43 protein-coding genes and 4 pseudogenes (1 of these 47 cut by a window edge) are annotated in these 57,671 nt (G+C 62.1%); 17 read left to right on the top strand and 30 right to left on the bottom strand.

Annotated elements, in window-relative coordinates:
- Window positions 1-85 precede the first annotated feature (85 nt).
- Window positions 86-175, bottom strand: a pseudogene (locus ACX3P1_RS12985) (IS6 family transposase); the annotation flags it as partial.
- A 222-nt stretch (window positions 176-397) separates the two neighbouring features.
- On the opposite strand from ACX3P1_RS12985, the pseudogene ACX3P1_RS12980 reads away from it, so the two are divergent.
- Window positions 398-541 (top strand): annotated as a pseudogene (locus ACX3P1_RS12980) (SMC-Scp complex subunit ScpB); the annotation flags it as partial.
- Window positions 542-575: 34 nt separating this feature from the next.
- On the opposite strand, the gene ACX3P1_RS12975 reads toward ACX3P1_RS12980, so the two are convergent.
- Together ACX3P1_RS12975 and ACX3P1_RS12970 are read right to left on the bottom strand one after the other, a co-directional pair.
- On the bottom strand, window positions 576-1,889 hold the full coding sequence (locus ACX3P1_RS12975) for a glutamine synthetase family protein (RefSeq protein ID WP_459079986.1): 1,314 nt from the start codon (window positions 1,887-1,889) through the stop codon (window positions 576-578).
- On the bottom strand, window positions 1,879-2,760 hold the full coding sequence (locus ACX3P1_RS12970; protein ID WP_459079985.1) for a MurR/RpiR family transcriptional regulator: 882 nt from the start codon (window positions 2,758-2,760) through the stop codon (window positions 1,879-1,881). The genes ACX3P1_RS12975 and ACX3P1_RS12970 overlap by 11 nt, the downstream gene beginning before the upstream one ends.
- Before the next feature lie 196 nt (window positions 2,761-2,956).
- On the opposite strand from ACX3P1_RS12970, the gene ACX3P1_RS12965 reads away from it, so the two are divergent.
- The 9 genes from ACX3P1_RS12965 to ACX3P1_RS12925 all read left to right on the top strand — a co-directional run bounded on the left by ACX3P1_RS12965 (window position 2,957) and on the right by ACX3P1_RS12925 (window position 11,101).
- On the top strand, window positions 2,957-3,730 hold the full coding sequence (locus ACX3P1_RS12965; protein ID WP_459079984.1) for an N-formylglutamate amidohydrolase: 774 nt from the start codon (window positions 2,957-2,959) through the stop codon (window positions 3,728-3,730).
- A complete protein-coding gene (locus ACX3P1_RS12960; protein WP_459079983.1) occupies window positions 3,720-4,367 on the top strand; it encodes a cysteine hydrolase family protein in 648 nt (215 codons plus the stop codon). Before ACX3P1_RS12965 ends, ACX3P1_RS12960 begins: the two co-directional genes overlap by 11 nt.
- Before the next feature lie 139 nt (window positions 4,368-4,506).
- Window positions 4,507-5,679, top strand: a complete 1,173-nt coding sequence (locus ACX3P1_RS12955; RefSeq protein WP_459079982.1) for an ABC transporter substrate-binding protein — start codon at window positions 4,507-4,509, stop codon at window positions 5,677-5,679.
- Between the two features lie 50 nt (window positions 5,680-5,729).
- Window positions 5,730-6,464, top strand: a complete 735-nt coding sequence (locus tag ACX3P1_RS12950) for an ABC transporter ATP-binding protein (protein ID WP_459079981.1) — start codon at window positions 5,730-5,732, stop codon at window positions 6,462-6,464.
- The gene (locus tag ACX3P1_RS12945; protein WP_459079980.1) at window positions 6,457-7,164 is read left to right on the top strand and encodes an ABC transporter ATP-binding protein; all 708 of its coding nucleotides are present in this window, start codon (window positions 6,457-6,459) and stop codon (window positions 7,162-7,164) included. Before ACX3P1_RS12950 ends, ACX3P1_RS12945 begins: the two co-directional genes overlap by 8 nt.
- Before the next feature lie 4 nt (window positions 7,165-7,168).
- A complete protein-coding gene (locus tag ACX3P1_RS12940) occupies window positions 7,169-8,059 on the top strand; it encodes a branched-chain amino acid ABC transporter permease (protein ID WP_459079979.1) in 891 nt (296 codons plus the stop codon).
- Window positions 8,060-8,066: 7 nt separating this feature from the next.
- The gene (locus ACX3P1_RS12935) at window positions 8,067-9,095 is read left to right on the top strand and encodes a branched-chain amino acid ABC transporter permease (protein ID WP_459079978.1); all 1,029 of its coding nucleotides are present in this window, start codon (window positions 8,067-8,069) and stop codon (window positions 9,093-9,095) included.
- Complete coding sequence (locus ACX3P1_RS12930; RefSeq protein WP_459079977.1) at window positions 9,092-9,760, top strand: cysteine hydrolase family protein; 669 nt, start codon at window positions 9,092-9,094, stop codon at window positions 9,758-9,760. The genes ACX3P1_RS12935 and ACX3P1_RS12930 overlap by 4 nt, the downstream gene beginning before the upstream one ends.
- Before the next feature lie 18 nt (window positions 9,761-9,778).
- Window positions 9,779-11,101, top strand: coding sequence for an aspartate aminotransferase family protein (locus ACX3P1_RS12925; protein ID WP_459079976.1), 1,323 nt, complete (start codon window positions 9,779-9,781; stop codon window positions 11,099-11,101).
- Between the two features lie 102 nt (window positions 11,102-11,203).
- Here ACX3P1_RS12925 and ACX3P1_RS12920 read toward each other — a convergent pair.
- Window positions 11,204-11,431: pseudogene (locus ACX3P1_RS12920) on the bottom strand (DDE-type integrase/transposase/recombinase); the annotation flags it as partial.
- A gap of 18 nt (window positions 11,432-11,449) precedes the next feature.
- On the opposite strand from ACX3P1_RS12920, the pseudogene ACX3P1_RS12915 reads away from it, so the two are divergent.
- A pseudogene (locus ACX3P1_RS12915) lies at window positions 11,450-11,572 on the top strand (acetyl-CoA C-acyltransferase); the annotation flags it as partial.
- A 7-nt stretch (window positions 11,573-11,579) separates the two neighbouring features.
- On the opposite strand, the gene ACX3P1_RS12910 reads toward ACX3P1_RS12915, so the two are convergent.
- Window positions 11,580-13,235 (bottom strand): phosphoethanolamine transferase, encoded by a 1,656-nt coding sequence (locus ACX3P1_RS12910; RefSeq protein ID WP_459079975.1) that lies wholly within the window; start codon window positions 13,233-13,235, stop codon window positions 11,580-11,582.
- A 389-nt stretch (window positions 13,236-13,624) separates the two neighbouring features.
- On the opposite strand from ACX3P1_RS12910, the gene ACX3P1_RS12905 reads away from it, so the two are divergent.
- Window positions 13,625-14,152 carry an OmpA family protein gene (locus tag ACX3P1_RS12905; RefSeq protein WP_459079974.1) on the top strand — a complete coding sequence of 176 codons (528 nt, stop codon included), beginning with the start codon at window positions 13,625-13,627 and terminating at the stop codon, window positions 14,150-14,152.
- A gap of 128 nt (window positions 14,153-14,280) precedes the next feature.
- Here the strand turns inward: ACX3P1_RS12905 and ACX3P1_RS12900 are convergent, their stop codons facing one another.
- From ACX3P1_RS12900 to ACX3P1_RS12870, 7 genes are all read right to left on the bottom strand, one after another.
- On the bottom strand, window positions 14,281-16,572 hold the full coding sequence (locus ACX3P1_RS12900; RefSeq protein ID WP_459079973.1) for a M23 family metallopeptidase: 2,292 nt from the start codon (window positions 16,570-16,572) through the stop codon (window positions 14,281-14,283).
- Complete coding sequence (locus ACX3P1_RS12895; protein ID WP_459079972.1) at window positions 16,569-17,066, bottom strand: DUF1036 domain-containing protein; 498 nt, start codon at window positions 17,064-17,066, stop codon at window positions 16,569-16,571. Before ACX3P1_RS12895 ends, ACX3P1_RS12900 begins: the two co-directional genes overlap by 4 nt.
- A gap of 11 nt (window positions 17,067-17,077) precedes the next feature.
- Window positions 17,078-19,705, bottom strand: coding sequence for a serine/threonine-protein kinase (locus ACX3P1_RS12890; RefSeq protein WP_459079971.1), 2,628 nt, complete (start codon window positions 19,703-19,705; stop codon window positions 17,078-17,080).
- Window positions 19,702-20,484 (bottom strand): PP2C family protein-serine/threonine phosphatase, encoded by a 783-nt coding sequence (locus ACX3P1_RS12885; RefSeq protein ID WP_459079970.1) that lies wholly within the window; start codon window positions 20,482-20,484, stop codon window positions 19,702-19,704. The genes ACX3P1_RS12890 and ACX3P1_RS12885 overlap by 4 nt, the downstream gene beginning before the upstream one ends.
- Window positions 20,485-20,624: 140 nt before the next feature.
- Entirely contained in the window at window positions 20,625-24,161 is a 3,537-nt protein-coding gene (gene tssM, locus ACX3P1_RS12880; RefSeq protein WP_459079969.1) for a type VI secretion system membrane subunit TssM, read from the bottom strand.
- A gap of 40 nt (window positions 24,162-24,201) precedes the next feature.
- Window positions 24,202-25,770, bottom strand: coding sequence for a type VI secretion system protein TssL, long form (gene tssL, locus ACX3P1_RS12875; protein WP_459079968.1), 1,569 nt, complete (start codon window positions 25,768-25,770; stop codon window positions 24,202-24,204).
- Window positions 25,771-25,961: 191 nt separating this feature from the next.
- Window positions 25,962-27,665: a caspase family protein gene (locus ACX3P1_RS12870; protein ID WP_459079967.1), complete on the bottom strand. Its 1,704-nt coding sequence runs from the start codon at window positions 27,663-27,665 to the stop codon at window positions 25,962-25,964.
- Window positions 27,666-27,974: 309 nt separating this feature from the next.
- On the opposite strand from ACX3P1_RS12870, the gene ACX3P1_RS12865 reads away from it, so the two are divergent.
- Window positions 27,975-30,497 carry a beta strand repeat-containing protein gene (locus ACX3P1_RS12865; RefSeq protein WP_459079966.1) on the top strand — a complete coding sequence of 841 codons (2,523 nt, stop codon included), beginning with the start codon at window positions 27,975-27,977 and terminating at the stop codon, window positions 30,495-30,497.
- Window positions 30,498-30,598: 101 nt separating this feature from the next.
- On the opposite strand, the gene tagH (ACX3P1_RS12860) is transcribed toward ACX3P1_RS12865, so the two are convergent.
- On the bottom strand, window positions 30,599-31,699 hold the full coding sequence (gene tagH / locus ACX3P1_RS12860; RefSeq protein ID WP_459079965.1) for a type VI secretion system-associated FHA domain protein TagH: 1,101 nt from the start codon (window positions 31,697-31,699) through the stop codon (window positions 30,599-30,601).
- A gap of 207 nt (window positions 31,700-31,906) precedes the next feature.
- On the opposite strand from tagH (ACX3P1_RS12860), the gene ACX3P1_RS12855 reads away from it, so the two are divergent.
- From ACX3P1_RS12855 to ACX3P1_RS12845, 3 genes are read left to right on the top strand one after another with little or no spacing between them, the layout of a single operon-like run.
- Window positions 31,907-34,237 (top strand): type VI secretion system Vgr family protein, encoded by a 2,331-nt coding sequence (locus ACX3P1_RS12855; protein ID WP_459079964.1) that lies wholly within the window; start codon window positions 31,907-31,909, stop codon window positions 34,235-34,237.
- 12 nt (window positions 34,238-34,249) lie between these two features.
- Complete coding sequence (locus tag ACX3P1_RS12850; protein ID WP_459079963.1) at window positions 34,250-34,675, top strand: DUF6484 domain-containing protein; 426 nt, start codon at window positions 34,250-34,252, stop codon at window positions 34,673-34,675.
- A complete protein-coding gene (locus tag ACX3P1_RS12845; RefSeq protein ID WP_459079962.1) occupies window positions 34,675-35,022 on the top strand; it encodes a hypothetical protein in 348 nt (115 codons plus the stop codon). Before ACX3P1_RS12850 ends, ACX3P1_RS12845 begins: the two co-directional genes overlap by 1 nt.
- Window position 35,023: 1 nt before the next feature.
- Here ACX3P1_RS12845 and ACX3P1_RS12840 read toward each other — a convergent pair whose 3' ends face one another.
- The 17 genes from ACX3P1_RS12840 to tssA are packed head-to-tail and all read right to left on the bottom strand — an operon-like array spanning window position 35,024 to window position 55,314.
- Window positions 35,024-36,076, bottom strand: coding sequence for a hypothetical protein (locus ACX3P1_RS12840; RefSeq protein WP_459079961.1), 1,053 nt, complete (start codon window positions 36,074-36,076; stop codon window positions 35,024-35,026).
- Between the two features lie 9 nt (window positions 36,077-36,085).
- Window positions 36,086-37,006: a DUF4150 domain-containing protein gene (locus ACX3P1_RS12835; protein WP_459079960.1), complete on the bottom strand. Its 921-nt coding sequence runs from the start codon at window positions 37,004-37,006 to the stop codon at window positions 36,086-36,088.
- Complete coding sequence (locus ACX3P1_RS12830; RefSeq protein ID WP_459079959.1) at window positions 37,003-38,022, bottom strand: beta-ketoacyl synthase N-terminal-like domain-containing protein; 1,020 nt, start codon at window positions 38,020-38,022, stop codon at window positions 37,003-37,005. Before ACX3P1_RS12830 ends, ACX3P1_RS12835 begins: the two co-directional genes overlap by 4 nt.
- Window positions 38,019-39,122: a DUF2169 family type VI secretion system accessory protein gene (locus ACX3P1_RS12825; protein ID WP_459079958.1), complete on the bottom strand. Its 1,104-nt coding sequence runs from the start codon at window positions 39,120-39,122 to the stop codon at window positions 38,019-38,021. Before ACX3P1_RS12825 ends, ACX3P1_RS12830 begins: the two co-directional genes overlap by 4 nt.
- On the bottom strand, window positions 39,122-39,661 hold the full coding sequence (gene tagF, locus ACX3P1_RS12820) for a type VI secretion system-associated protein TagF (protein WP_459079957.1): 540 nt from the start codon (window positions 39,659-39,661) through the stop codon (window positions 39,122-39,124). The genes ACX3P1_RS12825 and tagF overlap by 1 nt, the downstream gene beginning before the upstream one ends.
- Window positions 39,643-43,179, bottom strand: coding sequence for a type VI secretion system membrane subunit TssM (tssM, locus tag ACX3P1_RS12815; protein ID WP_459079956.1), 3,537 nt, complete (start codon window positions 43,177-43,179; stop codon window positions 39,643-39,645). The genes tagF and tssM (ACX3P1_RS12815) overlap by 19 nt, the downstream gene beginning before the upstream one ends.
- A gap of 1 nt (window position 43,180) precedes the next feature.
- Window positions 43,181-44,503: a type IVB secretion system protein IcmH/DotU gene (gene icmH, locus ACX3P1_RS12810; protein WP_459079955.1), complete on the bottom strand. Its 1,323-nt coding sequence runs from the start codon at window positions 44,501-44,503 to the stop codon at window positions 43,181-43,183.
- A 4-nt stretch (window positions 44,504-44,507) separates the two neighbouring features.
- The gene (tssK, locus tag ACX3P1_RS12805; RefSeq protein WP_459079954.1) at window positions 44,508-45,842 is read right to left on the bottom strand and encodes a type VI secretion system baseplate subunit TssK; all 1,335 of its coding nucleotides are present in this window, start codon (window positions 45,840-45,842) and stop codon (window positions 44,508-44,510) included.
- A 39-nt stretch (window positions 45,843-45,881) separates the two neighbouring features.
- Window positions 45,882-46,334, bottom strand: coding sequence for a type VI secretion system lipoprotein TssJ (gene tssJ, locus ACX3P1_RS12800; protein ID WP_459079953.1), 453 nt, complete (start codon window positions 46,332-46,334; stop codon window positions 45,882-45,884).
- A gap of 3 nt (window positions 46,335-46,337) precedes the next feature.
- Window positions 46,338-47,876: a type VI secretion system-associated FHA domain protein TagH gene (tagH, locus tag ACX3P1_RS12795; RefSeq protein ID WP_459079952.1), complete on the bottom strand. Its 1,539-nt coding sequence runs from the start codon at window positions 47,874-47,876 to the stop codon at window positions 46,338-46,340.
- On the bottom strand, window positions 47,873-49,006 hold the full coding sequence (gene tssG / locus ACX3P1_RS12790) for a type VI secretion system baseplate subunit TssG (RefSeq protein WP_459079951.1): 1,134 nt from the start codon (window positions 49,004-49,006) through the stop codon (window positions 47,873-47,875). Before tssG ends, tagH (ACX3P1_RS12795) begins: the two co-directional genes overlap by 4 nt.
- On the bottom strand, window positions 48,970-50,844 hold the full coding sequence (tssF, locus tag ACX3P1_RS12785) for a type VI secretion system baseplate subunit TssF (RefSeq protein ID WP_459079950.1): 1,875 nt from the start codon (window positions 50,842-50,844) through the stop codon (window positions 48,970-48,972). Before tssF ends, tssG begins: the two co-directional genes overlap by 37 nt.
- 3 nt (window positions 50,845-50,847) lie before the next feature.
- Window positions 50,848-51,567: a type VI secretion system baseplate subunit TssE gene (gene tssE, locus ACX3P1_RS12780; RefSeq protein ID WP_459079949.1), complete on the bottom strand. Its 720-nt coding sequence runs from the start codon at window positions 51,565-51,567 to the stop codon at window positions 50,848-50,850.
- Between the two features lie 27 nt (window positions 51,568-51,594).
- The gene (locus ACX3P1_RS12775) at window positions 51,595-52,044 is read right to left on the bottom strand and encodes an Hcp family type VI secretion system effector (protein ID WP_459079948.1); all 450 of its coding nucleotides are present in this window, start codon (window positions 52,042-52,044) and stop codon (window positions 51,595-51,597) included.
- 28 nt (window positions 52,045-52,072) lie between these two features.
- Window positions 52,073-53,584, bottom strand: coding sequence for a type VI secretion system contractile sheath large subunit (gene tssC, locus ACX3P1_RS12770; RefSeq protein ID WP_459079947.1), 1,512 nt, complete (start codon window positions 53,582-53,584; stop codon window positions 52,073-52,075).
- 3 nt (window positions 53,585-53,587) lie between these two features.
- Entirely contained in the window at window positions 53,588-54,127 is a 540-nt protein-coding gene (tssB, locus tag ACX3P1_RS12765; protein ID WP_459079946.1) for a type VI secretion system contractile sheath small subunit, read from the bottom strand.
- Between the two features lie 23 nt (window positions 54,128-54,150).
- The gene (gene tssA / locus ACX3P1_RS12760; protein WP_459079945.1) at window positions 54,151-55,314 is read right to left on the bottom strand and encodes a type VI secretion system protein TssA; all 1,164 of its coding nucleotides are present in this window, start codon (window positions 55,312-55,314) and stop codon (window positions 54,151-54,153) included.
- A gap of 309 nt (window positions 55,315-55,623) precedes the next feature.
- On the opposite strand from tssA, the gene tssH reads away from it, so the two are divergent.
- Window positions 55,624-57,671, top strand: partial view of a type VI secretion system ATPase TssH gene (gene tssH, locus ACX3P1_RS12755; RefSeq protein WP_459079944.1) — the 5' portion only. 706 nt of this gene lie beyond the right edge of the window; 2,048 of the gene's 2,754 nt are visible here — the first part of the coding sequence; its start codon is at window positions 55,624-55,626; its stop codon lies off the right edge, out of view.

Genomic DNA, 57,671 nt, shown 5'->3' with positions numbered 1-57,671 from the left:
GCTCTCTCTACAATTGAAGCGGGTGTTGTCACGTTATCTGAAAATGATTGCACCGATCCCGGTGGCGCCCAATTCAAGCAAGTACTTATTCCGCCATCGCCTGCAGGCGGTGAATGTGGATGGCGAGAGCAGAGCGTTTTGAACGGGGCGGGACGAACAGATTGCGAAAAGCCGAGGTGAGTTCGCTTGGGTTCTTGTATCGGTCGCACCATCGCGATCAGGACGCGCAACAGATTGGGCCGCCTCATTCTACTGATCCCATAATGGGAGGGCCAAAGAGTCGATCCCGAAGAGAAGCTAGGGCCCGCGAAAGACGTTAATCACCAGCCGAGCGGAAAGCCCGAAAGCGCTTGACCTCAACACGCCGAATAGAGAAGACCCCCGCGAAAGGGCTGTCCTGTTGGATACCGAACTCGACGGATTGCCGCCTGAACTGCGCTGGCGCGAATGGATGACGCGCGTCGAGGCCGTCATCTTCGCCTCGCCCGAACCCGTCACGTGCGACCTGCTCAAGCGCGTCATTCATGGCTTCCACTGCAGCGCTGTCATCAAAGCTTTGGTCGATACCAATACCTTTAGTAAACGCCTTCATAGGCGGCGAGGATTTCCTCCTGCGTTTTTCCTTCAAGGAAGGCGATTTCACCCTTCTTGTGCTTGACGTAGGTTTCGGAGAACCCCTGCGGAAGCCAGCTTTTCACAACATCGTTCGCTTCGAACCGTTCCAGCGCGCTTCCAAGCGTCTGTGGTAGGCGGACATAATCGCGCGCAGATAGAGCCTCGGCATCGAGCAGCGATAGGTCGTCTTGCGTCGCGTCCGGCGGCTCCAACCCCTCCTCGATGCCCTGCACCCCGGCATGAACGAGTGCAGCCAGTTGCAGATAGGGGCTTGCGGTTGCGTCCGCCGCGCGGAATTCGAAATTGAACTGCGACGCCTTGGCAATATCGCTGAGATCGGACACCGGGCAGATGCGCACGGATGCCTCGCGGTCGCGGTAGCCAAGATTGTTGAACGCCGCACTCCAGCGGTTCGGCGTCAGCCGCAGATAAGACACCACGCTTGGCGCGGTGATCGCCACGATCGAGTCGAGATATTTCAGGATACCGGCAACGAACTGCCCGGCCGGTTTCGACAGTTCGTGCCTGCCGGCGGGGTCGTAGGTAGCTGGCGTCCCGTCGGCCGACAGAAAGCTCATATGGATATGCACGCCATTGCCGACGCCTGCCGGATCGCGGATCGGCGTGAAGGTGACCGTATGGTCGAGGCGGTCGGCGACGGAAAGCACCATTTCGCGGGTGATAAGCGAATGGTCGGCGATGGTGACGCCGCGCTGCGGACCCATCGTGACCTCGTACTGGCCCGTGCCGAATTCTTTCATGAAGGTATCGGGCGCGACGCCCGCCTGGCGCATCGCTGCGATCAACGCCTCGGCAAAAATGCGCTCGGAACGAAATCCGGCCAGCGAAAACGCATCGCCCGGCGGGCTCGGGCGGTTCTTGAACTGGAACTCATGCTCGAACGCCCCGAACAGGGTCAGCCCGGTGACCCGCTCAAGCCTCTGCAACGCAGCGCTCAGGATAGAGCGCGTGCAATATTCCCAGGGCCTGCCGTCGGTGTGCAGGATGTTGCCGATGGCGAAGTGTTCGACCGGCCCGTCATCCCCGAACTCGACGCGAACGCGTGCCGCCGGGTCGGGGATCAGCGTCAGGTCGCCAAGCGAGCCGAACGGGCTCTCGGCGATGGAGTCGAAACAAGTGATCTGAACATTGGTCGGCGTCCAGCCGATGCCGCGTGAAAGTCGCTTGTCGAACTGCGATGCGGGAAATGCCTTGCCCCGGACTTTGCCAGCAAGGTCGCTGGTGCAGGCGACCACCATTTCTTCACGCTTCATCGAGCTTCGAACTCCCTTTTTCCGGCCCGGCACCGGGCGAATTCAGCCGCACGGCGTCCCAGGCTTCAATACGTTCGCGCGTGGCGGTCCAGTCTGCTTCAGAGACCTTCACGATGAGGGCCTCCATAAGGGCGAGCACGCAGACCGCCGTATCCCAAGCCGTGCCGGAGACGATGGGCAAGGCGACGACGATGTCGCTGTCACGGGCGACCGGCGACATCCATTTGTCGGTGATCAGGATGATCGAGGATTTCCGCTTCTGGTGGATGGTTTCGGCCAGCATGGCGATGTCGGGTTGATAGCGACGGAAATCGAACAGCACGACCACGTCCTGCTTGCGCATGCGCAGCACATATTCCGGCCAGAGTTCGTGCGCGCTGGGCAGATGCTCGACCCGGCCGCGGATCTGGCGCAAATGCACCGAAAGATAGGTCGCCAGGCTGTCGCTGATGCGCCCGCCAAGGATGAAGATGTTGCGCGTCGGGTCCGCCAACAGCCTGCAGACCGCGTCGAACTGCCCTGATGGGCCGTTCTGGGCCATCTCCTGCAAAATCTGGCCGAGCCGGCCGGCATATTCGGCCAGAAACCCCTCCGGCGCCGTCTGGCCTGCGTCGCTCTTCAGATCGAGCGGGGAAAGCTGGCTTTCCTTCAACTCGCCGATCAATTGGCGCTGGAAATCATGATAGCCGCCAAAGCCGGCCTTGGCGACGAAGCGGGTGATCGATGGCGCGCTGACGCCGGTTCGGCCGGCCAGTTCCTGTATCGTATGCAAGCCGGCGAACGGATAATCCGCAAGGATCGCATTGGCGATCTTCCGCTCGCTGGCGGTGAACAGGGCCATCATCTCAATTATCGTGGCGCGGACGGTCATCGGCGATGTCAATCGAGGGTTTGCGCTTCGGATACGCTGGAGCCCGCATTACTCCCACAATGAAAATTATTGGTCAAACTGAAACATGTAATTGACTTTGGTTGAAATATTTCATCCATTCGAGGCTGTGGACAAAGCGGGCGCAAGCCGTGAAGCTGAGGCGATGTTGCAGACACTACAGCAAGACAGCCCTTTGTTGAGCGGCGCCGAAATGGCGCCGGTCGAGGCCGTCAACCTGTCGGGTGCATCGCCCTTCGTGCTGACCTGCGAACATGCCGGACGCGCCATACCCCGATGCCTGGGCGACCTCGGCATCAATGCCGCGGAAATGGATCGCCACATCGCCTATGACATCGGCGCCGAAAATCTCGCGCGCGCCATGTCGGCGCTTCTCAATGCACCCCTGTTTTTGCAGCCCTACAGCCGGCTTGTTGTCGATTGCAATCGGCCTTTCGAAGCTGAGGATTGTTTTCCCGAGATCAGCGACGGGACGCCCATCCCGGCCAATCGCCAGCTCTCCGAGACTGCGCGCAAGCAGCGCTTTTTCGAAATCCACCAGCCCTTCCATCGCGCGGTCGGAAACTTTCTGGACGAGCGCAGGGATGCGGGAAAGCCGATGGTCGTGATTTCCGTGCACAGCTTCACGCCGCGCATGGCGGGCATCGATCGGCCATGGCTGATCGGGCTACTGTCGAACAGGGACCGCAGCTTCGCCGAGAAATTCATGACGGCCTTCGTGGCCGCCAATCCCGACATATCTATTGCTCACAACCGGCCCTATAGCGTTGACGACCAGTCGGATTATGTGGTTCCGGTTCACGGGGAAGCGCGTGGGATTCCACACCTCCTCCTCGAAATACGCAACGATCAGATCGCCCGGCCAAAGGGGCAGGAAAACTGGGCGCGGCTTGTGTCGGATGCGCTGCTGACCGTGACGCCGAATGAGAAAGGCCGCCACAGTGGCAATTGATTTCCCGACCTCACGCGAGATTCCGCTGGACCCGAAGACGTCTGCGTTGCTGTTCATCGACGTCCAGAATTTCGCCGCCAGGCGCGACGGCGGCGAATTCAAGGATGTTTCCGAGGCGGAGATGGAAGGCAAATACGCCTACTATTTCAACCGTCTCGAGCAAACCGCCATTCCCAACATGCAGAAGCTTCAGGCAGCTTTTCGCGGTGCCGGCATCGAAGTGCTCTACACCACCATAGAGAGCCTGACCAAGGATGGCCGCGACCGCAGCCTCGACTACAAGATCACCGGCTTCAACGTGCCGAAGGGCTCGCATGACGGCAAGGTCATCGACGAGCTTGCACCGGGCGACGACGAGATCGTGCTGCCGAAAAGCTCGTCCAGCGTTTTCATATCGACCCATCTCGACTATCTCTTGAGGAATCTGGGCGTCAAGCAATTGGTGATTTCGGGCATCGTGACCGACCAGTGCGTCGAATCCGCGGTGCGCGACGCCTGCGACCTCGGCTATCTGGTGACCTTGGTTCCCGATGCCTGCGCCACCTACAGCGACGAACGCCACGACAACTCGTTGAGAACCATCAAGGGCTATTGCCGACAGGTCGATACCGCCGTCTTGATAGAAGAGATATCCTGAACGCCAAATCCGGGAGAGGATTGGCTTCAAAGGGGGAATAAAAGCGTCGCTGCCAGCTTTAAGGACGGACACTCCGTCGAGGTTTGGAACGGCAGCATCCATTGTTCTACGATAACGAACGAGAAGGGGAGTGAGTATCATGAGAACAACGAAAGCCATCCTTGGCGCGGCGGCAGGCTTGCTGCTGCTCGCGTCGGCCGCTCATGCGGCAGACGACAAGATCATCATCGGCGGCGCCATGTCGCTGACCGGCGTGCAGGCACCGCTCGACACGCCGGCACTGAAGGGCGCTGAAGTCGCGGTCAAATACCTCAACGACAATGGCGGCATCCTCGGCAAGCAGGTCGAGCTGATCAACATCGACGGCAAGTCGGACCCGGTCACGGTCGGCAACGTCGCCGTCGAGCTGATCGACAAGGGCGCGCAGCTCATCATGGCGCCGTGCGACTTCGACTTTGGCGGGCCCGCCAGCCGCGAAGCACAGTCGGCCGGCATCGTCGGCATCTCCACCTGCGCCTCCGATCCGCTCTACTCTTCGTGGTCGCTCGGCGACAAGCAGTTCACGCTTTCCATGTGGAACACGACGATGGGCGCGGTAGCCGCCGATTTCGCGCTCAAGGAAAAGGGCTGGAAGACGGCCTATGTCGTCACAGACCAGTTCATCGCCTACACCAAGTCGCTGTCAAAATATTTCGTCGCGCAGTTCAAGGCGGATGGCGGCGAGATCCTGCTTGAGGATACCTACACCAACGGCGACAACAACTTCTCGGCCCAGATCGCGCGCTTGCAGGCGCTCGGCAAGAAGCCGGACGTGATCTTCCTGTCGTCCTACGGCCAGGACATCGGTGCGATCATCCGCGCCTTGCGTGAAGTCGGCTACGACGCGCCGGTGATGGGCGGCGACGCCTATGACGACCCGGCAATGCATGAGGCGCTTGGCGAAAAATTCGGCAACAACGTCTTCTTCGTCACGCACACCTGGATGGGCCCGGAAGCGCATCCCGACATGCCGAAATTCATCGAACTCTACACCAAGCTGCATGGCGAGGCGCCTGATACGTCCTTCGTCTCGACCGGCTGGGATACGATCATGATGATGGCGCAGGCGATCACGGCCGCCGGCAGCACCGACGGCGATGCGGTCGCCAAGGCGCTGGAAGACGGCGAGTTCAAGCTCCTGACCGGCGATCTGAACTACGGCACGGCCGAAGAAGGCCACGCGCCCGACAAGGCCGCCGTGCTGATCGAACTCAAGGGCGGCAAGCCCAGCTTCGTCGGCTGGCGTCGTCCGGAGAGCGTTCCGGCTCCCTGACCTTCAGATGCCGGGGCCTCGCGCCCCGGCATCCTTCAATGGATCGGTCCATGTCCCAAAAATCGCTTAACGCGGCCGGCGTCTCGGTCGAGTTCTCCGGACTGCGCGCGCTCGACAATGTGTCGCTGTCGCTGTACCCGGCTGAAATCGTCGGGCTCATCGGGCCCAACGGTTCCGGCAAGACGACCCTGATCAACGCCATTACCGGCCAGGTGCCGCTCGCCGGCGGGCGGGTGACGCTGGGCGACGAACAGATTTCGGGCCTGCCGCCGCGCCGCATCGCGCTCAAGGGCATCAACCGCTCGTTCCAGATCGTGCGCCTGTTCAACAACATGACGATCGTCGAGAACGTGGAATGCGCCGCACTGGCGCACGGCATCGGCCTGCGCGAGGCGCGCCGCAGGGCCGAAACGCTGCTGGCGGAATTCTCGCTGGAACACAAGGCCGACGATCTCGCGGCAAGCCTCAGCTATGGCGACAAGCGCCGCGTCGAAATCGCCAGGGCGCTCGCCGCCGATCCGGCCTTCCTGCTGCTCGATGAACCGGCGGCCGGCATGAACGAGGCGGAGTCCGAGACGCTGCTGCATATCCTTTCGGAACTGCCCCGCGCCCGTGGCCTCGGGCTGCTCATCATCGATCACGACATGAGCCTGATGATGCGGCTGTGCAACCGGCTTCATGTGTTGGCTTCCGGTCGCACCATCGCCGAAGGCAAGGCCGACGAGGTGCGCAAGAACCCGGCGGTGATCGAAGCCTATCTCGGCTCGGAGGCCGCCCATGCTTGAGGTCAACGATCTCGAAGTCCGCTATGGCGCGATCCGCGCCGTGCGCGGCGTGTCGTTCAAGGCAGCCGAGGGTGAGCTTGTTGCAATCCTCGGCGCCAATGGTGCCGGCAAATCATCGACATTGATGTGCGTTGCCGGTGCGCTGAAGGTTTTTGGAGGCTCCATCCGGCTGGAAGGCCAGGATATGACGTCCGCCAATCCCGAAAAGATGGTGCGCGCCGGCGTTGCCACGGTGCCCGAGACGCGCGACGTGTTTCCCGATCTCACGGTCGAGGAAAACCTGACGCTCGGCAGCTATGTCCGCCGCAAGGACACGGCCGGCGTCGCCGAAGACCGGACACGCATGCTGGACCTTTTTCCAAGGCTGGCCGAGCGGGCTTCGCAGCCGGCGGGAACGCTTTCCGGGGGCGAGCAGCAGATGCTGGTCATCGCCCGCGCGATGATGTCCCGGCCGAAGGTGCTGTTGCTCGACGAGCCTTCGCTGGGCCTCGCGCCGGTGGTTGTCGAGCAGATTTTCGAAATGATACGGACGCTCAAGCAATCGGGCCTGACCATCGTTCTGGTCGAGCAGAATGCGTCCAAGGCGCTGTCGGTCGCCGACCGGGCCTATGTGATGCGTCTCGGCAAGATCGCCGCAAGCGGTAGCGCGAAAGAGATCGCTGCGACCACCGATCTCGGCGCACTGTATCTAGGGGAATGAGAGCGTGACCTTCACCGTCCAGTTCCTCATCGACGTGCTCAGCCTCGGAGGCGCCTATGCGCTGATGGCGCTAGGGTTGGTCATCGTCTACGGCATCCTCAAGCTGGTGAACTTCGCCTATGGCGAACTCATCATGGTCACCGGCTATGCCATGTTCCTGATGGGTGGCTCCGGCCTGCCCTGGCTGGTGATGGCCGCTGTTGCCGTGTTGATGGCGGTGCTGGCCGGCATCGCTACCGACTATGTCGCGTTCCGCCCGGTGCGCGCCAAGTCGGTCACCGCCGTGCTGATCACGTCCTTCGCCTTCTCCACGCTGCTTCAGAATGCAGCGCTGCTGTTCATCTCGCCGCGCCCGCGCGCGGTGCCGCTTCCGGACATATTCTCGCAGACGGTGACCATCTTCGGCGCCATCACGCCGATCCGAAACCTGATCACCATCGTTACGGCGTTTGTCATGCTGGGCCTGTTCGCCCTGCTGATGCGGAAAACCGTGCTCGGCATCGCCATGCGCGCCGCCGCCACCAACTTCACCATGGCCCGCATGCTCGGTGTGCCGGCGAACCTGATTATCTCATCGGCCTTCGCGATCAGCGGCTTTCTGGCCGGCGTCGTCGGCCTGCTGTGGATCGGGCGCATAGGCACTGTCGTTCCCGGCATCGGGCTGGAGCCGCTGCTGGTCGCCTTCATCGCCACCGTGATTGGCGGCATGCGCTCGATGACGGGCGCGGTGATCGGCGGCTTCCTGCTTGCCCTGATTGACACGACGCTGAACTACACCCTGGCGCAGGAACTGCTGAAATTCCGCGACGCTTTCACCTTCAGCCTCGTCATTTTGATCCTGTTGTGGCGGCCGGACGGCCTCATAAAAGGTCCGGCAACGGGCCAGAGAACGTGAGGGCCCGATGAAAAAGCATCTTCTCACCGCAGTCATCCTGGCGGGAATGATCGTCCTGCTGGCGCTGCTGGCGCAATTCCTGGGCATCCGGCTCTACGACCGCATCGCCACCAATCTGTGCATCTCGCTGGTACTGGTGATCGGGCTGCAGGTGTTCATGGGCAATTCCGGCATCCTGTCCTTCGCGCATATCGGCTTCATGGGCGTCGGCGCCTATACGTCGGCCGTGCTGACCATCCCGGCGCAGATGAAGGGCATGGCGCTGCCCGATATCTACCCCGTCCTGCAGGGCGTCGAACTTTCTCCCTATGTAGCGATCGCGGCCGGCGGACTGATGGCGGCGCTTGTTGCCGCCGTGCTGTCCTATCCGCTGATGCGCCTTTCCGATGCGGCGGCGGTCATCACCTCGTTTGCGCTGCTGGTCGTGCTCTACACGGTCATGACGCATTGGAGTCAGGTGACCAACGGGCCGCGCACGCTGTTTGGCCTGCCGCGCGCCACCGACCTGCCGCTGTCGGCGGGGGTCGCCATCCTCGCGGTCATCGGCGCGCTGGCATTCAAGGAATCGCGCACCGGGCGGTTGTTGCGGGCAAGCCGTGACGACGAGACGGCGGCCGCTGCTCTCGGTGCGCATATTCCCCGGCTGCGCTGGCGCGCCTTCATTCTGGCCGCCCTGTTTGCCGGCATCGGCGGCGCGCTGTGGGGGCACTTCATCACCTCCTTCTCGCCAAAATCCTTCTACCTGAAGGAGACTTTCCTCATCCTCAGCATGCTGGTGATCGGCGGCGCCAACACGGTGACGGGGGCTGTCGTCGGCACCTTCATCGTCACCATCGCCTATGAAAGCCTGCGTGGGTTCGAGATTGTGCTCAACGACGCCAAGTTCATGCCTGGCCCGGTCATCGGCCTCACCGAGATCGTATTGGCGCTGGCCATGATCGCAGTGCTTTCGCTCCGCCCAGGCGGCCTGTTCCCAACGCGCGAAATCGGCGCCTTGCTGACGCGCAAGAAGACCAAGGCGGAGAATCCATCATGAACTGGAAGACTGCCAACAGGTCCTTCTACTACGCCAATGCCGAAGAGCCCGACGATCTGGACCTCGATCCGAGCGCTACGGCCCTGCTGGTGATCGACATCCAGAACACCTATCTCGAGCCCAAGGACACGCCCGAGGAAACCGCGCGCTGGCAGCCCTTCTACGACCGCATGCGCCAGACGGTCATTCCCAATACCGCCAAGCTGATCGCCGACTGCCGCAAGCGTGGCGTCGAGGTGATCTATGCGCGCATCGGCTGTCACAAGGATGACGGCCGCGACCGTTCGCTCAGCCAGAAGAAGCCGGGCTTCAACTATCTGCTGCTGCCGAAAGATCGAGCCGATGGCCAGATCGTCCCGGAACTTGCGCCGCTGGGCGACGAGATCAACATCATCAAGACCACCGACAGCGCGCTGACCGGCACCAATCTGCGGCTGATCCTGCGAAATATGGGCATAAAAGACGTCATCTGCGCCGGCATCTTCACCGACCAGTGTGTTTCCTCGACCATTCGCAGCCTTGCCGACGAAAGCTTTGGCGTGGTCCTGGTGGAGGATTGCGCGGCGGCAGCGACGATGGAACTGCACCAGCATGAAATCGAGGTCATCAACATGATCTACTGCCACGTCGTGCAACTGGATGAAGTCGACGGCTTGTTCGCCTGAAGCTCACGGAGGTCGAAAATGAGCGTTGCGGGTCTTTACGAGCGCGACGCCGCTTCGATCTCCAAAATGTCTTTCCTGCGCTTCTTTCCCCAGGCCGTAGTTGGCGGCGAGGGTGCCTACCTGTTCACCGACGACGGCCGCAAGCTGCTTGATTTTTCAGCATCCTGGGGAGCGGCCAGCCTCGGCCACTCCCATCCGGCAGTCCGGGAGGCCGTCGGCAAGGCGCTAGAAAGCCAGGCCGGCGCCAGCCATCTGTCGAGCGCCAATCTTCCCGCCGTCGAGCTTGCCGAAAAATTGCTGTCGCTTGTACCTGGGCGTGCGGCCGGGCGTGTCTGGTTCGGGCATTCCGGGTCAGATGCCAACGAGACGGTGGCGCGTGCCGTGGTCGCTGCGACCGGCAGATCGCGCATCATCTCTTTCGACGGCGCCTACCACGGGGGAACCGCCGGTTCCATGGCAATTTCCGGCCATCCGGCACAACAGGGAGATGTCAGGTCTAAGGGGCTGACATTGATCCCTTTCCCTAACGCCTATCGCGACGGTGGCGGGGACGAAGCCGAAGAAAGAGCGATCGCGCACCTCGAAAATCTGTTCGCCGGTCCGGTCCCGCCTCGCGAAGTCGCTGCCCTGTTCATCGAACCGATTCAATCGGATGGCGGAATGGTGGTGCCTCCTGCGAACTATTTCCGAAAGGTTGAAGCCTTGTGCCGGAAGCACGGCATCCTGCTGGTGGCGGATGAAGTGAAAGTCGGATTGGGGCGCACCGGCCGTCTGCACAGCTACCAGCATTTCGGCATCGAGCCCGACATTGTCGTGTTCGGCAAAGGGCTGGGCGGCGGATTGCCTGTATCAGCGGCGGTCGGCCCGGCGGCGATCATGAACCATGCCGCCGCGTTCTCCTTCCAGACGGTGCATGGAAACCCGGTTTGTTGCGCGGCCGCCCTTGCCGTCCTGGATACGATTGAGCGCGAAAGCCTCGCCGCCAACGCGGCCGCGGTCGGCTCTCACATGATGCAAGGCCTTGAGCGGCTCAAGCAGAAACACAGCCTGATCGGCGATGTGCGCGGGCGCGGGCTCGCCATCGGCGTCGAACTGGTCACCGATCGCATGAGCATGGCGCCGGCAAAGCGCGAGACAGCATTAGCAGCCTACCGCATGTTCGAACTTGGCCTTGTCGTCTACTACGTCGGCGTGAGTTCCAACGTGCTTGAGTTCACACCGGCCCTGACGCTGACGAAAAAAGAGGCATCGGCCGGGCTCGATCTGCTCGACCAATCGCTTTCCGACGTCGAGGCAGGCCGTGTCGACCCGGCACTATTGGAAGCATATCAAGGTTGGTGACGTGCGCCGACAGGCGGCAACGCTATGTCTGGGCTTCAGCTTGGCAGAGGTTGTGTTGCAAACTTTTTGATAACGGCAGCAAGGCCGATCACTTGACGGGTTTCAGGCGGCGATCGCCTCGAACTGTTCTTTCAGCGATGGGGCGGGATTGTAGGCTAATCGGCCTTGCCGCTTTCGCATCATCTGAACCATCTCGATGCCAGCCAGAGTAGCGGTTGCTGCCACGAACGCCTTGAAACCCAGCATCGGATGGACCCGCCGCTTGATGCGCCGATGATCCTGCTCGATCCGGTTATTGAGGTACTGGCTCCGGCGGATGCAAATCAGCTTCAGCGATTGCCGCGACCGAGCGGCGCACGGCTGGATGGTCACGCTATGATCGAAGGCAAGCGTTGCGGCGTCAAATATGCCGTCGTCACCATGTGCATTGGCGACGGTATGGGCGCGGCAGGACTGTTCGAGATCGTCTGAAATGGCCTTAATTCGCAGCGACGCTTGGCGCGGTGACGCGGCAGCCGGCGAAAAGGTCCAGAGCCGGATTGTAAACCTTCGTCTCAACGTCCATCAACCCCAGAACGCTGGGGAAGAAATTGTCGTGAGACGTCGTGTCAGCTGATTTCTTGGCAAGGCAGGCCATATCGAAGCCGGCCGATTTAGCCAGGCTGTCGCTCATCCAGGTAAGAAACGGAACGTGCGTCTGTTGCGTCGGCGCTGCGAAATAGGGCAGCCCGTGCAGATAGATGCCGTTTTCGCCGAGCGACTCGCCGTGGTCAGATAGGTAGATCATCGACGCATCGATATTGCTGCGCGCCTTTAGCTTGTCGATCACGCTCGACACAATGTGATCCGTGTAGAGAATGGTGTTGTCGTAAGCGTTGGTGATTTCTTCGGGAGTACAATCGCCGAAATCGTTGGCGCGGCAATCAGGCACGAATTTTCGATATTCATCCGGGTAGCGGGCAAAGTAGGCCGGTCCGTGGCTGCCTAGCTGATGCAGGAACAAAACGCTGTCCCCCTTGACCTGGTCGAGCCATCCATCGACCTTGTCGATCAATATCTCGTCCAGACACTCACCGCCCTTGCAAAAACGAGGATCTGCAGACGTCGGCAGGAACTCGTAGGGGATGCGGTCCGCAATATGGTAATCGCCGGTGTCGTTGTCGAGCCAGGAGACATTGACCTTGGCGTTCTTCAAGACATCGACCAGGTTCTGTGTGGCAAGTCCCTTGCGGTGAGTGTAGTCCGCTCGGCCATAGAGCGAAAACATGCAAGGCAACGAGACCCCCGTTGATGTCCCGCAACTCGACATGTTCGAGAAATAGACAATGTTCTGCTGCGCAAGGCTCGGGTTCGTTACCCGCCCGTAACCGTTGAGCGAGAAATCCTGCGCACGTGCAGTCTCGCCGAGCACAACGATGGCGACTCGCGGCCGTCCATCAGCACTGACGTGCGTACGGTGTGCATCGGTACCGATAGGCTGGGCGACTATGCTGCGATCCTTGAACTGCGATTTCGCCAATTGCACGGCGCCCTGGATCGGCATCAGCGGATTGAACTGGCTGATAAGATCGCGATTGGCGCGCTCGACGCTGAAAATCGTCCGGTAGGAAGTCATGCAGGCAACCGCTGCCACGGCGACGCAACCAAGGATCGCAAGAGAATTGTAATAGAGCTTTTGACGAATGGGCCGGTGAACAACCCGCACCCAGGCAACAAACGCAGACGGCAAAATCGCAAATAACAGCATGTGCAGGAAGAAGCGCGGCGTCATCAGGTGCCCAGCTTCTGCACCCGTTGATACCACCGCGTTGCGGATCATTTCCTTGTCGATGACCACCCCAAATTCATCGATGAACCAGGATGCGCCGGCAGCAGCGAAAAGCAGAAAAATCAGCGCCGGCTTGATGAAATATTTCGCCGAAAATGCAGCTACTACTGCAAAGCCGAGCACAAAAAGCGAAAGTGCAAACGCAGCGAACGCGATCGGCTCACCGGTAAAATAGCCCCAAGCCTTCGACCAGAACGTGTTATTGGCAGTGGCGGCAAGAAAAATTGTCGTCAACAGGCAAAGCGTGAGGCTGCCAATCTGTGGCCGATTTCTGCTGAACCGGCTGGGAGTCGATGCTTGGGACATGCTGCTTTCACACGGTCGCGGTGGCCTGCCGGGCGATCTGGAACCGTCGTATGTCAATTTCATGACGCGACAATCCCATTCGTCGCCAATTTAGGCGCGACCAACGGGCGAGCGGGGAGGAAGAGGCAGCGGACGATGTCGAGAGCGTCGAATAGTCGATCCAGCTCAAGGCAAACCGGCTATCGGACAGTGATATCGTATCTGGTAAAACCGGTGGCCGACTATCTGGCCCGAGCATTCCAAGATCGATGAAGCCCGCCCTCCGGGACGCTGGGGCAGCTACCGCGTTTGCCACGTGTTGCAGGTGCGGCATTTCGTTGACAGAAAGCGACCTGCGGATTACCATGCGCGGCTACTTTCAAGCGGGCATCTAGCTGGGAGGCACAGTGATGCGGTTGGGCGCTTCGATTGTTGTCTTGGCTGCGACGCTGGTCTCTGCAAATGCATTTGCTGATCCTGTCCAGTCTTCGGAAGATATCGTAAAATTTTTTGCCAACTCGGCAACACTTGGCGCGTCGCGAGGAATATGCGTCGGCACGGAAGATGAGTGCCGCAGCAAGGCCGATGTTGCGCCGGCAAAGACCGGTCTCGATATGCTGGTAAATTTCTCACTCAACTCGGCTGTCCTTGAACCAGATGCCAGGACGAAACTTACCGAATTTGCCAAGGCGCTGAAAGACAACCGGCTAAATTCGCTGAACTTCGCGGTGGAAGGCTACACCGATGCGTCGGGACCGGAAAATTACAACCAGCTTCTTTCGCAACGTCGGGCGCGGTCCGTCACCGCGTTTCTTTTGGCACGAGGCGTTGAGTCCTCGCGTTTGAGCGCCATAGGCATGGGCAAGAACAACCCACGCAGCGCCGATCCGTACGATCCCATAAACCGCCGAGTCGAAATGCGCATAAAAGCGCAATAGACGGCGCCGTCGATGTCAGGGCGGGGACTGCTCCGTACCTCTGGCCATCGAAAACGGCCCGGAACCGAAACATCGCTTTCGAAAAACTCGGTTGGTCGACTCAGTGTCAAAATTGGCGACCGACGCGCTCACAGCGCATTTTCGGCGGAAGTTATGATTCCGGCCAAGGTTTGCTTGTATTTTTCAAACTCCGGTGATGTCTGCCGGATCTGCATGGTGGCGACGGCGATCTGCCCGGCGGAACTCGGAGCCCTGCGCCCGTGCATTTTACGCTCGGCCCAGTCGACGACATAGGCTGCGTCCTTGCCGGTCAGGAACGGGTTGGCCTGGATTACCTCGACGCCCAGAATACTTGACAGCGATGAAACGCCTGGAGCCGCCAAGACCTGGTGGGCGCCCTCCATGCCCAGAAAATGGCACAGATAGAGCCGGCCTGCCGTGATCTGGTGACCCCGCGCCCGCAAATATGCTTCACCTTCCCGGGCAAGATTGCGCACCATTTCGCGCGAAATCGTGGGGTCGAAACGCAAGGCAAGGAGATCGGCGGCTGATAGCGAACGAGCCAGATCCGGCCGATAGGTTTTCATCATCCGGACCCAGGTCTTGGAGATGAATTGTCCAAGGCCGGTAGCCGAGGAATTGGGGTTCTTGGCCCGCGCGCTGCCGCCGCTTTCGACATGGACGATCTGGTCGGTCAACGTTTCGATGGCGGAATCGTCGGACGCGACCGTGGTGATCGTGCCCAGCGGATCGACGGCATCGCTACCCTGATAGAGTTCGAAATGAAGGTGCGGGCCGGTCGACATGCCGGTGGTTCCTACATAGCCGATGACGTCGCCGGCTTTCACCTCGGCTCCGTTCGCGAGTGCAAAGCGCTGCAAATGTGCGTAGCGGGTCTCGCGACCGTTCTCGTGCGCTATTCGCACGAGGTTGCCGTAACCGCCGCCGTCGCCCTCGAAAACAATCGTGCCGTTGAATGCCGCGGAAACCGGTGTGCCAACGGGTGCGGCCCAGTCGACTCCCTTGTGCAGACGCACCGTTCCCAGGATCGGATGCTTGCGTGGGCCAAAAGTGGAGGTCATGACGCCATTGACCGGGGTAACCATACCGTTGGCCGATGTCAGCGAATGGACCTCATCGTCGCCGGTTACGCAGGAAAATTGGCCATCGCTTTGCTGGAAGACAAAACATTCAAGGCTCTTTTCCGCACCATGGACCCCGACATACAGCACACGCCCGGCAGTGCCGTCCTTGTCGCGCGCGGTGTCGGAATAGATCAGCACGAGGCGCTGGTCATAGCTGGCGAAAGCGTTGAGATCCTGGCCGCGCGACAGATACATGATGGCCTCGCCTATGACGCTGGTCGGGACATTGTTGCGGGCCGCCGTGGAATAGATCGCGTCGAGCAGGCGATATTGCCGCTTCAGCCCACCGGTGTCCTGCGTGTCCGAATAGTTGAACAAATCGTCGCGGACCCATGGGTCGACCCCGGCCACGAAAACGCCGGTGGCGGTGCGGGCGAGGGTGCCTACATAGACATCCCTGGTGTAGACCGACACCTGCACCAGTGTCTGTGTCGTGGCTTCGCGCCGTGGCCGGTAGCCGCGCATCGCGACCACATAGCCGGTCTCGAGGCCCGCCCGGTTGAATATCCTCTTGAGCGCCTCGCCGGCGGCCTTGGCATCTTGCGCCGAGAAATGCGCGTCCGTGACGACACTGTCGAGGCTTCGATTATTGAGAATTTTGACGAAGTAGTCCTCGGTCGTCTCGAACCGGTCCGTTTCCGGCGTCACAATGGCTATGCTGGTATTGTTTTCGATCTCCGTTTTCTTGAAGACCGGGGGTGCAGCCGTACCGGCGCCGATGGCATCGCTCCAGCCGGCGTCCGGGTCATCGAAAATTGCGGGCGATGCAGGGACGGCCGCCGGAAGCGGGAGGCTCGTTGACGCGGGTGTGGCGGTCATCCGTTGCGCCTGGAAGAAGGCGAAATCCTCCTGGGTCGACGGAATCGTCGTCATGAACCGTTCGCCGGAACTCAGCATGGTATCGACCAGAACCTCGATCTTGGGCGAGATGCCCGGCTGCGTCAGTTCCGTGGGCCGGTCGACGGAGCGACCCTTTGTCGTGGTAGCGCTGCCCTTCGACAGGGTGATCCACATTGGATCGCCTGCCAGGTCGACGATGGAGGGTACATAGACGGGTGCGTCGGCCGGCAGGTCATCGACCGCTTCACTGACCTGAAGATCCTGGTCGAGGTCGCCGAACGACCAGTAGTCCGCCGTGAGGTAAAAGCCGCCGGCGAGGCAGCACAGGGCGGCAACGCCGATCCCAGCCAGGACCTTGAACCGCAGGATGCGCCGTCGTTGCGCGGCACGCGCTTGCTTCCTTGCCTTGAAACTGGCGTCGATGGCGTGCGTCATGGCCCGAGCCCGCTCAAGAAGAACGTCCACCGGGCCTGAGAAAGCGTATCCACTTCATAGAACGCCGCCGCGATATGGCCATGCTGCCAGCAATCTTCGATGCCGCGGATGGTGAAGCGCCGCCGCTCGATGCACATGTCCGTGGAGCCGTGCAGGATTGCGTGCCCAAACGCATCGGTCGCGTAGATATAGATATAGCGGTTGGTCAATTCCTCGCGGATCACATCCACGCACTGGTTGACGCCGATCGTCCACCAGCCGTCGGTCTGGAAGGCTCCGTCGATCTGCTGGCCGACCGAAAGGTTGACCACGTCGAGCGTCTGGTTGCAGACGGCGAATTCGGCGCACGCCGCTCCGGGCGATAGCGTCACAGTCAGCAGGGCTATGCCGCCGAGGAAGGCCAGACGAGCGCTGGCCGGAAGTCGCCGCGAAAAACCCCCAACTGTAGCGCCAAGAATTTCATTCTTTCGAAAGCGCTGGCGCCAAACCTTCATTGTCGTCCATACTATCCGCCAAGCTGAAAATATTTGGCCGTTGCCGAGAATGCCCGCCGCTTCTTTTGGATTTCCGCCAATATGCCGGGCAGCACGACGGATGCCGACGCTGGATTTGCAAGGACTGCCGCATCGATGTCGCTTGCACCCGTGATGGCGATAATGATCTGCGGCACGGCCTTGTGGCGTGCTCTATCGGCAGCGCCAAGACCGATCGGTACGCTGAATGTCGCCTTTCCGGATTGCACGACAACCTTGTCGTCAAGGTTGAAAACCATTCCCTTGTGATCGACCAGCAGCAGGCTGGAACGCAGGCCTCCCAGCGTTTGCAGCGTCCCGCTGATCGGCGAACCGTCGGGAACCGACGTTCGATCCAGCGTCAGGTCGGGCTTTTCGGGGGCTGCCGCGCCAAGGGCATTGAGAAAATGGGTGACTTCGCATTGTGCCGGCTCGATGAGCCTCACGCTGACGTCCGGTTCGATGCCGAACTTATGCTGAAATGCCCCCATCATCTGTACGAAGGGTTCAGCCGCCGTTCCGAACCCTTCGATTTCCATGGCCTTGTCGGTGGCCAATGTTGCCGTGGCATAGAAACAGTCGCCCCCGGAATATTCCCGCAGCCACGAAACACGGGTGGCCACCTGGTCGACGGCTTCCGCCGGCACCTGCGGTTTCGGCAGGTTCATCGCGACGGTAGTTTCGCCTTGCGTGTCGGTAGATGGCTGTAGTGGGGGCTGGTTTGGCGCGGCCGGAGGTGCTGTCGGTCTGTCTGGAGGCGCAGTCGAGGTCTGCTCCGAACCAGTAGCGGCCGGCACAGTCGTGGCGACGGCTGTTGGCCTGGAGCCATCGGGCCGATCCGCCGGCTTGGCTGCTCCGCCATCTTGATCGGCAATCGCGACGGGTCGCCCTTCCGGTGATGTCTTGGCGACGGGCGGGTTGTCCATGTCGGCGATGGTTTTCCCGGGAACCTGATTGTCGAGCGGGGCGGTATCGCCGTTTGCGGCCCCCGCTTTATTGGTCGCAGGCAAGTCGGATGCTCCGTTCGTGGCCCCGGCGCTCTGTTCTTGCGGTCGATCAATCTCTACTTCTGCAGTGGCCGGCACCTTGGCGACGGCTGTTGGCCTGGAGCCATCGGACCGATCCGCCGGCTTGGCTGTTCCGCCATTTTGATCGGCAATCGCGGCGGGTCGTCCTTCCGGCGATTTCTCGGCGATGGGCGGATTGTTCAAGTCCGCGATGGTTTTCCCGGGAACCAGATTGTCGAGCGGGGTTGTGTCGCTGTTTGCGCCCCCCGCTTTATTGGTCGCAGGCAAGTCAGCCGCTCCGTTCGTGGCCTCGGCACTCTGTGCTTGTGGTCGATCGATCTCCACTTCTGCAACGGTCGGCATGGCGGGCGGCGACGTCGAAAGGGCTTCCGAAAGTTCTGGCGTGTCGGCGCCTGCAGGTAGGGGCGAGGAGCCAAGCAGTCCGCCGAAATAGGCGCCGCCGGCCACCGTGGCGACCAGCGCCGCCGAGACCGCTGCAATCAAACCAATTTGGCGCGACTTGTTCGGCTCAATGGGTTTGGCTCCGGTCGTCGATTTTGCGGAACGTGGCGGCAGGCGTGGCGGTGGGACATGCGGGACAAACCGGCCATCTTGTGAGAGTGGAACCGAGGCAGCCGAGACGCCTTCGCTGTCCGTCCATGGATGGGGCTCGTCCAGTTGTGCCGCTTTGGGCAAAGCGCCCGGGCGCTGCCGCAACAGAGATCGGGGTGCCGTCACCTCTTCGGCATCGGCAGGCGTTTCGTCGCGGGTCGTCCGCGCGATCTCGGCGCCGGTCGGCCGCTGCTGCGGGTCCGGTTGCAGCATCGCATCCAGTAAGGGGAGGAATTCGTCGTCGATGCCGGAAAGATCAGGCACGCTGCGGCGCTTCTCCACGATCTCGAACTGCGAGCCGTTCATGTCCAACGGCTTGCCGCGCAGGACCGCTGCCAATACCAGGCCGAGACTGTAAATGTCGGATTTCTCGCTGACCTCGCCGCCGTAGAGCCCAAGCTGCTCGGGCGAGACATAATTATATTTGCCGGCGAAGCGCCCTCCGATCAGCGTTTCACCGCCGATATTGTTCGAGCGGGCGATACCGAAATCGATGATCTTGGCGCGCTCGACGCTCCCGCCCGGCAAGATGATGTTGTCCGGCGACAGGTCGCGATGCACGGCGCCGGCTTTATGGACGAAGCTCAGGCCGGAGGCGACGCGATGGCACAGCCGCCGAACCTCGTCGGGCGCCATGGGGCCGCGCCGCATCATGTCGAACAGCGACTCGCCGTCGACAAATTCCATGGCGAGATAGGGACGCCCGATGCCCGGATCGATGGTGAAGACGTGATAGCGCACGACGGCGTCGTGCGACAGGTGGTTGAGGATCGACGCTTCCTTGCGAAACAGCGAGAGGATCGTCTGATCGCGGGCGAATTCGGGCAGCACGATCTTGATGGCGACATGGTCGCCGGTCTGGATGTTGTGGCCGCGATAGACCTCGCCCATGCCGCCGCAGGCGATGCGCTCATCCAGTTCGTAGATGCCGCTGAGTTGCGTGCCGACGTCCGTCTTGGCCATTGGCGGCAGGATGCGGGTCTTGTCGTCGTCGTCGCTCATCGCCGCCAGTTCCTGTCGGCAGGCGAGATCGTCGGAGGCGATGTGCCGTTGCGCGTGTCCTTGATCTTGACCGCCACGATGGTGACGTTATCGGTTCCGCCGCGCTCCAGGACGGTTGCCAGCAGTTTCTCGCAGGCCGCCTGCGGACCTGCCGACAGCACCGCTGTCTCGATCTCGTCGTCGGTGACATGGACCGTCAGCCCGTCGGAACTCAAGATGAAGGTATCTCCGGGCAGGGTCTGTCCCTGCTGGAAATCGATGACGATTTCATCACTGACGCCGATCGCGCGCGTGATGACATTTCGGCGAGGCCATGTCCGCGCTTCAGCGGGCGAGATCATGCCTCGGTCAAGCAACTCCTGGACTTCGGTGTGGTCACGGGAAATCTGCGAGATCGAGCCGTTGCGAACGAGATAGACGCGACTGTCGCCCGACCAAAGGCAGACGAAATTGCCGTCGATGACAAGCAGCGCCGCCACGGTCGACCCGATGGTGGCACCGCGTTCTTCGGAAATACGGCGGATTTCCTCATGGGCGTGGCTTAACCGATCCTCGAAGCGGGCGCGCAGATCCGGCGCGGAACTGGGGATGCCGATGGTTGCGAGGTGGCCGACGATGCTGGCCGAAGCGACCTCGCCGGCGTCATGGCCGCCCATTCCGTCGGCGACAAGCCAAAGACCGCTTTGCGGTTCGATGAGATAATTGTCTTCATTGAGCGTGCGTACGCAGCCCTTGTGGCTTACGCCGTAGCTTTCGAAGGGGATGGCGACATTGTTCATTTGCCTCCACGCGCTTCTCGGGCGCTCCTTCGTGGCGTCACCAAGGGTCATTCTGCCACAGGCTTGCCGTTTGGAGTACTGAAATTAATCGATCGCCTTCAGCTACAATTCGCCTCCCCGTTTGTGTCCTGGCGCTTGTCTCAAAAGGTCGTCGGACAACTGAACCCGGAAAACGCCGGAAGAGAAAATGGACTGCCGGGAGGGTTGATCCGCAGGGTATAGGCCACGTCGCGTCCGCCGATCACGAACCTTGCCTCCAGACTGTCCCCGGCGCGGGTTACGGAACCGGCGTCGAGCAGGCGCTTCAACGCCCAGGGACCCTCGAATTTGAGGCTGGACTCCCGACCGGGCAATTCAGGCGTCAGGCTGAGGCCGGCCGATTCCGATGAAGGACTGCCGGGCCAGTCTATCGTGGTCGGCATGCTGCCAGTCTGAAAACTCTGCACTGCCTGACCGTTCACCTCGAGCAAGGCGGAATCCGCGTCGCCGTTCAGCGAAAACGGCGTGAAGGTGATGTCCAGTAACGGCCCCGAGCTTCCAACCGGAAAAAAGGCGTCGCGAATTTCCGAAGCCAGTTGAAAATCCCTCAAGGTCGATTTCGACAGTTGGCGGCCGACTTGCGTGTCCTGCTTCCATTCCCAGGTCTGGCCGCTCATGTCGACGAGCGGCGAAAGGTTTTGTGCAAAGAACCTGTCGAGCACGCCGCTTGGCGCAAACAGCGCCGCAAAATCCGTCATCGGCACGTCGCCTTCGCCACTTGCGGCGAAGGGGTAGCGATTGGAGATCGCCTTCTCGCACGGTTGGGTGACCGTCTCGGCAAGTTGCTGGTTCAATTGGGCGATGGATGTTTCGGCCGCTTCGCCTTCGAAGTCGTCCGCCGCCAGCCGCACCATCGTGGCAAGCGCCCTGGGCAGGCGCGAGGCGTTGGCTCGCAGCGTCGATATCTGCAATTGCAGATTGGCGTTGACGTGTTGCGCCTGGGTGGGAACCGAAGCCGCCAGCAGCAGGCTTTGATAGACGTCCCGAAAATTCTGGATGAGCGAATCGACGGGACGCTGGCCGACGGGACCGGCGACGAGCATCTGGTAGGGGCGGAAGGGCGCCTCGATCGCGGCTCCCGGATTCTGGTCCGACGAATTGGCAAACGCTGCGCCGGCGCGGCTTTGCGACTTGCTGGCGAACAGGTCTATGCCGATGCGGGCCAGCCCCTTCCTCAACTCCTCGTCGCTTTGGGCACTGGTTCCTGCCATGCCGTTCTCCGCCGGGTCTTGTGCCCGGGTCAAAGCGGTTTGCGAGGCGATAGCCTCGAACAGTAGCCTGATCGGCGAGTTGGGCGACGCGGCCGCCGAAAGCGCCAGGTACTGGGGCTTGTCGGCGGACATCGGCTTGAACTTGAGCCTGTCCAGCATGGCGGTCCACGCGCCGGCGAACGCTTTGCCGTAACGGTCCAGAAGCTCCGGGCCAAGGCGCATCAGCTCTTGTTCGACGCCGCTCTGCTCGGTGCCCGCGCCAACCACCCACTGGTCGTCGACAACTTTTTGCGCAACAGTCGCCAATGTCGGCAGATAGAGGTCGCGAAAGCCGTCATAGGTGTAGATGCCGGGCACAGCCAGCTTGGACAGGTCGCTTCCATCGGTGGTTTCGAACACCAGCGGGGCCTCCGGGCCGCCGGCGGAAGCTACGGAGAAATCGGCGGATGCGCCCGCGCTCATTCCGGAGTAAAGCAACGCATAGCCGCGATCGGCCACGCTCATGCGCCCCAGCGAACGTTGCGCCGACTCGACCAGCGGCTTGTCGATCCCGAACAATGGGTCGTGCTCGTCGTCGAGCGCCAGCATGGCGCGCAGATGGGCTTCGAGATCGGCACGGCCGGCACGATTGTTGACGCCGGGGTAGCGGTTTTGCTCCCAGTCGCGTTTCATCCAGGAAACGATCAGTTCGTCGTCGATCCTGGACGCCGCACCGCCAAGCATGAGATAGATCTTGAGCGGTTCATACAGTGCGGCCGGGTCCGCGATATTCGCCTGGATCGTCTGTTCGAGTTGCAGCAGCAGGCGTGAGCGAAACAGGCGTTCGAGCGCCTGCCCATAGGCCGTCTGCGATGCCGAGACGAGGCGCTCGCGCTGGGCAAGCCCGAAGGTTTCCCTGACGGGTGCCGGCAGATCGCGGGTCGCGTAGCCTGCCGGCAGGTTGCGCAGCGTATCCAGCGCGCCGATGACGTTTTCGAGATCGGTGTCGGCGACGGTGGTCGTCTTGAGCAGAGCCTCTGACGAACCGCGATACTGTTCGAGGATTTGCGCCGTCGATGCAATCAGCGAACGATTGGCCAGGAAACTCATGCCGAACGTACCAAGCGCCGCCACGGCCACCAGCCCGATGGCGCCGAAGCCGGCGACGCGCAGGGCAGCGTCCCGCCGGTTGGCGGACTTGTCCTGCGAAACCCATCCGGATTCCGCAAACACCACCTTGGCCAACAGGTCGTGCAGGAAGAAGCTTCTGCCCGTGCCGGAAAGATGAGCGCCAGCATCGTTGCCGAAGCTGCGGCCCAGCGCGCCAAGCAATTGATCTATCGGCGTGCCTTCCTGCGTGCCCGAAGAGAAATAAAACCCGCGCAAAGTCGTCTTTGTCGATGAGGCCATCGGATCGAAGACACTGTCCAGGAAGCCTGCAATCCTCTGCCTCAGCGCAGCGAACTGCGCGGCAAAGCCGAAAACCGCAATGCGCGTCGTGGCGTCGGTTTCCGCCTGAAGGCGGTCGGTCGTTTCCTTCGACACGCATTCTACCAGCGCATCGAATTCCGCCGGGGCGCTGGCGACTGTGTTTTTGCCGCGCTCGCTTGTCTGGAACGTCGCTCCCCAGACATTTCTGCGGCGTTGTTCGTCGAAGCTAGCGAAATATTCCATGAAGCCGGAAACCAGATCGGCCTTGGTGAAAAGCATATAGACAGGAAACTCTATCTTCAGGTTTTCATGGATTTCGCGGAGGCGGTTGCGGATTTCGGCCGCGTGGGCATCGAGCGTGGTGCTTTCAGACGCCATCAGGTCGGCCAGGCTCACCGCCAGGATGACGCCGTTTATCGGCTGCCTTGGCCTGTATTTCTTGAGGATGGACAAAAAGGCCAGCCAGCTTTTCCGGTCGGCCAAGGCGTCCGAATCCTGCGTGGTGTAGCGTCCTGCGGTGTCGATCAGGACCGCCTCCTCGGTGAACCACCAGTCGCAGTTGCGGGTGCCGCCGGTCCCCGCCACGGGCTGCGCTTCGCTCGATCCGGCAAGCGGGAATTTCAGGCCGGAATTGACAAGCGCCGTCGTTTTTCCCGCGCCCGGAGGCCCGATGATCACGTACCAGGGGATGTCGTAGAGGAAATTGCGTTTGCCGCTCGTCCGTTTCAGGGTGGCTATGGCCTCGCTCATGCGCGTTTCAAGCACTTGCGTATCGCCGGGATCGGGCTGCATCACCGCCATCTCCAGCGCCTGCGATGCCTTGCGCCCTTGCCGGAAACGAAAGGCGTAGTAACCGGCTATGGCCGCGATGACGGGAACGATGATCGCCAGGCGGACCCATGCCGGCGCCAATGGGCGGCTGTCGGCAAATCCCACCAGCGGACCGGCGATCCACACAGCGACGGAAAGGCCGGCGAGGGCGACGATCGAGAAGATGCGCGCCAGCCAGACTTTCATGGCTGCTTCCACCCTGGCGGAAGCGTTCTGGCCAAATCCATCACGGCGTCCCCTCGCGCTGGATCATGACGTCGACGCGGCGATTCTTCGCGCGGCCATCGGCCGTTGCATTGTCGGCGATGGGCTCATCCTCGCCCTTGCCTTCGACAGATATCCTCGATGGATCGGCGATCCTGGGCGAGATCGCTTTCTCGACCGCCTTTGCCCGAGCGACGGAAAGATCGTAGTTCGACTTGAAGGCGCTGGTCCGGCGCGGCTTGATATCGTCCGTATGGCCGACGATCCTGATCGGGCCGCGTTCGGGGTCGAGGGCCGCCGCGATCAGCGCGCCAAGCGCTTCGAATTCCGGCTTGACCTCGGCCTTTCCGGAACCGAACAGAAGATTGTTGCTGATTTCGATGGCGATGAAATCCCCTTTACCGGTTACCGTCAGGCCACCGCCTTCGATATCCTTGGCCAGCCTTTCGCGAATGCGCTCGATTTGCGCTGTCGGGGCTATGGGCGCGACGGCTGCCTGCACCGGAACTTCTTCGACCGCCGGAACCTTGACGGCGCGCTCGATGGTAATCGGCGACGACGGGTTGAGGGCGAGCAGTTCGCCTGCCAGCCCGTCGCCCTGATCGGTGACAAGGGTGCGAAGCACGAAGAACACGGCGACCACGAGTGCGAAGGCTGCCGCGGCGACGGACCAGAGCGGCAGCGGCCGGCGAGATTTCGCCATTGCCGCGGCCGTGCCTTGCCACCGGGGCGAAATCTCGCCGGCCTCGTCCGTCTTGAAGTAGCGCAGGGTCTCGTAGACATCCTGACGGACCCGGTCGAGGCTGCCATCCTGCCGCGCCGCACCTCGATACTGACCTTCGAAGCCGAGGCAAAGGCAGGCATGCATCAGCCCGAGCAGATCTTGATGGGCTTCAGGATCGCCCAGGGCCTTGTTGAGCGCCAGGAAAAAGCCCGCGCCGGCGGACCCGGCCTGGAAAAACCTGGCCATCATTCCTTGCGCGCCCCATTCGGCGAGAGCCATGCCTGCCAGATTGCCGATGATGTCGTCGGTCGTTTCACACAGCACGAATTTGGCGATACGGCCGTCTTCGGCGGCCACACCGGCCTCGGCGACCCGGGTTTCGAAATCCTGGACCCCGCGCGCAAGCAGGTCTGCCAAGGATGCTTGCTGCATCTCGACGGGCATCAGGCGAAGATCGCCAAGAAACATCAAAATAGGGGTCGCCGCCCGGATCAGCGGATTGGCGGCGGCGTAGTCTATCCGCGCGCGGGCATCGAACAATTTTTCCTGCGAAATCGTTCGTGCCGTCCGGCCCTGCGAACTGCCCTTGTCTGCAAGAGCGGCTTCAGGGAAGGCTGGATCGGCCGCCGCCGAAAATACGGTCCCCTGAAAGATGACGGTGCCGGATGCTCCCGATGCGTAACCTGCGGCGCCGGGATCGAAAACCGTCGCATCCGGGTTTTCCGCGGGCGTGGCGCGCGCACTATCGGCAAAGGGGGGCTTTCCAGCGGGATCGCCCCTTTGTCGACGGTCAGGACGGACCCGTATGACGGTCTTGCCGTCCGATCCCGGCGGCGGATCGTTCTTTGGCCTATCGTCTCTGCTCATGGGCAAGCCGCCGCAAGCGCAGAGCCGCTATGGCCCGCGTGCCGGGTGCAGGCTCCGAATCCGAGCGCGATGCCGGCGTCCGATTGGTATGCTCTTTCCAATCCCAGCCCCCCACTTCGCTGGACGGTCCTGACCGGATAGCCATCCAGAAACATGCTTGCCTTGAAGCCATGCGTCGCGCGTCGGTCCGTTCAGAAGACGCCACCTATGCCTATGCCGCCGCTGATGTCGGGCGGCGGCGGCGCTGGCGCGCGCCCGGCGGATGATTGCCGCTTGCCGTTCTTGCGCCCGCCTGCTCGCGCCGATCCACCGTCTCCGTTGTCGGATGCGACCCGTGCCGGCTTTTGCTTCTTCACCATGACTGGCTGTTTGCAAATACGGCCCGAGCGCAAGAAGAGCTCGCCGAGCAATCCCACGCTCGGTTCGGTCGTGGATGCGGCCTGCCTGGTATTCTTGTAGTAGTTGGTAAGCGCACGGGTGGAGCCGTTGCCCCAATCGCCGTCGACCGACATGCGATAGCAGCCGAGTCGGCGAAGCTCGGTCTGGACGCTGCGCGCAAGATCCGTCGCCTTGTCGGTCTCCGCTTCCCCGTCCGTCGTTCCCACGATCAGCGTTTCGATGCCCGAAACCACGCTTTGACGAGCGGCTTCGACGCTTTCGCTCGGGTTCAGATTGGCGACTTGCGTACCCGCGGGCTGGGGCGCGGCCCCTTGCGGGCCAGGAATTTCGATCGAACGCAAGGTCTGCCCGACGATCAGTACGGCTGTTTGCAGATCGTTCGAGGCAAGTTCCACCTGCAGCTTTTTCTTGGCGGCCGGGTCCGAAAGAATACGCGACAGGCTGGCGCTGAGTTCGGCCGGATCCAGCACCTGCTGCTCGGTGAAATAGAACTGCTCCCGCAGGTTCGACTGGTCCCAGGGAACCTGGTGGCCGACCGTCAGGGCCTCGGTTTCGTTACGCACGCGGATCATCATATCCGATATGCTGAGGCCTGGTATTTCCACGTTCTTCAAAAGAGCCGTCGTAAACGGGCTGTTTTCGCCGCTGCCGTCGACGGTGACGTTGCCCGGCTGCGTGGCGAATGCGACGAAGGTATTTTCGCCGACTTCCACCTGAGCCAGACCATTGCCGGCGCCCGCGCCTAGCGGGTTGTTGCGGCAGGCGTCGAGGAATATGAAGGTCTGGCGGTCGCGGCGCGCGAAACGGGAAATCACGTCATTGAGCTTGATCGCGCCGGCGGTAAGTTTCTCCAGATTTTCCGGATCGGGCGTGTCGACCGGCAGCAGGTAGTTTTCACCTTGCACCTGTACGCCGTGACCGGCGTAGAAAATCAGCACCGCGCTGGCCCCGACGACTTTTCCATCCGCCTCCTGGAACAGCTTGGCAAACCCCTCGGATGTAAGATCGACACCGGTCAGCACGTCGAAATTCAAACGCTTCAGGCTGTCCGACAGACGGGTGGCGTCGTTGCCTGCGTTTGGCAGATGCTCAAGCCGGGCACTTCGATAGTTGGAATTGCCGATCACGATCGCCACGCGGTTGTGTGGTTGAGCCGACGCGTCGGTTTCGATCGCGGCGTGGGCTGCAAGAGACGTGAACAGGAACAGCAGCAAAGCCGCGGGCAAGCGGAAAATGGATCCGAGTTGATGGGTCATGTCAGCACGCTTGTTCCGTCCTGCGCCAATCATGCGGCCCTCGAACATGCATGACGGGCGCGACCAGTCCCAGTGTCGGACCATGCTGCCTAAGGTCGATAATTTATACCAAGAGAATCGGGCCAAGGATAGGGTAGGGGCGCTGGGCTGCGACTGCCCCGCTGGCCAAGGGAATTGCCCATGCCCTTTCGTTTCGCGCTGCCACGCAGAAATCATGCGAAAGTGGTTTTTCTGCCACATGCTCAAGCGCTAAAGAAAGCGGCTCGTGAGTGCCGTATAAGTGATTTTTTCCTGTTTATTTTCAATCTTTTGGCCGCCGGTTCCAGGAATGGTGCCGGCGAGGATGCGTCCTTTGGCACGATTTTGTGGGGGCGAATCAGCGTCTTCGGCCGGGGGGTGCCAAGCTATAGGCTGCGGACATGGCAAATGTTATGCTCGGCTAATATGGATGTGCCCCAACGATGCCGGATTTGCCCGGCCAGTTTCGTGAGGCCATCGTGCGGACATTTGCCTGAAGGAGTTTGCCAGTAGCGATTTGGAAGGGGAACAATGGTCGGCAGGATCCGGGTGCTGCATATGGGCAGCGCATCTGCATTGGCAATCGGAGCCGTCATCGTCCTTGCGCCGATGGAAGCACGCGCCTGTACGGCGACGACCACGGAGAACGCCGGCGTCAACATAATCTGCCGGGACGGCGATCAAACGGTACAGCCCTTCGCCACCAGTTTCGGCAATGGTGACGGTACCCAATTTTACGACGGCAACGGCAATGACATACTCACGATAACGGGCGGCTCCATCCTGGCTACCGGGCAGGACACGCCCGTTGTAAACGAAACCTACAATCTGGACCCGAGCACTGGCGTCATCGAGATGGGCGCCGGCAACAATATCGTCGATATTTCGGGGGGAACGATCGGCAGCGCCGCAACGCCCATCGGCATCGTGCTTGGCGTGGGCGCCAATACGTTCGACATGCGCGGCGGTGCGCTTTCCGGGTCCGTATTCGGTTTCCCCGGCGGCAATAGCTATGCGGTAAGCGGCGGCACGATCGGTGGCTCGATTTTCGCTGGCGGCAGCAACGATACGGTGACCGTTTCGGGCAATGCAAACATTCAGGGCGATGCGGCCATCGGGCCGGATTCGGTTGGCCTCGAAGACGGGGACGACACGTTCACCATGACGGGTGGCACGCTTGGCGGCGCGGTCAGCGGCGGCAATGGCAACGACATCTTGACCGTCAGCGGCGGCAGGGTCGGCACCTTCCTTGCCGGCAATGACGGCGACGACCAGATCAACGTTTCGGGCGGGGCCGTTGGCGATGATGTTGTCGGCGGTGCCGGCAACGATGCGGTCGCCGTTTCAGGCGGCGAGATCGCCGGCGGGATCGAGGCCGAAAGGGTTACCCTGACGGGCGGCACGATCGGCGGCGACATTTCGGGAATTGGGCCTGACACGTTGATCATCAACGATACGCTCTCGCCCGATCCACTCAATCTGCGTGACGGCGTCGTGTTCAGTGGTACCGACGCCAATGGCACCTTGACCGACACCGACCTGTCGGCGGGCGGCACCAGGAGCCAGAATTTCAACGGGTTCAACACCTTTTCCGCCAGTAACTCCACGCTTGGCTTCAATGGCGGCACGCAAGGCATCAATCAGCTCTTCCTGACGGACAACTCGACGCTTTTCGTCAACGGAAATGTCAATGTGCCGGGCACCGTCACGGTCACGAATTCGCTGATCGACATGCGTGACGGCGCGGCAGACGATGTTCTCACGCTTGGCGGTATTGTCCTCGACGGCGGCCGGATCGGCGTCGATATCGATCAGGATACGGTCACGTCGGATCAACTGGTTGCCAATGCGTTTTCCGCCACGGGCGTCAACACCGTCATCGTCAACCTGCTCGGCACGCCGCAGTTTGCCGGCCCGACCGACATACCGATCATCGTGGCCACCAACGGCCCGGTTGCCGGAACCTTCGTCGTGCAGGGCATTCCCGGCACGCCCGGATCGCTGTTCACCTACGAGGTCGTCGCGGGGCCGGACGGCGGCTTGTTCATACGCGCCTCGCCGGCCAATTTCGGCATTGCCGTGGCCCCCGACAGCGCCATCAATGGCGCGACGGTAGAGAATGCGATCGAGGCGATCTACGGCATCAACCGGTACGCCATCGATGCGGATTTGCTGCTTTCTCCCGGAGCGGGAATGGTCCAGTTGTCGCCATCGTTCGGGGTGTTCGCCTCGGGCCAGTTCGCCCATACCGAACACAATGGCTACCATATCACCGACAACGTCATAAGCGGGCAGGGGCCGAGTTTCGACGCCAACGATTTTTCGGCGGCGATCAGTCTTGATTTCAACGCAGCCAAACATTTCCAGATGGACACGAAGTATGGGCTGAACATCGGCGTGTTTGCCGGTTACGCGTCGTCCGACGTCGATCTGGGTGGTTTCGGCGGCTTCGACATGATCGGCATTGGCGAGAACAAGAGCGGCATGTTCGGCGCCTACGCGCTGTTCCGCCAAGGCTATAATTACGGTCTCGTCTCCGCGTCGGGTTTCCTCGGTGGCACCGACGTTACCAATGGCGTGCTCAATACGACCGGCAGCTACGACACTCAAGGGTATGCCGTCACCGGGTCGGTCGGCCATATCTTTACTTTGAGCGACCGCGCTCGTTTCGACCTTCGCGGCGGCCTGCTCGGCGTTTCCTTCAGCGGCGATCCCTATACCGACAGCGGCGGCAATCAGTTCGGCAAGAGCCGCGTCTCGTTTGGCGCGGTCAAGTTCGAGCCGGGCGTCTATGCCGACTACCAGCTCGAGAACGGCATGGTCTTGAGCCCCTATGCGCGCGGCGAACTGCAGCAACGCTTCGGCTACAGGAACACGGCCGAAATCGGCGGCCGGCGGATAAACTTCGACGACGCAGATTTTTCAGTGGCGCTTTCGGGCGGCTTCAACCTGAAAATGTCGTCTTCGGCAACGGTGAACGGTGAAATCCGCGGCAAGGCATCTTCCGATAGTTCGACCCTTGGCGCCAAGCTCGGCATAAAGATCGCATTCTAGAGAATCGGACCGAAAATGGTTGCCGGTTTTCGGAAAATCCGATGCTCAAACAAAAGGATGGAGCGTCCAAGACGGATGTCCGGAGGATTTTCATCCAAGGCTTATTTCGGCTTGGCGGCTTTGGCGTAGGCCTCGCCGAAATAGGCAAGGAATACGTCGAGCATGCCGTTTTCGTGCGGGTCTTCCTTGGCCTTCCATGTTGCAACGAACGCATCCCAGGCCCGCCCCTTTTTCGAAGTGAAGGAGGAGGGGGGCAGTTTTCTTTCGATCATGTCCGGGGACAGGTCGTCGATGAGACGCGACAGTGCCGCCTGCATCGCAGCATAAGTGGCCAGTTCATGGGTTTTCAGGTCGCGGAAGGCATCCTCGACGCTGTGCGGCGCGTCGAGGTAACCGGCGCGGCGGCGCGTGAACAGGACCTCCAGGATTTCTTCCGAGCCGGGCAGGAATTTAAGCGGGTTATTGTCGGCGCTGCCGACCATGGTGCGGTCGCTGCTCCTGGCAAGCGTCTTGGCGGCAGCGCGCGCCTTCAGCAGCATCGCCAGTTCGTCGACGACGATGCGCAGCACCGAACCGATTTCGCGGGCGACATCGCCGGCATCGCGAGACAGGAATATCTCGGGCGCGACACCGGCTCCGGCTGCCACGGCGCGCAGAATTTCGTCCCCCTGCGCAAGCCTTTGTCCGGCCGACCCATGTCCAAGCGGTGGCTGCTGCCTGCCTGAGGTGCCAACCGCCAGGGAAAACGATCCGCCGCTCGACGGTGAGGGGGGGAGGGCGGCGCTGTCCCGGTTCGGCCCGAACGGCTGGTCGCCGGGGAGTTTCGATGCACCCCCCGTATCGTCGCCAGTGCCCGCCTGCCGCGCGCCTGCATGGCCGTGTAGTGCTGCGTCCTCTATCGAAACCGCGACGATGTAGCGGCCGATGCGCAGCCGGTCGCCGTGCGCGAGCCGGTGGGGATTGGACATGCGTTGGCTGGCCCCGTTGACGAAGGTTCCGTTGCGCGACACGTCGAGTAGCCAGAACGCCCCGCTTCGACACCGGACTTCGCAGTGCCGGCCGGAGATGAATTTGTCTTTATCGGGCAAATTCCAGTCACGGTTCTCGCGACCGATATCGAAGTTGTCCTCCTGCGAGCTGAATTCGATCGGACTGCCGTCAGCCAGGCCGTCTGCATTGATTATTTTCAGACTGATGCGCATCCGAATGACCCGCGGATTTCTGCTTTTCGGCCGCCTTGCTCTCGTCGAGCCTGAAATCATTCTAGCAGGTTGCATACGCAGCGGGACAGCCGCTTTGACGACAACGTCTTCGCCGGGTTTACCACCCTATGATGTGCTTTGGTTCGCGGCCACACCTATGCTAGGATCAGCGGAAGTTGGCCGCGACCCCGGAGAGGGACGACCCCGATGCCGAACGATCGTGCCGCTGTTGTTCAAACTCCGGTTGGCTCCGATCTGTTGACGTTCACCCATCTCGTCGGACGCGATGAGATCAGCCGCTGTTTTGCCTACACGGTCGGCTTCGTCAGCGAAAATTCGAATGTCGACCCGTTGAAGATGCTGGGCGGCCCGGTTTCCATCGAGGGTGAATCAGGCGATCCCAAGCGCTGGTTCAGCGGACTCGTGTCCGAGTTCCGCCTGACCAGGATTGAGGACAGGCTTGCCCACTACGAAGCTGTTTTGAGGCCATGGTTCTGGTTTCTGGGCAACACCACCGATTGCCGCATATTCCAGAACATGAGCGTCATTGAAATCATCGAGAAGATTTTCTCCGAAGCGCCCGCGGCCAAGTTCGAGAAACGGCTGCAGGGTTCCTATCCGCCGCGCGACTATTGCGTGCAGTATGACGAGACCGATCTCGATTTCGTGCAACGCCTGCTGGAACACGAAGGCATCCTGTATTTCTTCGAGCATGGCGACGGCGAGCATACCTTGATCCTCGCCGATGCGATGAGCAAGCTGAAGCCGGCGCCGGGATACGAAACCGTGCCATTCCATCTCGACGGTCAGGACACTAGGCGCGACGTCGAGCATATCACCGATTGGATACCGGGCAGTTCGGTGAGGCCGGGCGCTTATGCCCATACCGACTACGATTTCAAGAAGCCCAGTGCCGATCTGATGGCAAAGTCATCGCAGGCGTTTAGCCACAAGGAGGCGGCCGGGGAATACTACCGCCAGCCCGGCGCCCATCTCGATACCGGGCGGGGCGACGCCATCGCGGCCATCAGGCGCGAGGAATTGCAGGCCCCGCACCAGCGGGTTTCGGCGGTAGGCACGGTGCGCGGCCTGTTTTCGGGCTGCACCTTCACGCTTGAGGATTTTCCGCGCGACGATCAGAACCAGGAGTATCTCGTCGTCAGCGCCGAGTACCGCCTGTTCGATCCGGGCTATCGCAGCGGCGTCGATACGGAAGGCGACACTTTCCGTATCGTGCTGGGAGTGGCGCCGACCAAGGTGCCTTACCGGCCGCCCCGCATCACGACCCGTCCGATCATGCGCGGGCCGCAGACGGCGACGGTCGTCGGTCCTTCCGGCGAGGAGATATTCACGGACGAATATGCCCGTGTGAAAGTACAGTTCCACTGGGACCGGGAGGGCAAGAAGGATCAGAACAGCTCTTGCTTCGTTCGCGTCTCGCAGACATGGGCGGGCAGCGGCTGGGGGTTCATCCAGATACCGCGCATCGGCCAGGAAGTGATCGTCGACTTTATCGAGGGCGATCCGGACCTGCCGATGATTACCGGCCGCGTCTACAATGCGGCCCAGATGCCGCCCTACGGCCTGCCGGCCAACGCTACCCAGTCGGGATGGAAGTCGAATTCCTCAAAGGGTGGCGGCGGCTACAACGAACTGATGTTCGAGGACAAGGCCGGTTCGGAACTGGTCAATTTCCAAGCGCAGAAAGACCACAAGCTGCTGATCAAGAACGACCGCAGAAAATTGGTCCAGCACGACCAGTCCGACCGCATCGACAACAATGCCAAGCACTCCGTCGGGGTCAATCTCGACGAGGACGTCGGCAACAACAAGACGACGAAGGTCGGCGTCGACCGCACCGTCAACATCGGCTCCAACGATACCGAGACGGTGGGCATCAACCGCTCGCTGACCGTTGGTTCCAACGAGACGATCGGCATCGGCGCGAATTCCAGCGAGACGATCGGCGCCAACCATACGCAGACGGTCGCGATCGTCCAGACGATAACCGTGGGCGCCGCCCGCGTCGACACGGTCGGCGCCTCGGAGACGCGAAGCGTCGGCGGGCCGCAAACGAACACGATCGGCGCCAGCCGGTCGGTCATCGTCGGCAGCGGCCAGGATCACACGATCGGCGCGGACGACGCGTGGACGGTAGGCTCCAACCAGAGTATCCAGATCGGAGCCGATCAAGGGCTCAAGATCGGCGGCGCGCAGAATTCGGAAATCGCCAAGACATGGATCGTCAAGGTCGGCGAGGACAACTCGATCCAGGTCGGCGGCGCACACGAGCTTAAGATCGGCAAGAAGAGCCTCACCGAAGTCGGCGAGGATGCCGCGATCGCTGTCGGCAAGACCTTGACGCTGGAGGCGAAGGATCAAATCCAGCTGAAATGCGGCGACGCGATCATCACCATGAAAAAGAATGGCGAGATCGTCATCAAGGGCAAGGACGTATCGATCAACGCATCGGGCAAGATCAACGCGAAGGCATCGGGCGACATGTCGCTCAAGGGCAGCAAGATCACCCAGAACTGAGGGCAGACAGCGATGGTGGATATCCGTGAGCGTATCGAGGGCGTGGTGATCGGCATCTTTCTGGGCTTCGACGGCGCCGCTCCGCTGGTGGTCTTTCCAGGCAATCCGCGCGAGGAAGCGATTGCCGCCCGAAGCCTCACCGAACTGACATCGGCCATGGCGGGCGCGGAAGTGGCGCTGCTGTTCCAGGACGGCGATCCGACCCGCCCGCTGATCGTCGGCCGCATCGTCGATCCAGCGCGCAAGAACCCGACGCCGCAGGTGGTGCGCGACGGCGAGAACGTGCGGATCGTCGGCAGCGAGCGCGTCGAACTTCGCTGCGGCAAGGCGCGGATCGTCATGGAAAAAGACGGCCGCATCATGATTCGCGGCACCTATGTGACAAGCCACGCCAGCGCCACGAACCGCGTGCGCGGCGGCTCGGTAAACCTCAACTGATGCCGGCTCCGATCCTGCCCGAGATCGTGCGCCAGCACGCCGAGATGGCGGCACATCTGTGGAATATCTACGACCATCACCTGCTCAACCCCGACGAGAACCCGGACATGGACGAAGAGCGGCTCGCCAGACTGGTCGAGCGACTGGAAGCGCATCTCGACGGTCTGGTAGTGGCCGATGCAGAGGGCGCAAGAATAGCGCGTGAGCGTTTCGAAGAGTACCCGGAGCCCGGAGAGCTTTTTGTCGTTCAGGTGCTCAAGACAACCAAGCGCCCGATCCTTGTAAGGGACTTTGACATTCCGCGCATTCGGCAGTGGTTAGCTCAACAATTCACACGCCAGATGTAGTCTACCTTAGCAGAGCTCGGGGAATTTCCACTTCTTCCCACCCCGATCCGCTCCATCTGGCGAGCCCGCGCCAGTCTACGAGCCAGACGTCGTCGCCTTCGGCTTGCAATTGTTGCAGTGCCTCGAAGCCGGGAGGGACAGGTATTGCCTCGTCCGTTCCGGCGATGAGATCCAAGGCCACGATCTCGTCATCGAGAAGGACGATCGTGCGATCGTCCCATACTGTTAGCATGGAAATGTTCTTCTGATCGGTGTGAGCATAGATGTTTTCGAATTGGTCTACGTCGATGATCTCGCCAACCAGCCCGAAATTTGTCGCCAATAGAACGCGTTGCTCCAAAATTGTCTTCAGTCCGGTGACCGTCCCGGAAAATGGGATGTCGACCTTGCTCCATTGGCCGGCCTTCAGACGCCATAGGGTTCCGTAGATCGGTCGGACGTCGGTCATGATTTGCCGAGAGAAGCCTTCGATGTCTCCCCGAAGAAGGGATTGGGTGATGTCATCGAGGCTCTTGGTTTGCGGTTGCGCAGATCCCCCGAAAAAGAGTGCGCCCTCTTTCGAAAGGGCTGCCGCACAAAGAAAATTTATGTGATCGGTCGGATCGTCCTCGAGAGGATAGGTATCCGACATAACCTGCCAGTCTGCGGCATCTCCACGTTGGTAGACCTGACCTCCCCGTCCGAGCGCCAAAAGATTGATGCCCAACTCGCTAAAGGCTGAAAGCATTCCCTTTCCGGGTTCGATAAATCGGAACGTGCCTTCGGGATTGATCCTTTCTGTCTTAAGCTGGCTAGCGAGGACGATTGCCTCTCCGGTGCTGGCGAGAGCGATGTATTCCGCACCGTCGTCGTTCGGCTGCGGTAGCCGCGCGAGGTCCATTACATCGAAGGGTACCTCGATGCGCTGCCAGGCTTGAGGCGAGCGGGGTGTGTGAATGAGAACGATGCTATCCGCATCGCCAGCCTCAAAGTCTTTCAAGGCAAGGCAGATCGTGGGACCGGTTGATGCGGACGCAAATATGCGCAGTTTGTGTCTTGCGGTGATACTGGGCACGATATCAACCTATGGTCTGAGTGCGTTGAAAGCCGGAGTGTTGGGTGCAGGCGGTCTGAGTGTGGTGCGTCCTGCCTGAGTTGCAATGGGCGCCGTCTGCTGAGCGACCTTGTCGGAAGCTTCCTTCATGCAATCCGGGGTCAACGCGGGATTGTTAAGCTGACGCAAGCCGATTACCCCCACTGCCGCACAAGCCCCAACGAGCGAGGTTCCGGCCGGCCCACCAGGCCCCGGCGGGAGTGCGGCCAACGATTGGTTTACGCCGCTGTGCAGCCCTTTGTGTTGGCCAGGCGTCAAGCATATACACATACCCTGGTTCAGGGATGGCGCTCCCCGAACGCGGTTTGATGTATTCGTCGTCGCCCGTGTCGTTTGCCTGTAAACCATATCAGGAACGATGTGGTGCGTCTCACCCGTCGGCGACCGCGAATTGCACTCTTCCTTGATCTTGCTGTACTCGCCGACCAGGCACTTGGTATTCGCTTGGCCGCCGGTGCCAGCTCCGCCAACCTGCGGCTGCGTTGTCGGCGCGTTCGGTGGCTCGCAGGCGTGGTTGTTGGTGGTTATGTCGGAGAAGCGGCAGACCGGTTCCTTGTCGGCCTTCACGTTGGAGGACCAGGCGCGGTTATATTTCTTGCCCGTATTCTTCGAGTTGATGATGCCCTTCTTCGCCGCGCAGCCGGCCTCGGTGCCGGTTGTCTTGGTGTAGTACGACTTGTTCTTCTGGTTGATGGTCTGGCCGCCGATCTTGACCGTGCCGGTGCCCTTGTCGGTATCGGTATCGAAGCCGAAGGTCGGATAGGGGACCGGCACGCCCGGCGGCGTCGCGGGGTTCTCCGGCGGCGTGAAACAGACGTCGGGGAACGCCGCGATCACCCTGTCGGACTGGGCCTTGCAGGAAACCTCGAGCCCGTTGGCGTAAACCGTCATCGCCCGCCCCCGAAGATCGCCGTGCCGCAGGCGCCGGCATCGCTGGAGGCTTCGATGAGAACACTGCTTCCGCCGGCGTAGCCCTTGTGCGCGGCCATATAGGCCATGCCGAGCATCAGCGGCACGACCGCCGCGCCGACATTGCCGACGGATTCGGTCGGCGACCAGATGTCCATGAATTCGCGTACGCTTCGCGTCACGCGGCTCACCGCCAGTGTACTTTGCTTGAACCAATAGTGTTCGCCGACGAGGTCGGCGATGCGGTATCCGACCTCGTGCATCTGCGCGCCCGCTTCCTTGAGCGCTGCCCGATAAGCAGAGATCATGCCTTCGCCCCGGAGCGGCAAATCCTGCGGATTATAGATAAAGGCGGATTCCCGCGCGAGCCCTATGCCGTATAGGCCGAAGCTGCCGCGGCCCGGCTTTGCGCACAGTACCGCCGCCGCCGCTTCTCCGGCGATGAAGCCGTTGGGGTTGTCTGTCGTGAGCAGCCGCCGCTCGTTGAGGTAATGCGTCACCGCATGCGGCGTCAGGTAGCTGTCGACCCCGACAAGCATGACGTATTCGGCTTCGCCCGCAGCCAGCAATCGCCTTGCATGATCCAGCGCCACGATGCCCGACGGGCGCCCGTGGGCGATGACGCGCGAGCGGGAATGCGCTTCGACTTCCATGATCTCGGCGATGCGGCGCAGCAACAGCGCGTAATCGCGCACGGGCCTGCCCGGACGCCCTTCCTCCGGCACGCACAGCATCAACGCCGTGCGACCGCGTGCCTGCGGCACCGCATCGAATGCTTCGCCAATCGCCCCGGCGGCGAGATGGGCCATGCGCTTTTCGCCTATCCATGCACGCGGCAGCGGCACGGGCGCGCCGATCAGCCAGTCGCCTCCAGCGGTAGTGAAGCGCGTTTCCCTGAAACCGTCGATACCCGCGCGCATCGCCGCGCATGAGGAGGGTGCGTCAAGCCCGACCGCCGTCACCATGCCGACCGCGACGATGTCGAGCGAAGCGCTCATGCGTCCTCGCTCTCTTCTTCGGGGGATTCTCCGTTTGCACGGATATAGCGGCGGCCGGTTTCGCGGGCCCTGAGCATGGATTGCGTGGGCGGGCCGATCCAGCACTCGCTGAAATCGAGAATGGTTCGGCGAATACGCTGCTGGATGCGCCACACGAGGCTGAAGCGCCGGTTTTCGGGGTCGAACAGCACCGTGTCGGGCGGCACCTCTTTTTCAAGCACTTTTTCCCGACCGTTGAAAAGCGTCAAAGGCAATGACGTCCGCGGCAGCCGAAAGCTTTCGCGCCCCTGCGGCGTGAGGTTGGCGAGTTGCACCTCTTCGCCACCCTTAGGCGGATCGATCTGTTGATCGGGCGGCGCCATCTGGAAATAACACTCGTCGAAATCGACCGGCAGGAAGGGGGCGACATTGTCGACCCAATTCTGGTCGTAGGTACCGCCATATCCGATGCGGCCGGGCCAACCGCGCCCGACCGGACCGAAGCTCATCGGCTTGTAGTCGCCAAAAGGCGAACGGATTTCCTCGCCTGCGGCCTGGGTGTTGGGCAAGCGAAGTCCGGGGACGAGGCGCTGGTTTCTGGTGCGCGCCCAACCCGTGCCGACAGGATTGAGCGGATAGCTGCCGGGAAGCTTGTCTTCCGGGTCGAGACGGTCGGTGCCACCCCAGGCGGTGTCATAGGAAAACGGCTGGCGCAGGAAAGGCTGCGGTGAGGTGGCCATGAACAGCGGGCCGCGGGCGCGCCATTCCCGGTGGCCGACGACCTCGAATACCTTCGACCAGCCGCCGAGCTTGATGCCGACAGGTACGCGTTCGGTCGGGCGACCACCCGGCGCATAGGCGCAGCCATTGGCGACGACGTCGCAGCGCGGCTTGCGGAAAGCGAAGTCTGTTTCCCACAGGGTTGCCGAATAGCCGGGTTCGCCGGTGTGCGTATCGGCCATCACAAGTGGCACCTGTTCGGCGAATTTGCGTACCGGCCCGCCAGGATTTTCCGGAAAGTCGAAAGTTCCCTTGACCACCACGACGATATATTCATGGGCATCCTTGTCCATGCCCATGGTGAATTCATGCACGAAGCCGGTCTGGTTCCATATCTGCATCAGCCCGGCTCCAGCCGCGCGGCCAAGAGGTGCTCGAGCGCCGGCTGCGGCGCATCGGGATCGGCAAGGACAAAATCGGCAGGATCGACCCAAAAGGCCATGCCTCGAACGGATTCGCCGTCGCTGCCGACCTGCGGAAATGGCAACAGGATCAATTCGGCCGCAAGATCATCGGCCGTGACGGTGCCAGCCTGCGTCGTCGCCGCCAATGTCTGGATAAGGGCGAACCAGTCCGCGGCGGCCTCGGCAAGCCCGATGCGTGCGGAATCGATCGGCACCGCTACGGTTAGTGGAAAACGCCTTCCCACCCGGTCGGCGCTTGGCAAGACGACGCCGGCCATCGGTCCGAACGAAACCGGACCGAGCAGGAAATTCAGGCCCCCGTCCGTCCACCGGTCATCCGCAAGCAATGGCGCGAGATGGCGCGCGGCCCAGCGGTCCCATCCCCGTACGAACTCGACGGGAAGGTTGCGGTGAACGAAATCGCCTGTCGCCGGAATCTTGCCGAAGAATCCGGGGTTCAGATTTGCGGCGGGCACGTGAACCTCTTGAACATCTCCAGATTGTAGGGGTTTTCGACACTGGACGCGCGAAGCTCGAAATCGGCATAGAAGTTCTTGGCGCCGATGCGCAAATTGTAGACGTCGGCCAGCGAGGTGTTGGTGAAACGACCGTTGCGCAACATCCTCAGCCACGCCCAACTGCCGGTTTCGTTCATCAGGAATTCGGGCGAGCCGTCGATCGGCTGGAACGCCAGCGTAATGACGCCGGTGCCGTCCTTGCCGGGCCAGGTCATGGGCTGAGGCCGCGTGGCGTTGTTGTAGTAGGTGAGCGCCTGCCCGTCGAGGTTGAGCGTGACGCGCGTCACGTTCGGCGAAAGGTCCTTCGGCTCGAGCGTAAAACTCATTACCGGGCCCTGGCCGCCCGGAAACAGATCGTCGCGGATATGCCGGGCCTGTTCGAAGGCAGCCAATGCCGAGGAATCCAATCCGAAATCCGCGCGCCATTTCCACGGTTGACTGGTGGTGTCGACATAGGCGATCAACTGGTCGTTGATGAAGTTGTCGATCAATCCTCCCGGTCCGAACAGCCTTTGGAAGTCGCGGACATTGACGTCCACCGCGCTGGAGGGGTCAAAGGGATAGCGGTTCGTCAACGCCGCCTGGCAGAACGGCAGAATATCGGCGCGCCATATCGCGTTGAGTTCGGAGGTGACCGCCTTTTCCGTAAGGCCGCTGGTATCGCCGGCAATGCCGCCGAGCCAGTCGTCGATCGGATCGGGCAGTATCTTGGCCTGGCGTGCGACGGCGCCGGTCAGTTCGGCAAGGCCGCCCTGCTTTTTGATAGCATCCTGCGGGTCTGGACTGGCGGTGACGGTCTGCAGCATGTTGGATAGCGCGGTCAGCGACACCACCGCCGCATCGAGCGCCGGCGGTTGGCCATCCATCTCGGCGATTGCGCCTTTGAGCGGCTTGAAATGTTCCGCCACCAGGGACCCGGTCATGTCCACCTCGTCGGCGGACCCGGCGCGTGGCAGCAGTTTCACGCCGGTCTTGGCGAGCTTGCCGATTTTACCGAGCTTGCTCAGGAGTTTCGATGCGCCCGCTGCTTGCGCCTTGTCGTCAGCAGGAGCATCGTCGGAGCGGGTCAGTTCCGTCTCCTGCACCACGGCGGTGACGAGCCGCTTGACGGCGGAATCGGCACTGGACAGGTCTTTGAGATTCTCGCTGGCGACATTGAGATCGGTAAGCGGCGCCAGCCGGATGTCGCGCAACAGACTGTCCCATTGGGCGATGAAATCGTCATAGTAGAGCTTGAGCACGTCCTGCGAGAGCGCCTGCACCGAGGTATCCGAATTTTCCGAACAGCCGCCGGCAAACACCGCGCGGTCGAGTGCTGCCTGGGCCGCGACGTCCTCCAGCCTGTCCAGGATGACGTCGTGGAAGCCGGCATAGGTGAACGCGCCGGCTATACCGATGCGCAAGGTCTTGTCCGAGCGCCGCGCCAGCACCTTGGCGCCGTTGGGGCCGGCGAAGTTGGCCGGTATCCACTCCTTGAGCGCGACGATGGCAGGGTCCGCCAGCAGTTGCTTGTAGGCGCGTGCCGGCAGCGAGATCGTGCAGACGGTTTTCAAAGCCTCGGCAACCAGCGCCGGATCGGGGCTGGAATAGCTGTCGTCCACGGCCATTCGACGGATAGCCGCCAATTGGTGCTCTTCCGCATCGGGTGTCGGAAACGGCGGGGCGGCAGCGAATTCCGGCAGGCGATTTTGCCACCAATCCTGGGCGAAGTCGGTGTCCATCTGCGACAGGCCGGTCATCATGCGATAGGTCTTGAGCGCGCCAAGCATGAAATCCGGGTCGCGGATTTGCCGCCACATCGTGGCTTCGAGCAGGGCGACCATGCGGGGCTCGAGGACATTGCGCAAAGCGTGTTCGTAGGTGTCGGTCTGCGCACGCCGCAATTCGGCCGAGGCCGATGGGCCGATCAGGTCGTGGATGCCGCCGGGCGGCTGGGTTCGGGCGCTCTTCACTTCGTCCATGGCGGCCAGCGCAAAATCGAGATCCGGCGGATCGACAGGCGCGGCCTTCGCGGCGATCGCATTCAGCGGGGTCTGCAGCGCCTCGAACTGGGTGGCTTGCGCCGTAATGGCATTGCGGTTGTCGACATAGGAGAAGGTGAACAACAGGGCCGCGAGCAGGAAGACGGCGGCGGACGCCGCGGCCGCGCCGCGCCATATCCAGGCGCGCCGGCGCTGGGCGAGCGGGTCGAGCGTGCCGAGACCCGCCTCCTTGAAGATGACTTCGGTAAGCAGGTTCTTCAAAAAGAAGCTGCGTTTCTCGACGCGCCCGCCTGGCATGGCGCGCCGGGCCGGCAGGCCGAACGAGGACGACAACGCGGCCGTCAGCCGGTCTATCGGCGCCCCTTCCTGCGTCGCCGAGGTAAGGTACACGCCGCGCAGCCAGGCACTTTCCTCATAGCGGCTTTCGCCGAACATCGCCTCGACAAGAATCTGGATCGGCTCAGAGAGACTGTCGAGCTGGGCGGGGAACCGGAAGATCTCCGCCCGCTCGGCCAGTTTTTCCTCGTTCTCCAGGCGCGGCACCAGCCGCCGTTCCAACTCGGCCGCAAGGGTCGAAATCTCACTTGCAACCGTGGAAGCGTCGACGCGCGCATCGAGCGGGAAGGTCGTTCCCCATACCTGTTCGCGCGCTGCCGTCGAAAGTCCGCCGAAGAAGGCCTCGAAGCCTTTTATCAGGTCGGCCTTGGTCAGCATCAGATAGACCGGGAGGCGGATTTCAAGCTGTTCGTTGAGTTCGGCCAGCCGCCGGCGGATTTTACGACCATGCGCGCGGATCGCCTCGTCGCCCTCGCAAAGCGTGTCGATGGACAGGGCGACAATGACGCCGTTCAAGGCGCGCCTGCCGCGATGCTTCTTCAGCAAACCCAGGAAACCCAGCCATTCGGCGGCATCGACATCGGGCTGGCTTTCCTGCTGCACGTAGCGTCCGGCCGTGTCGATCATCACCGCGTTTTCGGAAAAGAACCAGTCGCAGTTGCGCGTGCCGCCAACACCTTGCAAATCGTCGGTCAGATCGACGGGAAAATTGAGGCCGGATTGGCGCAGCGCCGTTGTCTTGCCGGTAGCCGGAGGGCCGACGATGACATACCAGGGCATCTCGCGCAGGAACTTTTTCCCGCCGAGCTTACGGCGCTTCAATTCCGCCATCACCTCCTGGAATTTTACCCCGACCGCGGCGACGCTCTGCTCGCCGGGGGTCAGCTGCTTTTCGACGGGTGAAGCGGATATTTCGGCGACGAACATGCGGTTGGCGCGAATGGCCCGCCGCTGTGCGACGATCAGCCAGATCAGCCAACCGATAACCAGCAGGGCGATGAGGACAATGCGCACCGTATCGGACGCAAACGGTTCGCTGCGTCCGACCCGCACAATCGGGCCGAATATCCAGATAACCAGCGAAAGCAGCGCCAGGCCGATCAGCGTCCACAGCCAGCGCGACGTTAGTACGGCCCACAGGAAGCGCAGGACGAACATCTCAGAGCCTCTTCTCGACAAGAACCTCGGCTCGGCGGTTCAACGCCCGGCCTTCGCGGGTGCTGTCGTCCGCCACGGGATCGGTGGCGGCGCGGCCTTGCGAGCGGACGCGATCCCGCGGGACGCCGTTTTGAACCAGAAGGTCGGCGATCGTTGCCGCGCGGGCTTCCGACAGGCGCTGGTTGGTCGAGAGCGGATTGCTGGTTTGCAGCGGGACGCTGTCGGTATGGCCAACCACCGTGATGTTTCCGATCAGGTCCTGATTGTCGAGAATGACTTTGGCGATCGCTCCGATCAGGGGCTCGAAACCGTCCGTAAGGTCGGCGCGCGACGATTGGAACAGTTCCGGGTTGGTGCCCTGGACAACGAGCTTGACGAGCGAAATGCTCTCCGTCCCGTTCAGCGCTGCCCGCAACGCGTCGGGCGCGGCCGCTTGAAAGGCAGGCAGGAGCGCGATATCCACCGTTTCAAGGGGCGGGGCGTCTACTTTGGGAGAAGCGCGCAGGATTTCCGCGCGCTGTGGCGGCGGCAGCGCCTTTACAAGCGTGGTCAGGCCCGCGGCCTGGCTGCTCAGGCTGATGGAAAACGCGACATAGGTGGCGGCGGAAAGCGCTATGGCCATCACGGCCATCACCCAGATAGGCACGATGAAGCGCGGCGGTTCGTCGGATGCGACGACGCCTTTCCAGTTGGGCGAAAGCGGTGCCCCTTCGGCGTCGGCATCACGCAGGAATCGCGCGGTGGCGACGCGAACCGCATTGAGCGAGCGGTCGCCCGCACGGCCTGGAACCCGGTATTTGCCGCGAAAACCGAGCGCCATGCAATAATATTGCAACTCCAATAGTTCGCGGTCGCGGTTGGGATGGCGCTCCAGTTCCTCGAGCCGCGCGAAGAATTGCGTGCCGGCATCGACGTCGCCGCGCAGCATCACCACCAGGGGTTGGCGAGGCCATACGCTGGCGCCGCCCCATGGCGTGTTCAAGGCGAGGTCATCGAGCAGGGCGGCAACGATCCATGCGGCCTGGTCCGCCCGTTCAAGCGACGAACCGCTTGCCATGGCTGCATCGCGGGCGCGGACGAGTTCGTCCAGCAGGCGCGTGCGCAGCGCCTCCGGATTTTCCGGGGGCAGGGCGCTTTCCAGTTCCGGCGCGAATTCCAGCAGTGGCGAAAAGGCGTTGACGAGGGTATTCGGGTGCGAGCGCGCTCGTTTGAAGGCAGCCCCCGGCGCCAGCGGCGCCTGCTGGCGCGCCATCGGCGGGCCGACCAGACGGATGCGGGTACGTTCACGATCCTCAGACAGGCCGAAGGGATCGTCGCGGCTCATGGCGTCACCTATTCACCGAGTAGCAGTCGACCTGCGGTTCGCTGGGCAGGACGCCGGAAACGCCAATGACGAATCCGGGAGCGTCGAGCAGCGAGGCCCAGTGCTCGCTTTTCTGATCCAGTTCGAGGCACAACCGGTCGCCGTCGTAGGGAATTTCACGCGGCTGCGAATGCAAGGGCTTCAATGGAATTCCCGGCAGGCGCGATTTCCACAGGCCCTCGAATTCGCTGGCCGCGCCGACTGTCGCCTGGTTGACGAAAATCTTGCGAAGCGCGTCCTCGGATAGTTCCGAACCAACCCGGATGACGATGCGGCTGGCCACCAGCAGCTTCGGGTTGTCGACGCGTACCTTCCACACATTGGTGGAATGGCGCATGACCGGCAAAGCCCGCGACTTGGGCTCGACATAGCGCAAGGAGAGGATGAGCGAACGCAAGGCGTCGGCGAGCGCGAAATAGGCAGGGCCGGGCGCCATGTGGTCGTAGGCCGGCAACTCACCCAGGCGTCGCGCGCTCGACCCATACGTCGCCATCGATCCCGCCAGACCGGCCAGTTCGAGATACAGCTCGGCCGGATGGAAAACATCCTGGGCGAGGATGTGAGCGAGCCGGGGCCGCGCGGCATTGGCAAGGTTGAGCATCAGCAGATCTTCGACGCTGCGTCCCGGGCCGCCAAGCACCATCTTGCCATGGGCCTCGGCAATCTGGTCCAGGCCGGTGATGACCTCCTGCAGAAGCTGGGCGTACCAATGCGCGGCGCCGGTGACGAGTGTCGGCGGCAAGAACGCGTCGTTGAGAGCGACCCCGCCGTCGGCACGCACCCCCTTGATCTCGGCTACCGGCAGCGCGGTATAACCGCCGACCGATTTGCCCGGCGCGAGAAGTATTGGCTGCGGCCGGGCGATTTCGATTTCCTCGGGGTCTGCCCCTCCCTGGACGGCATCCCTGACCGAAACGATCCGTCCGCGATAGCGAGCGCCGCTTGACGCGGCATGCGCCGGATCGAACCCGACGCCGCCGGGCGGCTCCAGCGGCAGCGCAATCAGCACCGCACCGCCGCCCATGTCGGCGGTGACCGCCAGCGGCGGTGGCGCGTCCATCGTGTCCGGAATGGCGAAAGGCGTGCCGTCGGGAAAGATGCCGCGCGCCGAAAGCACGGAGATTTGCCCGGCCTCCAGTTGCGCCGGGTCGAGCGTCAGCGTCCGGAAGCCGAACGTGTGAAGTTGCCCGGCCTGCAATGCGCCGCGCACCGTCGCTTCGAAGAAGCGGTCCTGCTGCTGGAAGTGCTGTGTCCGCAGGAAAAGCCCTTCGGACCACAGTACCCTGTTGGCGTCGCTCATTCCGCCGCTCTCTGCATTGCCTGCCTCTTGTGCCACGCGCTAGGCGGATATGCCGCCGCTGCCGAGCCTTACATTGACTGTCAGTTGCGATCCCGGCGACACCGATTTCGTGGTTCGCCAGTTCCGGCCGCCGGGCTCGCGAATGAGCGCGACGAAGCCGAGCGCGGTCGCTTCCGGCTCGACCGTGATGGTTTTGGAGGCTGTCTTGCCCGGCCCGACCGCGATCTGGTCTGACCCGATGAGATCGCCGCCAAGCGCCGTGCCGGCGTCGCCCTGCAGGGCGAAATAATCGGCCGAGTTGAACTTGCCGGTGCTGCGCAGCCGCATGACCAGCACCGTCACCGGCCGGTCACCGCCTCCCGGTCCGGGGTTCATGCCGGCCTGGCCGGCCAGATTGATGGTGACGGTGGAGGGTTTGGGTGGTCCGCTCTGGCAACCCGCAACCAACCCGGTGGCCCCGAGAGCGATGATGAATTCACGGCGATCAATCATAAGTCACTCCTCCTCATAGGCATCGCGAAAATCGGCACCGATTTCGCCAAGAAACCGCGATTCAGCGCTTGTGGCGATTTCGCGGTGGCGTTTTTGATAGAGTTCCCAAAGCTTGGCCCCACGCCCGCCGGCAAGCAGGGTTTCGATGGCCGAACCCGATTTCAACTCCGCCTCGATCGCGGCGGGGTCGAAGCGGTCGATCATGCGGCGCAGCGCGCCCTGCACGCCGCGCCAGGCCCGTACGTGGTGCTGGGCGAGGTCGCGTATGGCGTCCATGATAGCCGCCTCGCCATCCAGGAAGCCGGGGCTGCGGCCTGCGGCGATCGTCGCCAGCGCATCGTCCACCGTCGGCAGGAATTTGAGAGGATTGACTTGCGAAGCACCGACCACGGTCTGCGCGACGCGGGCATTGCCCTTTTCTTCGGAGCGCTTGCGCAGAAGTTGCATCAAGCCTTCCAGCATCATGCGATATTCGCGGCCGAACCTTTCCATCTCGGCAAGGGGGTCGCCGTCGGGCAGGTCGATGTCTTCAAGACCGACGCCGCGCAGGAATGCGGAGCGCAACGCTGCGTCCGAACTGCCCTGCGGCGACGCATGGTCACCAGACGTATGGCCACCATTGCCCGCCGATGGCTGCGGCGCTTGCTGAACGGCAACTGGAACCGGCGGGTTCTGCGGCAAGCCCGGGCGCAAATCCCATGGTGCCGGCGGGGGGCCGGTTTCGGCGACGCGTGCGTGTGGAGCGGCTATTTCCACACCCGCCCTGGCCGCGCTTTTCTGGCCGGGACCGAGGTTGAAACCGTCGTCGAACGCTATCGGCGGCAATTGGGCGGCCTCTTTGGCGCCGGCGGGCGGGGGTGGCGGTGCGCCGGCATCGACGTGAAACGGATCGTCAAATCCGGACGCGCCCACCCGTCCGAGTTTCTCGTTGGAGGATGGGTCGGATACCGGATCGAGGCTGAAGGGATCGTCGAAGGCGGCTGAACCGCGTTCGTTCGAACCGGCGCGTTCAAACGCCTGAAACGCACCGGGCTTCGGATGGTCGAAAGGGTCCGGCAAGTCGGCCGGGCGTGGAAGGCGTGGTTCTTCTTCGGCTTTGGATGAAAAGAAATCGTCATGACCTATACTGGCGGAATTGGGCGTCGGCACGGGCGGCTGGGCCGACGGTGCGCGAGGTGCCGGCAAAGGGGAGGCCGATTGCCACAGCGCCGATTGCGCGGCCGCGGGTGCCTGTAGCTCGACCCCTACGACATAGTCGCCCAATCTCAGCCGCATGCCGTTTCTCAGGCGGATGGAATTTCCGGCTCCGAGCGGACTGCCGGAATCGTCGATGAAAAGGCCGCTGCTCGACATGTCGGTGACGGTGTAGCCGTCCTGTTCCGATGTGATTTTGCAATGAGCGCGCGAGACATACATGTCCGGGTCATCGATTTGCCAGTCCGCTTCCGGGCTGCGACCGATCACCAATTCGCCCTTGTCCAGCCCAGTCTGGCGAACAGCCTGGCTGCGCGGTCCCTGTTCCAGCGTGAGAAGCAAGCTCATGCTCCGACTCCCGCCACGCCTGGGCGCCATCCGACGATGGTCCTCAGCCGCATGTCCGTAGCATCGCCCCTTTCAAGGGGACGTGCAAGCCACGCCGTTCGCCCAAGCTGCACCGTTCCAACACGCGCCTGAGGCACCGCATCGCGCTTGAGGACGATGCGCAGATCGACGTCCAGAACCTCGCCGATGAGGTCGCGCACGGCGCGTTTAAGAACGTCGAGGCGTTTTTCGCCGGGCAGGAACGATTTGTACGTTTCATAGCCGAGCGGCCCGATTTCAAGCTCGATCCTGCTCTGCCTGCCAAAACTTCGCGGGCCGATCGTGGCGGCGCTGCCAAGCCCCGCATGGGCTTTGCCGAGCCGGGTTTGCAACGGGGCGGGTATCGTCAGCCAAGCCGCGACGAACTCTTTGAGCAGCACCGGTACGTTGAACGCTTCGGCCACGAACAAGGTCAGCTTTTCCGGCCCCTCGACCTGCGAGGCGAGCGATGCCGCCTGGCGGAGCTTTACGGCGTCGAGTTCCGGATTTTCCTGATTATGCGTGGCGGGCAGCCCGATCCCGGCGAGCGCCTCGAGCATGGAGCGGACGCGACCGCCAACGGATCGCTCGGCCTGCACGCCGGGATGCGCGTCCGCCCAGGCCCGGTAGAACAGGGCGATCATTCGGTGCTGCAGGATGTTGACGAAGTCGACGAATGTGGTGTCGCTGGTCTGTTGTGCGTTGACGCCGCCGAACCAGCGTTGCGACAGGCGGTCGAGCACCCATCGCGTCAGGTGCAGCGGCATCGGCCCTTCCGGGCCAAGCAGGCCGAGATTAGCCACGGTGACGCGCGCCGGCAACGTCTCGGTTGCCTCGCGGAGTTCGACGAGGTCCTGCGTGGCGAAGCCAAGCCGCACGTGCTGGCCAAGGCGCGCCGGCTCACGGTCCGGTCGCCCGGCGTGGCCGAACAGATGACCTTCCCGCTCTAGCTGGCGCAACAGTTCGAAGAAATCGAACGCCTCGGACAGGTCCGTCTGCCTGTCCGGCATGGGGCTGGCTGTTCCGGCGGCGTCCGGCGCGGCTTCGGCCACGGCCGCCGAGGTGTCAGGCGCATCTAGATCAGGTAGCGATTGCCGGGCGTCATCGGCCATGGCACATCCTCCAGTCTCTGCAGCAGCCGCGTGCGGGTCCGCACAAAACCGTTTATTCCCGCATGGCGGGCGAAAAGCCGTGCCAGCAACGCCGACAGCAGCAGGACACTCTGCCCGGAAAGCACCGACTGATCGACATGCAGCGTAATTTCCGTGCCTCTGCCGAAACACATCGGCCCCGCTATCGCCAGCCGCTCGATAACCGGCCTCGAATCGACGCGCACGATGGAGCGCACGTGGCGGGCAAGTGCTGGATCGCCCCGATCCGCGTAAAGGTCGAGCAGCGCATGCAGCGGATCGACGCCTTTGCCTTCCTTGGCCAAGCTGAGGAAATTGAGTGCGAGTTGGGCCACGAGCCGCCAGGCGAGTTCGTCCGCCCGCGATTGGCTTTCCGCACCGGTCGGAAGTGCTGCGGGAATGGCCGGTTGTGGCGGCCGCAGCGCGCCAAGAAGCCTGACGGATTCAACGGGATCGCCGCTTTCCAGGGTGAGGGTGGGGTTGTCGTCAAGGATCGGCAGATCGCGATTGGTGCACAGCGCCATGATGTCGAGACGCTTGAGCGGGCGGGCGCCCGTGTTGCCCACCGGCTGCGAGATGGCGAGGAAAACGTCGTCGCCGGTATAGGAGGTGCGCGTCATGCCCTGCCGCCGCTCGTCCTCGGTGGCTCGGCGGGGGCGGCGCTCCGACGAATAGACCCAGCCGCTGCCGCGGTTCTGGCCGAGGCTGAAAAGCGCCGGTACCTCGGATTCCGGCCCTTCGGTATCGGCGTCCTCGACGCGTAGCACGCGATAGATTTCGAAGTCTCTTGGCCGCGTTCTGTCGGCATAGAGCACCTGCCGCGTCTTGCGACGATCGATCTCGATGACGTTACACTCGCGCTCGAACAGATTGATGATCGGCGTGGCGAAGAGTTCGAAATCCGTCGGCGTCACATCGGCAAGTTCCTGCACCGGGCGGCGAAACAGGAAAACGACCTCCAGTCCGGCATCGCAACTGCGAACGATGGGTTGCAACCCCCGCACGCGAGCATAGTGGAAGCGTTCGGGCATCATGAAATATTCACGCAACAGCCGATAGCCTTCGAAGGTCGGGCGGGTGCGCGGCATCAACGCTTCGGCGTCGGCGATGCCTGCCATTTCCGGTGCCGGAAGGGGCGTTAGTCTGGCGTCTTTGCCGAAAGCCCGCGCGCCGATGGCCGAGCATGCGCTGAAGATTGCGTCGAACAGGAGCGTCGCCTTGGTCAGTCCGGCGAAATAGAGATCGAGTTGGTCAAGGGACAGTTCGTTGAGCTTGCCCTTGCCGCTTCGGCCAACGGTGAGGCGTAGCGCCGCTTCGCCACCGATGCCGCCAATCGCGTTTATCCCGGCCGCGGCCAGCGCGCTGCGATCCTGGAAATAGCTCACTGAGGCGATTTCGATCGGCCATAGCGTCACATCCTGTGCCGTGGTGAAGGTGCAGCGTGTTGAAAGGCCGGGCAGCAGGCTGGAGACGAGGCGTGTGCCACGCGCGACGACATGGCCGGCATTCATCGTCTGCACCTGCTTGCCGGGCTTCAGCACGGCCATGGCAGTGGCCGGCGTCGGCGCGACGAGATCGGGATAGAGGACGTCAAGCACGGCGCGTGAAAATCGCGAGCCCTCGGCGTCCACCTTCATGCGGGTGCGAGCCGCCAGGAAGGCGACACCGTCGAGAAGCCTCTCGACATAGGGGTCGGGACAAGGCGCCGTGTCGAGCGACAAATTACGCGCCACCGCAGGGTGCATGTCGGCAAACTCCGAGGCGAGCGCCCTTATGTGGGTCAGTTCTTCTTCATAATACTCCAGGAAGGCCCGATCCAAATCTCAAGCCTCCGCGAAGTCGGTCCGTGCCAGGCCGTTGTCCAGGTTGATGGTCGTGCGCAGGCGCATCCTTTCAGGTGTTGGCGTCATGATCAGCACGGCATCTATCTCTATTTTCAGGCCCATGCTTTTGTCGCCGAGCGTCACATTGACCTTCGTCGCCCCCTCTTTCAGACGTGGCTCGAAGGTGGTGAGTACCGCGCGGATTTCCCGGGCCAACGCCTCGCGGTCGAAATCGCGTGACGAGCGGCCGGAGAACGACGGTACGCCGTAATTGACCACGCTACGGCGAACCTCGGGAAAATCCTCCAGCGCCGGCAGCCTGTCGCCGAACTGCTCGAATTCCAGATCGGACAACAGAGGCGTCGCCTCGAAACGTTCGGTATTGAACAACGCCTCGATGTCGCGCCGGACCGCCTCGCGAAGAACGTTGGGCGACACCACCACGCCGCGCGCCTCAAGTTCGCTCCTGTGGCGGTTCTGGAAAACCAGCCGATGCAAGCGCCTTTGTTGATCGGGCGTCAACGCGGCATCGGTATCGATCGCCCTGGCATTGCCGGCGAGCAGAGTGTCCAGCCGTTCCGTGCCAAGTTCGCTCTCCAGAACATGGCGCAGCCCGCTGATCTCCGTGGTCAAGCCCGGCAGATCGTTCACGAGACGGTCCCAAAGAGACGGCTGAACCGCCTCGCGTTTGGCCCTTGGACTGTTGCTGGACTTGGTCATTTCGATGCCAAGACGTCGCCGCCAGCGTCAGACGCCGACATTCACGTCCATCTCCGCCTCGTCATTGTCGTCGTAAACGAACTTGATTTTCTTGTAGGCGAAGCCGATCCTTTCCTCGATCAGGTCTGGATCTTCGGCGCTCGGCTTCATCTCATAGTTGACGACCGAGGCATCGGTGAGTGTGATGACCAGATAGTCGCTGCTCTTTTCCTCAATGGTCCGGCGGGCGGTAAACTTCACCTCGTCCAGCTTCTTGTTCTGGAACAGCGCCTGTTTCAGATAGGGCGAGGACTTGTCGTAGTGCTTGACGAAGGTGATGAGCCCCAGGGCCACGCGGCCTCTGCGCGAAAGTGAGTTGGGATCATGGGGCGCGATCATCGTGAACTCGACCCCGTGGATTTCGATTTCATCTTCGTGCTTGTCGCGGGCACTCGGGCCCTTGATGTCCGGAACTTTCAGAAAGCCATCAATTTTCATTTTCTCTCTCCATCAGGCTCACATGTATTCAGGCTGATTTGACGGACGGTAGTTCCGACACCAGCCGAAGCGAGGCGTTGATGCCCTCCAACTGGTAGTGCGGTCGCAGGTAGAAGCGGGCATTGTAGTATCCCGGTCGGCCTTCGACGCTGTCGACCTGTACCTCCGCCGCCGCGAGCGGCCGCTTGGCGCGCGCCTTGTCGTCGGCGAAGGCAGGATTGGCCAGCACGTATCGGTTGATCCATTCGGTCAGCCAGATCTGCATGTCGGCGCGTTCCTTGAACGAACCCACCTTGTCGCGCGCGATCGCCTTGAGATAGTGCGCGAACCGTGAAACGGGGAAAAGATAGGGCAGGTTGGCCGAAAGCCGCTCATTGGACTGTGCGTCCGGATCGACCAGCCGCCCCGCCCGCGTCTCGTCGTCTTGCAGCGAGTGCGCGCCGATGAATGCGGCGAGGTCGGTATTCTTCCTGTGCAGAATGGGCATCAGGCCGAGCTTGGCGAGTTCCGCCTCGCGTCGATCGTCGATCGCCACTTCCGTCGGGCATTTCATGGCCACGGCCCCGTCGTCGGTGGGGAAGCTGTGCACCGGCAGGTTGAGCACGGTGCCGCCGTTTTCGACGCCGCGAATCTGCGTGCCCCAGCCATAGAGCTTGTGGCTGCGGTTGATGTTGACGCCCATCGGGAAGGCGGCATTCATCCATACATACTTGTTGTGGTCGCCCTGTACTTCTTCCTCGAAGGCAAAACCCTTGACCGGCACGGTGTCGGCGCCATAGGGCAGCCTGGCCAGCACGCGCGGCATGGTCAATCCGACATAGCGCGCGTCCTCGCTCTCGCGCAGCGATTGCCACGAGGCATAGGCCGGGTTGGAGACAATTTGCTGCAAATCCTGCGGGTTAGGCAGTTCCTGCCAACTGTCCATGCGGAACAGCCGGGGCGAGGCGGCCGCAATGAACGGCGTATGTGCGGAAGCGCAAACGCCCGACAGATTGCGCAGCAGGCCTACGTCGCGTGGGTGGTTGGAAAATTCATAGGCGCCGATCAGGCAGCCGAAAGGCTCTCCGCCGAACATCGAATATTCATCTGTGTAGACCTTCTTGAAGATCGGGCTCTGGTCCCACATCTGGCCTTCGTAGTCCTCCAGCGTATCGGCCAACTGCTCCTTGGAAATGTTCAGCACCCGGATCTTCAGCTTCTGATCCGTCTCGGTATTGTTGACGAGATACCACAGGCCTCGCCATGTGCCTTCCATCTCACGCACCTCCGGTGCGTGCAGTATTTCATTGATCTGCGTCGTCAGCATCTTGTCGATGCCGGCAATCAGCGACTTGATGGACTTGATGGCGTTGGACGAGATGGTCGTCGTCTCCGAGCGAGACTGCGCCGCCAGCGCCAGGTTGCGCACTAGCTGCTGCAATTTCTCGCTGTCGTCCTTCTTGACCTTGAAATCTTTCTCCAGCAGCTCGCCGAATTCTCCCAGGTCGACGGCTTCTGCCTCGGCGGTGGCGCTGACGGCGGTCTTTTGCTGTTCGGCCATGGGTTATTCCTCGCTCTTGTCGCCGTCGGTCAGGGCCTGGTTGGCGATCTGCCCGAGCAGCGGTTCGTTGTTCAGCAACTGGGCAATGCGCTTTTCGGCATCAACCCGGCCATCCATGAAACCAAGCAGTTCCTCCAGCTGGCGGCGCATCTTGAGAATCTCGGATAGCTGCGGCACCTGTTCGGCGATCTTGTCAGGGGCGAAATCGCCCATCTTCGTAAACGTCAGGTCGAGAGCCAATTCCTCATCGCGTTCATGACCTTCGGCCTGCGGCAGCGTATTTTTCACGCGCGCTTTGACGCGTGGCCCGAGCGCCTCCATGAATTTGGGGAACCTGTTGGCGTCGGTCTCGACATAGGATCGGTCGAGCACAGATTTCTGCGCTTCCCTGGTCTGGGAAGCGCCGGAGAGATCGGCCATCACGCCCATGACGAAAGGCAATTCGATGGTCGTCGGGCTGCCATAGGTCTCTACATCGTAGGCGATCTGCACGCGCGGCGCGCGATTGCGTTCGATGACCTTTGCTTTGCTTTCTGCTGGCATGGTTTTTTACCTTTCATCCATTCTTACTGGGCCGTCTTCTTGGCCTCGGGGACGCCGGCCAGAAGCCGGAATTCCTTGAGCCCAGACGGAGCCAGATCTTCCATCAGTTCGACGAAATCCATGTGAACCATGCGCCGTACGCGGCGGGCCAGATGCGGGATCGGACTCGACGGTTCCGTGCGGTCGTAGAAGGCGACAACGAGATCGAGGCACCTGACCACGTCGTCACGCGAGGAAATCCGATCGGGAAGGGCCATGCTTGATCCTCCTTGGCCGACCAGCTTCGCTGCGCCGCTATCGTGGCCGTTGGCTCTCGGCGCTTGGCTCTCGACGGTCTTTTCTTCTGCAGGTATTTGCTCGCCATTGGCGGAAGTACGCCCGGCTGATCCTCGTTCGAGGGTGGAAAGAACGCGTTCCAGAAAGCGCTTGAGGTCGGGAACGGTGGCGCTTCCACCTTCGAGCCGCGCACCAAGCGCCATCTCGACCGAATCGAGCGCCGCCACTGCGGCGCGCGCGTCTGCCATGAGCGCGGTCATGCCGTCGCCGGCCTGGTCGATCTGCGCCGCGCTGCCGCTGCGGACGCGGGCGAGAAGCTGTTCATGGGCGCTTGCGAGAGCGGCCTTCTCGGACGCGTTCAGCCCCGACGCGGCCTCCTGCAGCATGACGCGCTCATCGAGCGCGCCTTGTTCCAGGTCGCGCCCGGTGATCGGCCCGACGCCGCGAGGGGCAAATAACGTCATCCTGCGCAGGTCGGCGAGGATGCCGTCCTGGCCGTTCTGCAGATCGAGCAAGGCATTGATCCGGCGCAGTGCCGATTCGCGTGGCGGTGCATCAGCTCGCAAGGCCGGGTGCATGGTTTCCCAATAAGCGCCGAAGGTGCGCGCGATCAGGTTCAGGCCCTGGGCGAGCCCGGCCAGGCCATCCTCGTTGGCCAGTGCGCGTGTGACGAGCACCAGAAGGCGCAGGTCGCGGCCTTGCGTGCGCAGTTCGTCGGCTTTCGCCAACACGCCGGCCCAGTCGCCGGGGGTGCTTACCTGTGATGTGGGTTTGTTGCGCTCGTCGTGAACGACCTTGACTTGAGGCTCCGCCAGCCGCTCCAACTCGTGGAACCGCGTATCGTTGCGTAAATCTTCCCCTGATGGGTTCTGCCCGTTCAGAGGTTCCAGCCAGAGAGCGAGATCAATCAAACAGACCCCCCGCAGCCAACGTCTAGGCTGCAATGGCGTTCATTTACCAGTCTGCATACATCTGTCAAAAGCCGGGCTAGAGCCCGAAAAGTGGTCTAGAATACTCGTTTTTGTGTTCCTGTCCATATTGCCGCGAGAGCTTATGTCTATCGGCTGGCAGGAAACCTGAAACAGCCCAGCGATGCGCTGCGGTGGCACTCGGGGAAGCGCTTCAGCATTCGCCGGATCGCCGAAAATGGGAGCCTCTTTGTAAGTCGCGGTTTGTGTGTCAATTTATGCCCACGGGGTACTCTCACAGGAGCAAGTCCGATGGAGCCAGCCAGTGCGCAAAGGCGTAAGCCGTCGCAGAGCTTCAAGCGCAAGGAACTTGTCGACAAGCTGAACCCGACATGCAAGCGCGCTTTCGCCGCTGCCGCTGCTGCTGCCAAGCTTCGCGGCAATCCCTACGTGGAACTCGTGCATTTCATCGAGCAACTCGTGCTTTCCGACAGGTCCGATGTTCAGATGATCCTCGCGGATGCGCGCGTCGATGCCAGCCGGGTGGCCAGCGACATGACGCGGGCGGTCGACAAGCTGCCCTATGGCGCGACCTCGATCGAAGAATTCTCCGACCATATCTTTCACGCCATCCAGGAGGCATGGAGCCTGGCAGGGCTCCAATTCGGCGTCGAGGAGGTTCGCAGCGCCCATGTCATCCTCGCCTGCCTGAAAATCCCGGTGCTCGAAGGACTGGTATCCAAGATCAGCGGCGAATTCGACAGGATAGACGCCGATGGCGTGATCGCCCGTTTTGGCGACGTGGTGGAAGGGTCCATCGAGGCGGCCGAAAGCGAGCCTGTTGCAGACGCTGCCGCGGCACCGAAGCGGGCTCCCGGTGGGGATTCGGCGCTGGCGAAATACGCGACCGACCTGACGCAGCGCGCGCGCGACGGCAAGATCGATCCCGTTATCGGGCGTGATCCGGAAATCCGGCAGATCGTCGATATCCTGATGCGCCGCCGGCAGAACAACCCGATCCTGACCGGCGAGGCCGGGGTCGGCAAGACCGCCGTGGTCGAGGGCTTTGCCTTGCGCATTGCCGAAGGCGACGTGCCGCCCATGTTGCAGGGTGTCAGCGTGCGCATGCTCGATGTCGGTTTGATGCAGGCGGGCGCCAGCCTCAAGGGCGAGTTCGAGAAGCGGCTGAAATCGGTCATCGACGAAGTGCAGTCTTCCGGAACGCCGATCATCCTTTTCATCGATGAAGCCCATACCCTCATCGGGGCGGGGGGAGCGGCCGGCACGGGCGACGCCGCCAATCTTTTGAAGCCCGCGCTGGCAAGAGGCGAGTTGCGCACCATCGCGGCGACCACCTGGGCGGAATACAAGCAGCACATCGAAAAGGACCCAGCGCTCACCCGCCGCTTCCAGGTGGTCAAGGTCGACGAGCCGGACGAGGCTGTCGCCGTGCTCATGCTGCGCGCCACGGCAGGCGTGCTCGAACAGCACCACCAGGTGCAGGTGCTTGACGAAGCAATCGAGGCGGCGGTGGCGCTGTCTCACCGCTATATCCCGGCGCGGCAACTGCCGGACAAGGCGGTCAGCCTGCTCGATACGGCCTGTGCGCGCGTCGCCGTTTCGCAGCATGCGACGCCGGCCGAGGTCGAGGACATATTGCGCCGTCGCCAGGCCCTTGAAGTCGAGCGCGGCATCATCGGACGCGAGGCCGCGATCGGTATCGATGTAATCGACAGGCAGGCTCGCGTCGAGGCGGGGTTGGCCGAAACCGAGACGACGCTTGCCGCCGCGCAGCAACGATGGGACCGCGAAAAGACGCTGGTCGCCGAAGTCCTCGAACTGCGCGCAAGGCTGCGCGGCGAGGGCGTGCCGCTCGACAAGGCAGCACAGGAGGCGCAACCGGTCGGGGCTTCCCTGGACGCGAAAGACCCCACCGAACCCGCTGGAGAGGATGTGCAAGCCGAACCGGCTTCCGATCCCATCGCCGATCTGGCACGGCTCAGGGAACTGATGACCGAACTTGCCGAGGCGCAGGGCGAGACGCCGCTGATCCTGCCTTCGGTCGACCGGAACGCGGTGGCCGCCGTGGTTCAGGACTGGACCGGCATTCCCACCGGGCGCATGCTGTCGAGCCAGACCGAAAAGGCGCTGCGGCTCGCCGAAACGCTTTCCGAGCGGGTTGTCGGCCAGGACCATGCGATGGAAATGATTTCCAGGCGTGTGCAGACCAGCCGCGCCGGCCTCGGCGCGCCTGAAAAGCCAGTCGGCGTCTTCCTGTTGTGCGGCCCTTCGGGTGTCGGCAAGACCGAAACGGCGCTGGCGTTGGCCGAGACGCTTTATGGAGGCGAACAAAACCTGAT

The sequence above is a fragment of the Mesorhizobium sp. A623 genome, assembly GCF_054489405.1.
The sequence above is the reverse complement of the archived record's forward strand: the minus strand, read 5'-3'. Positions and strand labels throughout refer to the sequence as shown.

Bases quoted from the DNA above. Each gene is read 5' to 3' on its own strand.
- ACX3P1_RS12925 (WP_459079976.1), top strand. From the start codon at position 9,779: ATGAGCGTTGCGGGTCTTTACGAGCGCGACGCCGCTTCGATCTCCAAA.
- tagH (WP_459079952.1), bottom strand. From the start codon at position 47,876: ATGAGCTTGCTTCTCACGCTGGAACAGGGACCGCGCAGCCAGGCTGTT.
- ACX3P1_RS12830 (WP_459079959.1), bottom strand. From the start codon at position 38,022: ATGAGCGCTTCGCTCGACATCGTCGCGGTCGGCATGGTGACGGCGGTC.
- ACX3P1_RS12855 (WP_459079964.1), top strand. From the start codon at position 31,907: ATGCCGAACGATCGTGCCGCTGTTGTTCAAACTCCGGTTGGCTCCGAT.
- ACX3P1_RS12900 (WP_459079973.1), bottom strand. From the start codon at position 16,572: ATGACGCACGCCATCGACGCCAGTTTCAAGGCAAGGAAGCAAGCGCGT.
- ACX3P1_RS12885 (WP_459079970.1), bottom strand. From the start codon at position 20,484: ATGAACAATGTCGCCATCCCCTTCGAAAGCTACGGCGTAAGCCACAAG.
- tssB (WP_459079946.1), bottom strand. From the start codon at position 54,127: ATGCCAGCAGAAAGCAAAGCAAAGGTCATCGAACGCAATCGCGCGCCG.
- tssE (WP_459079949.1), bottom strand. From the start codon at position 51,567: ATGACCAAGTCCAGCAACAGTCCAAGGGCCAAACGCGAGGCGGTTCAG.
- ACX3P1_RS12930 (WP_459079977.1), top strand. From the start codon at position 9,092: ATGAACTGGAAGACTGCCAACAGGTCCTTCTACTACGCCAATGCCGAA.
- tssM (WP_459079969.1), bottom strand. From the start codon at position 24,161: ATGAAAGTCTGGCTGGCGCGCATCTTCTCGATCGTCGCCCTCGCCGGC.
- tssL (WP_459079968.1), bottom strand. From the start codon at position 25,770: ATGAGCAGAGACGATAGGCCAAAGAACGATCCGCCGCCGGGATCGGAC.
- ACX3P1_RS12865 (WP_459079966.1), top strand. From the start codon at position 27,975: ATGGTCGGCAGGATCCGGGTGCTGCATATGGGCAGCGCATCTGCATTG.
- icmH (WP_459079955.1), bottom strand. From the start codon at position 44,503: ATGAGCCGCGACGATCCCTTCGGCCTGTCTGAGGATCGTGAACGTACC.
- ACX3P1_RS12970 (WP_459079985.1), bottom strand. From the start codon at position 2,760: ATGACCGTCCGCGCCACGATAATTGAGATGATGGCCCTGTTCACCGCC.
- ACX3P1_RS12845 (WP_459079962.1), top strand. From the start codon at position 34,675: ATGCCGGCTCCGATCCTGCCCGAGATCGTGCGCCAGCACGCCGAGATG.
- ACX3P1_RS12825 (WP_459079958.1), bottom strand. From the start codon at position 39,122: ATGCAGATATGGAACCAGACCGGCTTCGTGCATGAATTCACCATGGGC.
- tagH (WP_459079965.1), bottom strand. From the start codon at position 31,699: ATGCGCATCAGTCTGAAAATAATCAATGCAGACGGCCTGGCTGACGGC.
- tssC (WP_459079947.1), bottom strand. From the start codon at position 53,584: ATGGCCGAACAGCAAAAGACCGCCGTCAGCGCCACCGCCGAGGCAGAA.
- ACX3P1_RS12955 (WP_459079982.1), top strand. From the start codon at position 4,507: ATGAGAACAACGAAAGCCATCCTTGGCGCGGCGGCAGGCTTGCTGCTG.
- ACX3P1_RS12835 (WP_459079960.1), bottom strand. From the start codon at position 37,006: ATGACGGTTTACGCCAACGGGCTCGAGGTTTCCTGCAAGGCCCAGTCC.
- ACX3P1_RS12935 (WP_459079978.1), top strand. From the start codon at position 8,067: ATGAAAAAGCATCTTCTCACCGCAGTCATCCTGGCGGGAATGATCGTC.
- ACX3P1_RS12870 (WP_459079967.1), bottom strand. From the start codon at position 27,665: ATGTGGCAGAAAAACCACTTTCGCATGATTTCTGCGTGGCAGCGCGAA.
- ACX3P1_RS12775 (WP_459079948.1), bottom strand. From the start codon at position 52,044: ATGAAAATTGATGGCTTTCTGAAAGTTCCGGACATCAAGGGCCCGAGT.
- tssK (WP_459079954.1), bottom strand. From the start codon at position 45,842: ATGAGCGACGCCAACAGGGTACTGTGGTCCGAAGGGCTTTTCCTGCGG.
- ACX3P1_RS12910 (WP_459079975.1), bottom strand. From the start codon at position 13,235: ATGTCCCAAGCATCGACTCCCAGCCGGTTCAGCAGAAATCGGCCACAG.
- ACX3P1_RS12850 (WP_459079963.1), top strand. From the start codon at position 34,250: ATGGTGGATATCCGTGAGCGTATCGAGGGCGTGGTGATCGGCATCTTT.
- ACX3P1_RS12950 (WP_459079981.1), top strand. From the start codon at position 5,730: ATGTCCCAAAAATCGCTTAACGCGGCCGGCGTCTCGGTCGAGTTCTCC.
- ACX3P1_RS12895 (WP_459079972.1), bottom strand. From the start codon at position 17,066: ATGAAGGTTTGGCGCCAGCGCTTTCGAAAGAATGAAATTCTTGGCGCT.
- tssJ (WP_459079953.1), bottom strand. From the start codon at position 46,334: ATGATTGATCGCCGTGAATTCATCATCGCTCTCGGGGCCACCGGGTTG.
- tssM (WP_459079956.1), bottom strand. From the start codon at position 43,179: ATGTTCGTCCTGCGCTTCCTGTGGGCCGTACTAACGTCGCGCTGGCTG.
- tssG (WP_459079951.1), bottom strand. From the start codon at position 49,006: ATGGCCGATGACGCCCGGCAATCGCTACCTGATCTAGATGCGCCTGAC.
- ACX3P1_RS12975 (WP_459079986.1), bottom strand. From the start codon at position 1,889: ATGAAGCGTGAAGAAATGGTGGTCGCCTGCACCAGCGACCTTGCTGGC.
- ACX3P1_RS12945 (WP_459079980.1), top strand. From the start codon at position 6,457: ATGCTTGAGGTCAACGATCTCGAAGTCCGCTATGGCGCGATCCGCGCC.
- ACX3P1_RS12905 (WP_459079974.1), top strand. From the start codon at position 13,625: ATGCGGTTGGGCGCTTCGATTGTTGTCTTGGCTGCGACGCTGGTCTCT.
- ACX3P1_RS12890 (WP_459079971.1), bottom strand. From the start codon at position 19,705: ATGAGCGACGACGACGACAAGACCCGCATCCTGCCGCCAATGGCCAAG.